This window comes from Bradyrhizobium macuxiense (genome assembly GCF_001542415.1).
GTDB classification, from domain to species: Bacteria; Pseudomonadota; Alphaproteobacteria; order Rhizobiales; family Xanthobacteraceae; genus Bradyrhizobium; species Bradyrhizobium macuxiense.
Window position 1 is genome coordinate 1 of sequence record NZ_LNCU01000088.1, and the last position, 57,671, is coordinate 57,671.

The window sequence follows — 57,671 nt, forward strand, 5'->3', positions numbered from 1 at the left end:
AGGATTGAACGAAGCCGCTGTCGCGGCATGTAGGGAGCCATAGCAAGGATTGCCTCCTGTCTGAGAGGATTGCGGGTTTTCGAAGCCCAACCCTTCAGACAGGAGGTTTTCCGATGGCTGAGATCAGCCCACTTCGCCGCCGTATGATCGAGGACATGACGGTCCGCAATCTGTCACCGGCGACGCAGCAATCCTACCTCAACGCCGTAGCGAAGTTGAGCCGGTATTTCGGTCGCTCTCCCGACCGCCTTGACCTGGAGGATATCCGTGCCTTCCAGGTTCATCTGGTGGCGACGGGGATGTCCTGGCCGGCGCTGAACCAAATCGTCTGCGCGCTGCGGTTCTTCTACGGTGTGACGCTTGGTCATGACACCGTTCCGGAACGCATCGCCTATGCGCGCCAACCGCGCAAGTTGCCGGTCGTTCTGAGCGCCGACGAGGTGGTGAGCTTTCTGGAGGCGATCCCGAGCCTGAAGAGCCGTACCGCGCTGACGACGGTCTATGCCGCCGGACTGCGCGTATCGGAAGTGGTCCTCTTGAAGGTTGTCGACATTGACAGCCAACGGATGTTGATCCGGGTCGAGCACGGCAAGGGCGGCAAGGACCGTTACGTTATGCTCTCGCCGCAGCTTTTGAGGATTCTGCGGACGTATTGGCGGCTCACTCGGCCAAAGCGATGGTTGTTTCCCGGCCGCGACGACGAACGCCCGCTCGTCCCGAACGTGCTGCACGCCGCCTGCCGTTCAGCCTGTGCGGCAGCCGGCTTGAGCAAATCGGTGACGGTGCACACGTTGCGGCACACATTCGCGACCCATCTCCTGGAGAACGGGGCCGACGTGCGCATCATCCAGATGTTGCTCGGCCATGCCAGTCTGGCCAGCACGGCGCGCTATACTCAGGTCGCCACAAAGACCATCAGCAACACGCCAAGTCCGCTTGACCGGCTCCGCCTGGAGGTCGTGCCGCCCGGCTGAGCGGACCTGATGGCTCCGGTTCTGGAAGTGGCGGATATCTTCCGCCGCCACGGCGAAGCGTTTCGGCAAGCCCGTGCCGAGCATCTGGGCCGCGTCGAGCGGCGCGTCATGGGCGCGATCACGGCCTGCCGGACGGCTGTGCTCGGCGGCCACGTCGAGCAGTGCGATGACTGCGACGCCACACGCATCGCCTATAACTCCTGCCGCAATCGGCATTGCCCGAAGTGCCAGGGCGCGGCGCGCGCGCAATGGCTCGCCGAACGGCAGGCTGAACTCCTTCCCGTACCGTATTTCCACGTCGTCTTCACCATGCCGGCCCCCGCCGGAGAGATCGCCTTCCAGAACAAGGCCGTCGTCTATGCCATCCTGTTCCGCTGCGCGGCCGAGACGCTCACCACCATCGCAGCCGACCCCAAGCATCTCGGCGCTCAGCTCGGCGTGACTGCCGTCCTCCATACCTGGGGCCAGACCCTGCAACACCATCCGCATATCCACTGCGTCGTGCCGGGCGGTGGACCCTCGCTCGACGGCACGCGCTGGGTCGCTTGCCGGCCCGGCTTCTTCCTGCCAGTGCGCGTTCTCTCCCGGCTGTTCCGCCGCCTGTTTCTGCAAGAGCTGCAAGCTGCCTTCGCGGCTGGCGAGCTGGGCTTCTTCGGCGCTCTCGCCCATCTCGCCGATCCAGCTGCATTCGCCGCGCGCCTTAATCAACTTCGACGGACCGACTGGGTCGTCTATGCCAAGCCACCATTCGGCGGGCCCGAACAGGTGCTGGCTTATCTCGGCCGCTATACGCATCGCGTCGCCATCGCCAACAGTCGGCTGATCTCGCTTGCCGACGGCAAGGTGAGCTTTTCCTGGAAGGACTATCGGCAAAATCGCAAAGCCAAGGTAATGACGCTTGACGCCGACGAGTTCATTCGCCGCTTTCTACTGCACACTCTGCCGGACGGCTTCCACCGCATCCGGCACTACGGCTTCCTCGCCAACGGCGGCCGCAACGATAAGATCGCCCTCTGCCGTCAACTCCTTGCTGTCTGCAACGCGCCAACTGATCAAGAAGCCGCCCCCGATCCCCTCGCCACATGCGAGATCCCCGTCTGCCCACATTGCGGCGGCACCATGCGGCGCGTCGATGTCGTCCCACGAGCGAGCGCGCGCGACCAACCGTTTCGTTGTGATACGTCATGACCAACACCTGCACCATCGACCCCTTCCGTGGTCCGCTTCTCAGCGGTGACGTTCGATGTCGCCGTGGCCGCGTTCGTCACCAAACACCCCGCCAATCGTTCGGCCACGCGTTCCAGCGCAGCAATCCGCTCGCTGGATCGCGCCCTTGGCCCGATCAATTGGGCCCTTCACATCCGATGAATGTGTCGCCGACGCGCGGCGACCTCAGGCGCGCCTTCCCAGAAGCCGCATCCGCGGCGCTATTCCCATAGCGCCCACAACTCCGCAGCTTCGTTCAATCCGGCTTCTGTGAGGTCGCACGCACGACCGAGCGCGCGACTCGCGCCTGCCACGCGACCTCACAGAACCCTCAAGATTCCCATAGCAGAAAGATGCTGAATCAATGCATTCCGAACCGTTTTGATTCGGAGCGGGCTGATGGGTGTGAAGCGATATGAGCTCAGCGAGGCGCAATGGGCTCGGATTGCGCCGATGTTGCCGGGCAAGGCGGGTGAGGCCGGCCGCAGCGGTGTCGACAATTGCTCGTTCGTAAACGGGGTTTTGTGGGTTCTGCGATCCGGAGCCTACTGGCAGCACCTGCCGGAGCGCTATGGCAAGTGGAAGAGCGCGCACGCGCGCTTCACCCGCTGGGCCAAGGCGGGTGTGTGGGAGAAGGTGTTCGACGAACTGATCAAAGATCGCGACAACAAATATCTGATGCTCGATACCACTCTGGTTCGTGTCCACCAGCAGGCCGCGAGCGGAAAAGGGGGGCCAAAACTCAGGAATTGGGGCGTTCCCGAGGTGGGTTGACTACCAAGATCCACATGCTCTGCGATGGTCTCGGCCGGCCGCTGCGCTTCAAGCTCACCGCCGGCCAGCGACACGACAACCTGACTGCAAAAGCCTTGCTCGAAGGCTTCAAGGCCGAGGCCGTGCTCGCCGACAGGGCCTATGACAACAACGACCTGCGCAAGACCATCACGGACATGAACGCCGAAGCGGTGATCCCCTCAACCCGCTCTCGCAAGGTCCCCATTCCACATGACAAGACGATCTACAAGCTACGCAACCGCATCGAGCGCTGCTTCAACAAGCTCAAGCACTTCCGTCGATTCGCCACTCGATATGACCGGAGGGCAGACTACTCCCTCGCCTTCGTCCACCTCGCCGCAATCTGTATCTGGCTCCGGTGAATGTGGATTCGTCCTAGTTCACCGTCGGCAGCGACAGCGTCGTTTCTCCCGGGAGCAGCGATTTCACTCCGAGCAGCCGGGCGCGCAGCGCGGGATAGTTGGCGGCAAGGTTTTTCACGCTGTTGTCGCCGTTCTCGATCGCGAGCGCGGCAGCAACACCGGCCGATTGACCCATCTGCCAGAACGGCGGCTCCATGCGGATTTCGCTGATCGCGACATTGGTGGCCGAGCCGCCGAACAGACACAGAAGGTTAGACGGGTCACCCGTCTTGGGAAGCATATACTCGTAAGGAATCGGCGCCTTCTTGTCCGCGCCGCTGGTCGGGGTGACGTAGATATTGCCCTCGATGACGACCTTCCACGTGCCGTCGAAATAGGCCCGATACTCAATGGCGTGACTGTCCATGTCGTAGGCGGCAACCGCAATCGTCTTGGTGGAGCGCGGCCTGGTGCCGTCCTTCGCGTTGAGGTCTTCGGCGGTCAGCATATCGTCGCCGACGATACGACGGCCGGAGCGGACATAGATCTGGCTGTTGAAGTAGGGCTGATCGCCCCAATTCGGCGAAACATAATGCTTCGCCGAGAGACCATAGGTCAGGGCCGAAGCGCGGATCGCGGCAGGGATGCGGCGGTCGGTGTCGTATTGCAGAAGGTACCACAGCCCGAAGATGTAGCTCTTGTGGAGTGCGATGATCTCTTCGCGGCGAGCATAGCTTGCCGTGGCGTATTCGGTCGAGGTCGGGTCGACGAAGTCGCTCGACATGATGTTCTTCGTGTTGAAATCGAAGACACCAGCCGCCAGCGGCTGGATATTGAATATGTCGGTCAGGACCAGCGTCGGGTCCGCCGCGAACAGGCGCAGCAGGATTTCATATTTCGATTTCGCATAGCCGGCAGGCGGAGTTGACGGGAACGGGATCATGTAGGCCGGCGTCGTGGTCAACGTCAGGCGGTAGGCCATCGATTGAACCTTGCCATCCGCCGAGCCATTCGCAGGGGTACCGTTGGTGAAGACGCCCTGTACGCCGGCAATCAACCCGGAGGCGGGGTCTCCCGGCGTGTTCCACGGATCGATGTTGACTGCCGCGCCCGAATGATCGGCTGCCTGGTTCGGCCGCGTGCCATAAGTGGTCTGAACTCCGCGGAAGCCGTTCGCCGCCTCTGCGCCGGCGCCGGCCTTCTCGCGACCAACCGTCATGGTGCAACCGCTGACATAGGCCAAGTCCATCTCGTAAGAGCAATCGATGAAGACTTTTCCACTGAATGTCCGGCCGTCGCGCGTTGTGAAGCCGGTAATTTGTCCATCCGCAACGGTCGCGCTGACCGCGCCGGTCGACCAATAGACCGGGATATCGGCACCGCCGGCAAATGACGGGTCAAGCAGCTCCCGGTTGGCCTGCTCGAAATGGCGAGGCTCGAAATAGATGTCCGACCTGCCTTTGAGGAGCGTCTTGGCGCGCTTGCCGAGATATCGCGCCACCGCTGAGAACTCCGTCGGCGCGGTGCCGTCGGTCCAACCCAGATCACCGGCGAGCGCATGGGTCCGATCGATGAGATATCGCGCCAACCCCGTGATCGCGCTCGGCGCCGTGCTGTCAGTCCAACCCAGGCCACCGACGCCGGGCATTCCGCTCACGTTGTAGTCGCGCCAGCCGCCCACGATACAGACCGAATGCCCCTCGCGCGCAAGCGATCGCGCCGCGACGACACCGGCCGCCGTGGCACCATAAACAATCGCATCGTACGCGGTGACGCTCTGCGGCTGATAACCGGCTTCGTAAGTGTCCAGCTCGGCGGTCGACATCACCTGATGCCACATCGCGAGGACCGCGCTAAGTTCTTGCATCTGCGCCGCGGTGAGGTTGCGGCGGGCCACGAACCAGCTGGAGAGCGCTCTGGTGCTGCCCGACGGAGTCCCGTTGTTGTTGGCCGCCAACAGATACATCTCCTGCGTGGGCAAAGCCGCGGACAGAGACGCGACATTGGCGACCAGACGACCATTGCGGTAGGCTTGGAAGTTGGCGGAGTTGCCTCGCGAGACAGCGTTGAAATACTGGCCGTCCCAATCCGTGGTACCGCCGATGGTGGGAACGAGTGCATCGCCGCTCTGCGCAGCCATCCGGTTCGCTGCGCTATTCCATATCCCAAGCGTGATGCCGGTCGTGGAGTTGTTGGCGCCGATTTCCGACGATGTGTCGGCCACAGCTCCGGGTGAAGAAGAGAAGACGCCAACCGCGTGGCTGGTCGGAGGAAGGCTGGAGCATGTCAGACCCGTAATCCGGAAATAGCCGCCTCCAGAAGCTGCGACGGTGGTGTTGGCAACAAGCGTCACGTCGCCGACCTGCGTCAGATCAAAGGTGCCGGGGCTCTTGATGTTGATCTTTGAGGTGCCGAGCGTCGGTCCGGCCTTGCCGAGGTGGGCAAGACACGGCCAGACCGGATCGCTGAGCGGAAAGCTCTTCAGGCGCTTGATGCCCCGGTTGAAGGTGCATTTGCGACGACGCGTCATCGTGATGCCGGCCGCAGCCCATGCATCGGCAAGCGCCTCCGTCTCAAGCTCAAAGGCGAAGTCTGGGAGAACGGCAGGATCGCTGCCGCTCTTTCCGTTCTCGACGGAATCGGAGTGATCCTCGCTCGGCTCGCGCTGATTGATGCCGAAGGCCCGGCCTCGCTCACCCGCAAGGACTGCAGCCACGCCGACCAGCAATTCCCTGCGGTTCAAAAGCTGCTGCCCCGCAAGGCTGAATATGATTTCAAATATGCCATTCCCGCCCTCTACGAGCAGCCAGCCCTCAACCGAACCCCGAGCTTGCGGTCAAGCTACTCGGCGAGGCTTACGTCAGCCTTACGGATGAGGAGTCGTGCACGTAAAGTGAGCGGCGCGGCCCGGATGGAAATCAGGCAATTTGCGCCCCTATGTGGGGCGCTCAGCTGACACCAGCCTTTCAACGGATGAGGTCATCGCGAATATATTGCGGTCGGCCATTTCGCCGCCGTCAAATCGCCCTGCGTATGTCACCGATGAGTCGGCGTCGGACCGCACGCACATGGTGAAAAATATTTTCTGTGCGGGGCACGGCCGGTTCGCTGCCCGCGCGTCAGAAGCGTGACTTCGGTCACGCTGTCTCAGAATCGCTTGCCTCTGCCGCCTGGTGGCTTCTGATCCGTTGCGGTGCTCTTTAACTCGTCCGGCGTCACGCGACAGTCGCCGTTCTTGTCGAATTGCAGGATGAACTCGTTCGGCTTGCCGACAAACTCGTTGCGCGTGATCTTGCCGTCCTGGTTCTCGTCGAAATAGCCGAAGTCCGCATCGGCGAGGACACCGCTGCTCGCCCGACGAACCGTTTCGAACTCTGCGGGCGTGAGGCTTCCATCGCGGTTGCGGTCGGCGCGATCGAACAGCCGGCCAAGATAGCTCTTCCACTCGTCGCAGGCGTAGACGCCGTCGTGATTGGCATCCCAGATCTCGGCCGCGCTCGCCGGCGACGCATCGCGGCCCGACTGTGGGCGGCGCGTGCCCTGATCCGACGGCGCCGGTTGCGCCAATGCGAAGGGGACGGTGGTGTAAAGCAAGCTCACCGCGGCGATCATCCCACCGACGAATACCGATATGCTGCGCAAGTTGATGTCTCCGCGTCATTCCGAAATCGGCCGGAGTTGCCAGTTTCGCCATGGCGGAAATTGGGAGGAGCGCAGCGGGGATACAGCCGGTTACAATTTGGCCAGCGGTGTTCTTGCGTCGGTACAGCCACGTCAAAACGGCGCGCGCGGCCAGTTGTCGGCACGCGGACGGCGTCGGACGCCGTCCGCGTGCGCGTCATTGCGAGACCAATTCGCAGCCGCTCTCGTTGAGCGAACGGAAGGCCTGCTCGGCGGGAATCGTCGCGACGATGTCGTAATAGTCCCAGCGTCGCTTCGAGGCCGCCGGGGTCTTGACCCGCGCCAGATACATGTCGTGCACGAACTGGCCGTCGGCGCGAACCGTGCCGTGGGCGAATGCGTCCGCAACCGGCAGCTCGCGGATCTTGGCGGCGACGGCAAGGCCGTCGTCGGAGTTCGCAGCCTGCACCGCGCGCAGATAGTGACGCACGGCGGAGTAGATGCCGGCCTGGGTCATGGTCGGCATTCGCCCGACCTTCTCGTAGAACTTGTTGGCCCATGCCCGCGACTCCGCATCGCGGTCCCAGTAGAACGCGGTCATGAACTGTAGGTTTTGCGCCGACGCGAGGCCCATGGCGTCGACGTCGGTGAGGAACACGGTCGGCGCCACCAGGGTCCGGCCTTTTGTGATGCCGAACTCGGCCGCCTGCTTCACCGAGTTGGTCATGTCGGCACCGGCATTCGCCAGCGCGATCACCTTGGCGCCGGAGGCCTGCGCCTGCAACAGCACCGAACTGAAGTCGGCGGTGCTGAGCGGGTGGCGCACCTCGCCGATCACTTTGCCGCCGCCGCTCTCCACCGCGCGGCGCATGTCGGCGGCGAAGGCGTGGCCGAACGAATAGTCAACCGTGATCAGGAACCAACTGTCGAGCTTCTGCGCCGTGAGCGCCCGCGCCAGGTCGTAGCCGTTGGTGTAGCTGGTGTACACCCACTGGAACGAGGTGCGGGTGCAGGCCTTGCCGGTGAAGTCCGAGGACGCCGACGCGTTCAGCACGATCTTGTTGCGCTCCTTGGCGAGCGCGGTCACTGCGAAGCCGACGCCGGAATTGGAGATGTCGGCGACGGCATCGACCTTTTCGGTATCGAACCAGCGCCGCACGATGGCAAGCCCGATGTCCGGCTTGTTCTGGTGATCGGCCGAGACGATCTCGACCGGCACGCCGCCGATGTTGTTGCCGAATTCGTCCGCGGCGATCTTCGCCGCGACGACCGACCCTTCGCCGCCGAGGTCGGCAATAGGCACCGGAGCGGTCGTTGAGAACCCCGATGCGGACCACATTGTCCGACATCGCGGCGTGCGCAAATGAGGTGTGCAGCAAGGTCGCGGTCAGCGCCGCGCACAAGGCTTTGAATGGCGTCGTCATGGTTGGGCTCCTCCAAGGTGTTGTTTCTTGCTTGCTTGGTTGCGTGGTACGCAACTCGCATGCGCTCCGAAGCGGAGAACGGCGTCGTTTCCTGCAGTATCTCTGCGTCAGTCGCAGAAAAAATTGCTTGTAGAGCAATTTTAATTGACAAGGAAGCAAATTCGGGAGAGGGTCTCGGCAATGAAGACGCAGGACGAAACGCTGGCGAGACTCGGTGCACGCATCCGCTCGCTGAGGGAGGAGCGCGGCATGAAACTGAAGGAGCTGGCCGACACCACCGGACTGTCCGACGCCTTCGTGTCGCGGCTCGAACGCGGACAGGTGTCGAGCTCCGTTGCCAATTTGATCCAGATCGCGCAGGCGCTCGAGGTTGGTGTCAGCGAGCTGTTCGCTGCGCCGCAGGACCAGTCGCGCAGTCACGTCACGGTGCATCGCCACGGCGACCATGGCGAAGACCAGAGCATTCCGAGCACCGGCTATCGCTGGCGATTGTTCGCGGGCGGCATGCCGAACGACGATCTCGAGGTGTTTCACCTCTCGTTCCCGCGCAAGAACCGGATGGACCTGATGGTGTCGCATCCGGGGCAGGAATATTGCTACGTGATCAGCGGCCGCATTCGTTTCCATGTCGGCGCCGAGGTGTTCGACCTCGCGCCGGGCGAAGGCATCTTCCTCAATTCCGAGCTGCCGCACCGCGCCGACAACATCAGCGAGGACGAAGCGCGCATCCTGATGGTGGTCGCGAAGTCGCCGCTGAAGGTCGAGCACTTCGACTGGTGGCGCGTGCCGAGCGCCGCCGCTCCGCCCCGATCAACCAAGAGCAAGCCCCAGGGAGACTGATCCATGCAGACGGCAACCGCGACCGGCAGGCACCTGCCCTACGAGGCGAAGCACATCGACGATGTGGAGTGGGAGACCATCCGCTGGCCCGGCGAGACCGGCAAGATGCTGTTCCATCCGCGGCCGGAGCGGCCGACCGAGCCGAACGCGGGCATCCTGCGGCTGGAGCCGGGCGCGCATCATCCGATCCACAATCACGAGTTCGCGCAGGTCTGGTACATCTGAGCGGCGAATTCAAGATCGACGACAATCTCTACACGCCGGGCACGATGATCTTCCATCCGGACCCGCATTTCGAAGGCAAGTTCGAGACCGCGACCGGCGGCGAGATCCTGATCGTGCAATATCCGGGCCCGAGCACCGGAGGACGGCCGATCTATGCTGGGCGCTTCAACATGGAGCAGCGCCGCGACGTCGCGGAAGAGCGGACCGATCTCTGATCGCACCACCGCGGCCAATCCGTGCCCCATTGATCCCTGGGGATACCGCGATACCCTGGAAGCAGCTTGGGGAGAGCAGCCGAAGCATGCGATAGAGGGCGCAGGCCGCTCACCGAAGCATGCTGGTGCGTGAGCTCCAGGCCTTGGCGTGGGCTTCGTCGATGGATGGAGCCCGGCGGGTGAAGTGGATCGCGGATGAAGCTTTTTATTTTCGGGCTGGGTTACTCGGCAACCTACATCGCGCAGCGACTGGCTGCGGGTGGCGCGGCCATCGCCGGCACGGTCCGCTCGCAGGTGAAAGCTGATCAGCTGTCCGGCTTGGGCTACGCGATGCGGCTGTCCGCGTCTGCCGAGCGCGATGGGGCCGTCGCGCGCGAGCTTGCTGATAGCGACGCGGTTCTGGTCTCGGTGCCGCCGGACGCGCGCGGCGATCCCGCGCTTGAGGTCTATCGCGACGATCTCGCGGCCGCCTCGCGCCTGCGCTGGATCGGTTATCTGTCGACGGTCGGGGTCTACGGCGATCGTGACGGCGGATGGGTCGATGAAGCGACGGTGCCGGTGCCGACGAGCGAGGCCTCGCATCGCCGACTTGACGTGGAACGGCAGTGGCAGCAGTTCGGTGACACGCACCACATTCTGGTCCACATCTTTCGCCTCGCGGGGATTTATGGCCCCGGCCGCAACCAGCTCGTTCAGCTCGCCGAAGGCAAGGCGCGACGGATCGTCAAGCCCGGACACGTGTTCAACCGGATCCACGTCGAGGACATCGCGCAGATAGTCGAGGCATCGCTCGGTCGGCCGCGGGCCGGCGCGATCTACAACGGCGCCGACGGCGCGCCCGCGCCGCCGCAGGATGTGGTGACGTTTGCCGCCAGCCTCTGCGGTGTCGCGCCGCCGCCGGAAATTCCCTATGAGTACGCGGAGCTGACGCCGATGTCGCAAAGTTTCTTCAGCGAATGCAAGCGCGTCCGCAACACGCTTCTGCGCGACGAACTCGGCGTTACGCTGCGCTATCCGAGCTTTCGCGAGGGCCTGACCGCCTTGCGCGCCGCAGGCGACGGGCCGTGAGCCGCGTGCGATCCACCGTTCACCGCGCAGCGGTGCGCGGCTGAAGCGGGAGCCTCTGTGTTTTCGATCGAGCCGGAGGTTCGTGCATGGACAACGTGACGGCGAAATGTGGAGCGAGGCGTACTCCGCCTCAATTTCTCCTTGGCGCAGCCGAATAATGCGCTCCCCGGCACGCCCGTGCCGAAGCGACAATGAAGCACATTCGACATGCGCTACTTGATGATCGCGAGTTCAGTTTCCTTCCGGTCGAGCGCGCAACAACAAGAAAATCAAAGGGGCGTCTGCCTATGTCCTTCAAGCAATCCGCGATTTGGTCTGTTTCTCTTCTCATTTGCCTCGCTGCCGTCCCGCTTCATGCACAGAACCCGGCACCGTCGAAGCCGGATGAACCTGCGGCCCAGGCCAACGCCAACATGCCGGATGCGTGCAAACTGTTGACGCAAGGCGATCTCGAAGCGCTGTTTCCCGGCAGGCCGGTCGCCAGCAAGGGTCCCACCTTGAGCCCGATCTACAAAGGCCCGCAGTACAGCGAGAGCTGCATGTACACGGTCAGGGTGCCAAGCCCGACCTCAAGGGCGGAGCTGACCAAATTTGCCACGATCACGGTCGTGCAATATGGCGGCGACAGCGATGGTCCGCACGCCTCGAATGCGACCTTCGCGTCGATGCGTTCGATGCGTGAAAAGGTCGATGCCGACCAGAAACTCAACTACCGGACCGATCCGCTCTCCGGTATCGGCGACGAAGCGTTCGTGGAAACCTCGCCTTCGGTCGTCAAGGTGTATGTGCGCAAGGGCGACCTGATCTATGTCGTCAATCTCGACGTCTACTCGCCGCAGTCGCAGCCGAATGTCGTCGCCCTCGCCACGCAGGCGGCCAAGCGATGGAAGCCCGGGGCCGGCATGATCGAGGCCGCGACGCCGATTGCCGCAAACGGCGGCGTCGATATTCCCGACGATACGCGGACCTCCTCGGTTGCGCCCGTGGACCAGTGGCCGGATGCCTGTGCGCTGCTGGCGCCCGAAGACGTCCGCGCGATCTTCGGCGACATGAAGATCGATCCGCCGCGCAAGACGATGGGCCAGATCAAGTATGAATCGCGCATCGACCACGTCGAGGCCTTGCCCAAGCCGATCCGTTGCGTCTACCAAACCAGCCGGACCGATATGGTCAATGGCGAAAAACGCTTCGTGGTGCACGACGTCACCCTGATCGTCTCCAACATGGCGGCGAACGACGACATATCGAAGAAGTTCTATCAGGTGGTGCGCAAGACCGGCGATGCCAAGACCGACGTTGCCGGGCTTGGCGACGAAGCGAGCATCAACGTCATGAACTCGATCTATATCCGCAAGGGACGGCTCGTCATCGAGGTTCGGGTCGGTGGCGAGGACCGCGATCGTGATCTGCATGACGACGCCACCCGGCGCGTCAACGAGCTCGCCAAGCTGGTGTCTGCAAAGATGCCTTGAGCCGTGAAGAGGCGGCCATAGGAGCCAATGCGCCTCATTCGCCCGGAACGAGGCTTGCGATCGCTGGCCGTGCGAGGCCGCGATGTCTGCGGCGCGACAAATAGAGCAGGAAGCCCGTCACCGTGAACAGCGGCATCAGCGCCGCGGCCAGCATGAAGGCGAGCTTGCCTGGCCATCCCAGGATGGCGCCGCGGTGGATATCGAGCACGCCCGCGAGGACGCGCTCGCCGAGCGTCTTGTCGGCGTAGAGGTCCGCCGATACCAGGCGGCCGGTGACGGCATCGATGCGGAATTCGTCACGCACGCTCTCGAGCGTCGAGTCCGGCGCCCACGACCTGACCCGCACGACCGTGCCGGCGCCGGCGGGCAGCGTCAGCAGGGCTCTTGCATAGCGATTGCCCTCTTCGTGCAGGAACGTCGACCAGACGAGATCGAAGGCGAGTGGCTTGGCGTCGGCCTTGCCGGTGGTCTTGGCGGTGGCGTCAGCCGCACCGCGCGATGGCTTGGGCTGCATCGTCGTGGTCGGGGGACGCGCGAGCAGCCAGTTGGCGCCGGCCTTGTACCATTCGAACGAATACCACAGGCCGGTCAGCGTGATCACCAGATAGATCGGCAGCACCCAGGTGCCGATCACGGCGTGCAGCGAGCGATGCAGCCCACGGCCGCGCAGCGCCAGATTGGGCTTCAGCCACATCTTCACGCTGCGGGCGCGATGCGGCCAGCGCAGCACGAGGCCGGTGATCAGCATTACGATCAGGCAGATCGCGGCGGTGCCGGTGATCTTGCGGCCATAGCCGTTGCCGTCGCCAGGCAGCAGCAGCCAGCGATGCAGCTTGCGGACGATGGCAAAGAACGCCTCACCGCGCGGCGAGCCGAGCACGTGTCCGTCATAGGGATCGACATAGACCGAGAGTGGCCGCGCGCCGCCTTCGTCCCGGGCGAACCGGAGCCGCACCGCGGCGGACGGATCGCTCGACATCGTCACCGCCGAGACTTTGCCGCTCTCGCCAGCGGCCTGCAGGTGCGCGACCAGCTCATCCGGCGTCAGCCGTCGCGTGGCGCTGGCGTCGACGCGCATGATGTCCTTGTTCAGGCCAGCCTCGATCTCGTCCTCGAAGCTCATCGTTGCGCCGGTGATCCCCACCACGGCCCACAGCAGCGCCAGCGCGAGGCCGGCGATGGAATGGACCTGGAGCAGTGCGGCGTTGATGGGACGTCGCAGCTCACTCATCGAAGCCGACCTTCCTGATCAGCGCTATCGCGGCCTGCTGATGCGCGGCGATCTGGTCGATCGGCAGCGCATCGGGCGGGAACGACCCGATCTCGTCGAGGATCGGATGCCGCTCGGCCGCCGCGACCAGCGGATATTCGATCTCGGCGGCGGCGAAGATCGTCTGCGCCGCCGGCGTGAGGAGAAATTCGATGAACCGTTGCGCGGCCGCCAGGTGGGGCGCATGTTTTGCGATCGCCACGCCCGTCAGGTTGACCTGAGTGCCGCCACCTTTGAATGTGGTCGGCACCGCCTTGACGGTCTCGGCCCATGCCCGCCAGTCGGCGCCGTCGCGGCCGTCACGCAGCTGCGCGAGCGCAACCGTGTTGCCGATGCCGATCTCGCAGGTTCCTTTCGCGATCTCGCGGATCACGTCATTGTCCTTGCCGTCGGGCTTGCGCGCGAGATTGGCCTTCAGGTCGTTGAGCCAGGCCTCCGTCGCCTCGAGGCCGTGATGGGCGAGGTAGGCCGCGACCAGCGCGACATTGTTCTGGTGCTCGACCGAGCGCATGCACAGCTTGCCGCGCCATTTGGGATCGGCGAGATCCTCATAGTCGATCGCGGCAAGTGGATCGGTCTTGCGCGCCATCACCACGCGCGGACGAAGAACAAGCGCGATCCACTGCGAACCGCCGCCGCGCAGGTTCGGCGGCACCGCCTGATCGACCTGTGACGATGCGAAGCCTTGCGTCAGTCCGCGGTTGGCGAGCTGCGCGGTCTTGTCGAGGCCGATGGTCAGCAGGACATCGGCAGGCGATGCGTCGCCTTCGGCCGTCAGACGTTTGACCAGGCTGTCCCCGATGAAGACGGTCTTGACCCCGATGCCGCTCGCCTCGGTGAAGGCCGCGGTCACCGGTTCGAGCAGCTTGGCCTCGCGGGTCGCGTAGAGCGTGATCTCGTCGGCGCGGACCGCCGTGCAGCCGACGATGGCCGACGCCAGCGCGGCCAGCAACCCGATCGCTGTCCGCGCTGTGCCCATGCTAGAATTTCACCGTCGCCGACAGCGAGAAGCGCCGCGCGTCGCCCATGGCCACGGCCAGGTTGCTGACGGCGGAGGGATAGTAGACGGTGTCGAACAGGTTCTTGACGTTGAACTGGTAGATCACCGGCAGAGTTTCGTACTGCGTCTCATAGGTCGCGAAGACGTCAGCGACCGTATAGGACGGCAGCATGAAGGTGTTTGCGGCGTCGCCGGCGCGGTCGCCGACATAGCGCGCGCCGCCGCCGAGGCGCATCCGGCCGGGCAGGGCCGTGCCGAAATCGTAGACGAGATAGAGCGAGGCCGTGTTCATCGCGACGTTCTGCAGCCGGTTGCCCGCATAGGTCGGATCCTCGGTCACCCGGGCGTCGGTATAGCCGTAGCTGCCGATCATGCTCCAGTTGTCGGTCAGGCGTCCGGTGACGTCGACCTCGATGCCGCGCGAGCGTGCCTTGCCTGCGGTCGTGTACACGTTGAGGCCGGTCGTGGTGTCGAGCTGGCTGACCAGCACGTTGCTCTTGTCGATGTCGTAGAGGGCGACCGTTCCGGAGAGCCGCTTGTTGAGATCGAACTTGACGCCGGTCTCGTACTGCACGCCCTCTTCGGGTGCGATGTTCGAGCCGAGCACCACGCCGCCGCCGTTGCTCAAGGGAGCGATCGTCGAGTTCGGCTTCAGCGATTGAGTGTAGCTCGCATACAGCGACACCTGGTCGGTGAGCTTGAGAATGACGCCGCCGAGCGGCAGCACCTGGTCCGCGGAGACGTTGGTGTTGGTGATGAAGGGCCGGCCCTTGCCGGCGATCTGCTCGTAATCCATGTAGCGCACGCCGCCGACCAGCGCGAACCGCTCGGTCAGATGCAACGTGTCCTGGAAGAACAGCGACCACTGGCCGAGCTTGTCGGTCTGTGCGCTGTCGCTGGCGGACACCGTCGTGCCGGGCGTGACCAATCCATAGACCGGATTGTAGAAATTGAAGCTCGGTGTCGCCTGCCGGATCAAATTGTCGCGGTAGATCGTGCGGTACTGGCCGTCGCCGCCGAACACCACCTCGTTGCGCATGTTGCCGAGCCAGACATTGCCCTGCAAATAGGAGGTGCCGTAGCTGACATTGCTGAGCGAGCCCCACGTGCCGTCATTGCTGCGCGTCTCGACGCCGGTCTTGGTATTGAAGCCGGTGATTCGGAGCTGGTTCGCGCTGAAGGTCTCGGTGTTGTAGCTATAGGCGGCAAAAACCTTCCAATCCTGGTTCAGGCGATGCTCGACCGAGGCCTGCATCAGGTCGGAGGTGCCCCACATGTTGTTGAAGAGTTCGTCGAGCCTTCGTGTCGCGGGGATCGCCAGCGGTGCCTTCGTTACGGGATCGAAAGCGGTGCCGCGATCGAAGGGGGTGATGAATTCGCGATGCACGTAGTTGAGCTGTACCGTGGTGTTGTCGCCGTACCATGCGAGCGACGGCGCAACCAGCATCTCGCGGTGACGGCCGAAATTCCGCCAGTAGTCCTCGCTCACGCCATAGCCGATGAAGCGATAGGCGAGGCCGCCGTCGCCGATCGGGCCGGTGACGTCGATTGTGCCGTCGGCGCCGGTCCTGGAATTGGCGTAGGTCGAACCGAGCAAAGTGACCTAGCCGTGCTGATAAAGCTCGGGGCGCTTGCTGATCGTGTTGACGATGCCGCCGGGATCCATGATGCCGTAGAGCAGCGATGCCGGACCTTTCAATACCTCGACGCTCTCGACCGAGGGATTGAAGCTGCGGCCCTGCACCAGCGGCATGCCGTTGCGCATGATCGAGCCGTCGCGATTGTCGCCGAAACCGCGGCGGATCACGGCATCCTGGGTGCCGGCCAGCGTGTTGGTCTGGGTGATGCCGCTGATATTGATCAGCGCGTCATCGATGTTGCGCGGCAGCTGATCCTTCAGCACCTGCTCGGGCACGATGTTGACCGCTTGCGAGGTGTCGAGCGGCGAGGCGCCGCTGCGCAGCGTGGTCGAGCTTGGCATCGCGCGATAGCCGAGCTTGGCCTGGTTCAGTGCGGCGGCCGCGGCGGCGGCGCGCTCCGACGGCGTCGGCGGTGCCGGCTGGGCATTGCGGTTGCGTTGGCGGGCTGCTGCCGCGGCTTGCGTCCGCTGCGCCGATCTCGCCGCCGCAGTTGCGGGCTTGCGCTTTTGCGTCGGCGATTCCACCGTGACGGGTGGCAGCGCAACGCTCGATTGCGCGTTCGCTGCTGTCGCCGCGGAGGAGAGATCGGCGAGCAGGAAGGCTGCGCCGATCAGCAGATGGGTACGGCCCTTGTCGGCAGGGGTTCGATGGTCTCCGACAAGCCGGCCATCCGCGTTGACAGTCACTTCCGATACTTCCAGTCAGCAAGAACATTCGTGCCGTGGCCTCTAGCAGCCACCGCGCGTGAAAAGAACTGGACTGGACTTGAATCTCTCTAAGATGGGCGATGGCGCAGACTGGTTTGCGCGGCACATCTCACGACGTGTCGACGAGCCGGCGTGGATTGCATGCTCGGCGCTTCACGACGATCGGCGAGCGGCATCGCGCGCTACTGCGTCAAACGGTCGCGCTGTGTCATCCGCGCCTGCGACGTCTTTCAGCTCAGCTACACAGATATCTCGCCCGCGAAGCGGCGCGGTTACCCCTGCAACACCGCGCGCCGCGCGATCAGCATGTCATGACATTTCCAGGCAGACAGGCGTCGAACTGACCGTTCCCGCGCTCACACCGTCGCGCGCCATCGTTTCGATGGTGGTCCAGTTCTCGCGGAAAATCCGCGTCGCCTCGTTGGCGCTGTCGGTCTGGATCGTCAGGCTACACGCGCGTCTCGCGCCATTGCTTGCGAGCTGGAAATGGAAAACGAATCCGGACGACTCCGCATTTCGCGCGCCTAACGGTCCCTGTTGCATGAAGACACTTCCCCGAATTGCCTTGTTTGCGTCCCACCCGTAGGCAGGATTGGGCCGTGATGAGGCGCAGTCGTGATTCACAAACCTGTAATCTGCGAGATTGCGCATTTTGTTCGGCGGTGTTGCCGGGATTCAACACGACGTGGAACTTTGCGGCACCGGAACACGTCACCGGTCGCCCGGCGTTCGATCACCTCGTCTGCACCCGATCGTGAAGGCGGTGGTCGTGCCCTGCGCGTAACGGGCGTGCACCGCGCTGCGTAGACCTGCCACGAGCGCCGTACGACGCGGCGTTCGAGGTGATCGCAGCAGGGAATCGTCCGCATGAAGCAGTCTTTCAATATCGCCGAGACGGGCGAAGGATCCTATCGTCCGCTCGCGATCCTGCGCTGGGTCATGGTTGTCATCTTTGTGTCATTCGGTATGCAGAAGTTCACGCTGCAGTCGGCCCAGGGCATCGTCCAGTTCATCAGCAACAGCCCGTTCATCTCATGGCTATCGGTGTTCGGCCTGAGGGGAGAAGCCTATGTGCTTGGCGTCGCCGAGCTCGGCATCGCCGTGCTGCTTGCTGCCGGCGCCTTCAGCCCGATCGTGTCGGCGATCGGTTCGCTCATGGGGGTGATCACCTTCGCGGTGACATGGTCTTTCTTCTTCACGACGCCGGGCGTCGTGAAATGGAGCCTATCGACGGACCCGATGGCCTGGAACCTGACCGGAGAATTCCTTTTCAAGGACATCGTGCTGCTCTGCGTCTGCCTCGTGTTGCTACTGGCGTCGCTGCCGCGCCCCATCGTCGGATTGCGCACCGCGCAGGCCGCGCGCCGGTCAGATCGGGGTACCGTCACATCTGGTTAATCCACGCTGAATTGCGGCAGCGCCAATCGCTGTATCCGGCACCTGAGGGGATGGGCCCCGATACAGGGCCTCCTGTTGCTCGAATTCATGAGGTCGCTGCAACCTTCGATTGACGAATTGTTGCTAATTGGACGTCTTCCCAATTGGGAGATGAAAGTGACTACGCTTGAACTGTCGACGGCCGGCTCGGCGTCATCGGCGCTGCGCTATCGGATCCTTCCTGTCCTGTTCTGGACTTCCGGCACTCATTTACCAGCTCACCTGGCAGCGGAGCTTGTTCCGCATCTTTGGTGTCAATACCGAATCCGTGACCATCGTCGTGACGGCTTTCATGCTGGGGCTGGGCATCGGCAGCCCCGCCGGAGGTTGGATCAGCCGGCGCCGCGCCATGCAGCCCTTGCTGTTGCTTGGCGGAATTGAGCTGCTGACGGCGACGTTCGGTCTTGCGTCGCTCTAGATCTTCGAACAGGTCGGCGACCTCGCCCTGGGCTGGTCGCTGCCGGCGATTGCGGCCGCCAATCTGTTGCTCGTCCTGATCCCCACGCTCCTGATGGGAGCGACGCTTCCGATCCTCGTGTCATACCTGGTGAGGAGGTCGGGCCGGATCGCCCATTCGGTCGGCCTTCTCTACTACGTCAACACGTTGGGGGCCCTGATCCTGGCCAATATCGTTGGCGCGGCCTTGCTCCCGCTGCTGACCCAGTTTGCAGGGACCGGCATCGGCCTGATCGTGATCGTGATCGTGATGACCGGAATCTACCTGATCGCGCGACAATGGGGCGCGCTGCTGCCGTTCCTGTCGCATTTCGGCATCGCTGCGGACGACCGGGCCGGCATGCAGACGGCGCTGCTCTACAGCGCGAACATCGCCGGATGCGCCACCGGTGCCGTCGTCACCGGCTTCGTTCTGACGAACTATCTTGGATTGCAGCAGATCAGCATTCTGCTGCTCGTGATCGGAACACTGTGTTCGTTGATCCTGATCCACAGGTCCAGCACCGTCGCTGGTGCGCGGGCGAGGGCGGTCGCGACCGCCGTTGCGGTTCTGGCCGCCGGAACGGTCATCGCGCCGCCCTTGTCCCGACATCTGTTCGAGAATCTTCAGTCCCGCACAATTTTCGACCATGCGTTCGCCCATGTGGTCGAAAACCGCAGCGGAGTGATCACGGTCGATACCGATGGCACGGTCTACGGCAACGGCATGTATGACGGGCGTTTCAATACCAGCCTGAAGTCCGATCGCAACGGCATCGTCCGTCCGTTTGCGCTTAGCCAGTTCCATCCCGCGCCGCGTGACGTCCTGATGATCGGATTGGCGTCCGGTTCGTGGGCACAGGTCATTGCGAACAACCCGTCGGTTCAATCGCTCACCGTCGTCGAAATCAATCCGGGCTATACCCAACTGATCGCCGAGCAACCCGAGGTGCAATCGGTGCTGCGCAATCCGAAGGTCACGATCATCGAGGATGACGGGCGCCGCTGGCTGAACCGGCATGCCGGGTGGCAGTTCGATGCGATCGTTTCCAACACGACCTGGAATTTTCGCGCCAACGCGACCAACCTGCTCTCGACCGAATTTCTGCAGCTGGTCGGCCAGCACCTCAATCCGGGCGGCATCGTGTTCTACAACACAACATCCTCGCGGCGGGTGGAAAAGACGGCCTGTGTGGCATTTCCCTATGCCGCGCGTTTTTCGAATCACATGGTCGCATCGAACGCGCCGCTCGACTGGAATTATGAACGATGGCGCAAGGTCCTGGAAGCCTACACGATCGACGGAAAGCCTGAGTTCAATCTGAACGACAAGGCCGATCGCGACTTTCTCGACGCGATGATGAAGGAATATCGCCTCGATGGCGATATGGTCGAGCAGTGTCCCGTCCTCCTGTCGAGAACCCAGGACAAGGCTGTCGTCACCGACGACAACATGGGGACGGAGTGGCGCTACTACCTGAATCTGGAATAGCGGGATCGGTACCATCGTCGTCCGACTTGCACCGTCGATTGTGGCGCCCGCCACAATCAGGCGGCGGAGCGCCTCAGGTTCGGTTGCTCTCTGACGCATCGCGACAGGCGTCGGTGACGACGGCGCGCGCAATCGTGAAGTCGGGCGCCCGGGGTTGTGCGGTAAGGTCGGGAATCATCGCGCCTCGACTGTTTCGTCGAGTCCGTTACGGAGCCTCTGCATCCGGACGATCGCTTCCATGGGACTGTGGCTCCTGGCCCGGATCGCAGTGCCGCTGCTTGCCGTGCCATTCGTTATGGCGCCTTGCGCCGTGGCGGACTCCGACATGTCGGCACAGATCAGGGACATCGTGACGCACGAACTCGCGCCGACCGCGACTGCGGCCGATCCGGGCGGTCTTGCCGCCGTGGTGTATGCCGGCGGCCATCTCGACTTCTTCAATTATGGCTTCGCCGACGCTGCCGCCAAGCGGCCGGTCACTCCGGACACGCTGTTCAATCTCGCATCGCTGAGGAAGATCTTCGAGGCCACGCTGGTCGCACTCGGCACCGAACGGGGCGAGTTGCGGCTGGATGATCCCGTCAGCAAATATCTGCCCGAGCTGCATGGCGATTACATCAGCCGCGTGACCCTCCGCGAGCTCGTTACGCATACGTCGGGTCTATTGCTGCCGACCGATCACCCGCCCTGGCCGAACGCGACCTTCAGCCGCGATCAGTTCATCGCGATGCTCAATGCGTGGACGCCGCAGGCGGGCGAGGAGCCCGGCAAGCAGCGCATCTATACGCATGCCGGCTACGTGCTGCTGCAACTCGCGCTGGAGCGGCGCTACGGCGAGCCGATCGGCACGCTGATCGAGAGCCGCATCCTGAAGCCGCTCGGCATGACCTCGACGTTCATTCCGGAGCGCGGCGAGGACGGCCGTGCGCTGCTGAGACCCGAGATCATGCAGCGCGTCGTGCAAGGCTACTCCGACCAAGGCATGCCGATCGGCCCAAGCGGCAACCAGCAGAGCTATTATGATTTTCCTGGGACCGGCCAGATGTATTCATCGGCGCGCGACTTCGGCACGCTGCTGCGCGCCTGCCTCGACGGTGCGGTGATCGATCCCGAGTTGCGCGCAGCGCTGGAGATGACCGAGCGCGAGAGCTTCCGCATCGATGCGAAGTTCGGGCAGGCGATGGCGTGGGAGAATGTGCGCCTCGACGGCGTCGCCGTCGTCGACAAGCCCGGCGGCCTCAACAGCGCCTCGGCCTATATCGGCCTCGTGCCGGCGCGCAAGCTCGGTATCGCGCTGCTCGCCAATCGCGGCGAGTATCCGCACGAGATCGCGCGTTACACGATCCTTCCGGCACTCGCCAAACTCTAGCACCGGCGCGTGCCATCCCGATGACATCGGCGGCGCAAGCGCGGAGGAGCCCTGCGAAATTGCGATGGCGCGGCCCGCGGTTCGGCTGTATAAGCCGGTAGCTTCTTCTCCAACTTGAAGAGGCTGACATGACCGACCTGCATTCGTGGCTTTCGCAACAGCACCACGGCTTGCGGACCTCAAAACCTTCCAGCAAAAACTCGAGACCTTGAGCACGCACGACCCCGAGCAACGGGCCGTGTGCCGGCTGCTGAGCGGTCTCGTCGGCAGCTATATCGAGGCCTTCGACGAGGCACCGCTGCCGGTCACAGTCGCCGACCGCGCCTATGGCCGGTTGCTCGACCTCGTCGCAAGCCTCGATCTGGGAGGAAGCGCCGACCGGCGGCTGGCCGACATCAACCGCATCGCGGCCTGCGACCTGCTGCACTGACGCACGCAACTAGCGCTGCGGCGCGGCGATGAGCTCGCGATAGAGCGTCGCGTAGCTGCCGGCGCGATTGTGCCAGGAGACGTCCGTTGCCATGCCGGCGTGCTGCAACCGGCGCCAGGTCACCTGGTCGTTGAACAGCAGGTTTGCCTTGCGCAGGGCATGCGCGAGTGCGTCGGCGGTGACGGGTGCGAACTTGACACCGGTCGCTGCGCCGCCTGCGACCGCGGCCTCGTCGACGTCGCGGACCGTATCGGCAAGGCCGCCGACATTGGCGACGATCGGGATCGCGCCATAGCGGAGCGCGCATAATTGGGTGAGGCCGCAGGGCTCGAAGCGCGACGGCACGGCGAGCGCGTCGGCGCCGGCCTGGATCAGATGCGCCAACGCCTCGTCATAGCCGATGACGACCGAGATCCGCCCGGGATGGGCGTGCGCCAGCGCGGAGTAGCGATCCTGCAGATCGCGATCGCCGCTGCCGAGCAGAGCGAGCCGAATGCCTTCGCTCAGCAGCGTCGGGGCGGTCTCGAGCAAGAGGTCGAGACCCTTTTGCCATGACAGCCGGCTGATGACGCCGAGCAGCAGTGCGTCCGGATCAACTTGAAGGCCGAAGCGCTGCTGCAACGCCACCTTGTTCGCGGCGCGCTGCGCCGGTTGCTCCATGCTGTAGCGCGCGGCGATGTTCGGATCGGTGGCCGGATTCCAGACCGATAAATCGATGCCGTTGAGGATGCCGCTCAATACACCAGAGCGCTCGCGCAGCAGGCCGCCGAGCCCCATGCCGCCTTCGTCGCCTTGGATCTCCCGCGCATAGGTCGGTGAGACCGTGGTGATGCGATCGGCGAATTGCAGGCCGGCCTTCAGCAGGCTGATCGTGCCGTAATATTCGACGCCGTGCATGGCGTAGGATTCGGCCGGCAGTCCGAACGTCGCCAGCATATCGGGCGGAAACTGTCCCTGATAGGCGAGGTTGTGCACCGTCATCACGGTGCCGGGCCGCGGTTGCCTGCCGTAATGCAGATAGGCGGGAACGAGCCCGGCCTGCCAGTCATGCGCGTGCACGATGTCGGGGACGAAGGAAGGGATCGCGCCCTGGGCGATCTCGGCCGCCATCCGCGACAGCGCCGCAAATCGGATGCCGTTGTCGGGCCAATCCCTGCCGTCGGGGCCGACATAGGGATTGCCGGGGCGGGCGAACAGATGCGGCGCGTCGAGCGCGTAGAGATCGAGGCCGTCATGCGTGCCGCCGAGCACACGGATCGGCCCGCCATAGAATTCCGGCCATTGCAGCAGCGTTTCAGCCGACGCAAGCGTCCCGAGCACGGCGGGATAACCCGGTACCAGCGTTCGCGTCGCAACGCCATGCTCGCTGAGCGCTGCCGGCAGCGCGCCGGCCACGTCGGCAAGCCCGCCGGTCTTGACGACGGGATAGACTTCGGATGCGACCGCGAGGACGCGGATGGGCGTCATGTCCCGAGCCTGTCGATCATCGCCTGTGTGATCAGCGAGATGCCTTGCGAGGTCCGGCGGAAGCGTTGGTCATCGACGTCGGGGTCCTCGCCGACCACGAGGCCTTCCGGAATCTTGACACCGCGATCAATCACCACGTTCCGCAAGCGCGCGCCACGGCCCACATTCACATAGGGCATGATGACAGCGTTCTCGACATAGGCGTACGAATTGACATGCACGCCGGTGAACAGCAGGGAGCGGCGCAGCGCCGCGCCCGAGATGATGCATGCGCCCGACACCAGCGAGGTCACCGCCTGGCCGCGCCGTCCCTCCTCGTCATGCACGAACTTGGCGGGCGGGGTGATCTCGGCATAGGTCCAGATCGGCCACGAGCGATCGTAAAGGTCGAGCTCCGGCACCACGTCGGTGAGATCGATATTGGCGCCCCAATAGGCGTCGATGGTGCCGGCATCGCGCCAGTAGGCGCGGGGATCATCGCCGGAGCGGACGCAGGAATCGTTGAACTGATGCGCGATCGCCCGGCCGTGCTTCACGATATAGGGGATGATGTCCTTGCCGAAATCGTGGGCCGAGTTCGGGTCGGCGGCATCGCGACGCAGTTCATCGAACAGGAATTCCGAATTGAAGACATAGATGCCCATGCTGGCCAGCGACTTGTCGGGCTTGCCGGGCATCGGCGGCGGATCGGCCGGCTTCTCCAGGAAGGACTTTATCAGGCCGGTGTCGTCGATATGCATGATGCCGAAGCCGCTGGATTCCGCCCGCGGCATCTCGAGGCAGCCCACCGTCACGTCGGCGCCGCTCTCGACATGCTGCTTCAGCATGATCTCGTAGTCCATCTTGTAGACGTGGTCGCCGGCGAGCACCAAAATGTACTTGGTGCCGTGCGCCTCGAGGATGTCGATGTTCTGGTAGACCGCATCCGCCGTGCCGACATACCACATCGTCTCGGAGACGCGCTGGCTCGCGGGCAGGATATCGAAACTCTCGTTTCGTTCCGGGCGGAAGAAGTTCCAGCCGCCCTGCAGATGCCGGATCAGGCTGTGCGCCTTGTACTGGGTCGCCACAGCGATACGGCGAATGCCGGAGTTCACGGCGTTGGAGAGCGCGAAATCGATGATCCGGGATTTGCCGCCGAAATAGACGGCGGGCTTGGCGCGTTTGTCGGTGAGCTCCTGAAGTCTGCTGCCGCGTCCGCCGGCCAGCACGAAGGCCAGGGCGTGACGTGACAGAGGTTCATTTCCAACGGTTCGCATGGTCATCCTCCCGGGCTTCAGGGCAATGGCCCCGCCGCCTTCACTTGTCTGGAAGGTCTGATCGGGCGCCAAAAGGGCCGGCCGCAAGCGTAGCAAGCGCGCACGAATGAGCAAAGCGGTACGGCGGCGTTTCGTTCCGTGTTGGTGTACGGCGGGGACTTGCATGCAACGCAGGCATCCCGGGGGCGGGTCTCCAACCATTGACGGGGCGTGGTTTCGGTATAGAGCAGGCCGGCCCGTCGTTTCCGTCCAGGTCCGCATGCTATGACCATGTCCACCGTCACACCCCAGGATATCCGCTCGGCGCTGCTGCTGCGCCGGGAGATCGCGCTACTCGATGTCAGGCACGAGGCCGAATTCGCCACCGGCCATCCGTTGTTTGCCGCCAACATGGCGGCCGACCGGATCGCGCTCGAGGCCGATCTGCGGCTGCCGCGCAAGGACGTGTCGATCGTTCTCTATGATGACGGCGATGGGCTGATCGCACGCGCCGGCGATCAGTTGCAGGCACTGGGCTACACCAATGTTGGTGCGCTGGCCGGCGGCCTGCAGGCCTGGCGGTCGGCCGGCTACGAGCTCTTCCGGGATGTCAATTCCTACGCCAAGGCATTCGGCGAGCTGGTCGAGGCGCGGCGTCACACGCCGTCGCTGAGCGCCGACGAGGTTGCCGCGCTGATATCGGAAAAGGCCGATATCGCGATCCTCGATGTCCGCCGGTTCGACGAATACACCACGATGAACATCCCGGGTTCGGTCAGCGTGCCGGGTGCCGAACTCGTGCTGCGCGCGGGTGGCGCGGCGCCCGGTCCCGACACCACGATCATCGTCAATTGCGCCGGCCGCACCCGCTCGATCATCGGAACGCAATCGCTGATCAATGCGGGATTGCCCAACAAGGTGCGGGCGCTGCGCAACGGCACGATCGGCTGGACGCTGGCCCGGCACAACCTCGAGCACGGTGCCGACAGGCGCGGCGGCATCGGTCCGTTCGAAGGCGCCGGCGACAATGCGCGCGATGTTGCCTATCGTGCCGGCGTCCGCCGGATCGCCGCCGGCGAGCTCGCCGCGCTGGAGAGGGAGGCGCATCGCACGCTCTATCGGTTCGACGTCCGCGAGGCCGACGAATATGCCGCGGGCCATCTGGCAGGCTTCCGCCACTACGCCGGCGGCCAGCTCGTGCAGGAGATCGATATCGCCGCTCCCGTGCGCGGCGCGCGCATCGTGCTGACCGATAACCGGAGCATCCGCGCCGACATGACCGCTTCGTGGCTCGCGCAGATGGGGTGGGAGGTTTATGTGCTCGACGGCGGCTATGACGGTCCGCTGGAGGCGGGGCCGCCACAAGTCCTGCCGAAGGGCGATCCGGCGCATCGCTACCGGCGTCCCTATGAAGGCACCTCGGTCGCGGAGCAGGCGATGCAAGCCTATCTCGATTGGGAGTATGGACTCGTCGAGCAGCTTCGCCGCGACGGGACGCACGGGTTTTACGTGATCTAGGGCAGGATGGGATTAGTCGAGCCGTAACCGCGTCGGAATTACGTCACCTCTCCCGCTTGCGGTGAGGGTTAGGGTGGGGGCTCCTTCCACGAGTCGCATCGCGGAAAGAGCCCCCACCCGCATCGCATAAAATGCGATGCGGCCTAAGAGCGAGCTTCGCTCGTCTCGACCCCGCAAGCGCGAGAGGCGCAGCAGAACCGCTGCCGGAGCGATTCAACCTAACGTCGTCTCGATCTAGGATTCCATTGAAGCCAGGCGAGAACGAATTTGCTTGCCTTGCATTGAGTCCTTTTGCACTCTCAGGCAAGGAGGCCGATGCATGAAGAAACTGACCGTCGCATGCGCTCTCGGAGCGGCCCTGGTGCTGTGTCACCTCGGGACGTCTGGTGCTGAAGCCCGGGCGCGGAAGGCACAAATCGTTCATGAACGGATGAGGATTGTCATCCCGACACCCGTGATAAGGCCAACTCCGTGGGATTATTATATTGTTCCACGATATCGCTATCGCCCTGAAGACGACCGGGTCGATCCATACGGGCCGCCCCTGGTGTCGTCGTGGTACCGCTATGAGGGGTGGCGGTGGCCATACTGGTGGTGAACAGCGATCACGCCGAACAGATCGCATTCTTCGGGCCGCACGAGTCCACGCCTTAGGATTCCATTCGGGCCAGGCGATAGACCGACATGGCCTTGCTGACGCCCTTGAGCTCGGCCTCGCTCTTGGCCACCGGGTACGGTGCGATGATGTCCGCCACAGCTGGCGCGGCGTGAACCTCTTCGGTGATGCAGATCTCGTCGCCATCGGCAAGGTTTTGCACCCGCGCGGCGATGTTTACCGTCTGGCCGAAATAATCGAGCCGCTCGTTGAGCGTCACCGCGATCGAGGCGCCCCGGTGCACGCCGATTTTCAGGATGAAATCGCGCTGCGGGCGATCCCGGTTGAGCTGATCCACGGCCTCGCGCATCTCGAGCGCCGCCTGCACCGCATCGGCCGACGTCGAAAACGCCGCCATCACGGCGTCGCCGATCGTCTTGGTGACGGCGCCGTTGTGTCGAACAGTGACGTCGAGAAGGTGCTGGAAGTGTCGCTGCACCTGAATGTAGGCGTTGAGGTCGCCGATCCGCTCGTAGAGCGCGGTCGAGCCCTTGAGATCTGTGAACACGAGGGTCACGTCGAGAACCGCGATGCCTTCCGTCGCGCTGATCACTTCCGAGCGGAAGAAGTCGCGAAAGGTCTGTGTCATCAGCAGCCGCTTGCCCGATAGAGCTGGCGTGAAGTCAAGCTGCGGGCGATGGAACGTCGCGGACGGAAGCTGAAGGATGCCGAACACCACCGCCACTTTGCCGGCGTTGCGAACGTCGAACACGATCTTGCCGGGCGCGATGCTTGCCGGGGCGGCCTCGCATTTGCCGGAGTCGAGTGTAACAGGCACATGGGATGACGATGCACCTGTGTCCGTTGCAATCGGGAAAAAGAAGTGGGCATCGCTGTCGAAATCCTGGCCCAGAAGTGCGCCTTCGACGGCATCGACCTCAAGACTGGCCACAGCACCCGGCTCGATGCGGGTGAGCACCCTGACCAGCCCCTTGGCAGCCTCGCTCCATGGCACGCCGTCGGGCAGGATGCCTCCTGGCGTCAATTTATAATGGAAGACGTAATCCCAGGCCGAAAGCGTATCGGGGTCATGGAAGCGAATACCGCGCACGGCGGGCGACACCGTAAACGTCACGGTGATGAAATCGTCAAGCGCGGCGTCGTAATCGCTTTGACAGAGCTGGCAGTGGAAATGCGTATGCAGCTTGCGCAGGCTTCGGAAGCTCTCGACCACGTCGGAGCACACCGGGCACACCAACTGCCAGTCCATGTCGAACAGCCCGGCGACGCAGGCATGGAGGAAGAGATCGATCGCTTCAGCTTCGGCGATCGATTTCTCCGTGGCGAACTGAATCGGATTGATGCGGTAGAGTGCCTCGTCCGTGCCCGAGCGCAGCAGCGTCTCCAGCCGCGAGACGACGCGCGGACTCCAGGATTTGGCCGCTTCGAGCGCAACCAGGCGATCTTCGAGCTTCTTTTCGTCGATCATTGCATTGCACCGCGATAGGCCTCGATCATCCCCGGCGTCCGGTTGCACCTTAACCTCAATACACAATTCAGGAACTCGGAGCGAGCCCATCGGGCGGCATTTCAGCCGGCGACGATCTTGCGGCTGAAGGTGATCTGGCCGCCGAAGGTTGACGGCGGCACGGGGCGAGCGGCCTAATGCCGGTCTCAGCCATTCAACCCGAAAGGCCAAACGCGATGCTTCGGTGCTTGCTCAGCGCAGCGCTCCTGACCCTCGCGTCCGGCGCTGCGTCAGCGCAGACGGTGAGGCTGGATCAGTATCAGCATCCCTCGGAGCCCAAGTTCAAGGTCTTCAACCAGCTGTATCTCAAGGGCGTCGTCGACGGCGTCATCGCCTACTCGGTTGGGCAGGACGTAAAAGATCGCTCGTTCTGCATCCCGCCAAAGACGGCCATGACGGTCGAGCAAGCAGAGGAGATCATGCTGCGGTATGCCGAGAAGAAGCAGCTCCCGGGCACCATCCCGATCGCCGTGCCCTTGCTTGGTGGTCTCAAGGACGCCTTTCCCTGCACAAGGGAATGAGCTGCGGCGAATCGGTGATGGATAAACTCGTCATGCCCGGCCTTGCGCCTAGCATCCACGTCTTGGTTTTCGCGAGAGAAAGACGTGGATGGCCGGGCATAGGCGAGCGGAAGCGACGCCGTCCTTCGGACGGCTACGCCCGGCCATGACGAATGTGGCGACCATCTCAGCCAGGATATGTGGTCGACCCGGCTGCTATTTCGGCAGCGTGACCGGCGTCAGCTTGAACTGGCCCGGGTCCTTTCCCTTGTCGGGACCGATGATGTAGGACAGCTTGCCTTCGGCGACCCAACCGGTATCGCCGACCTCAGTCACGGACACCGGTCCGGTGAAACCATCCTTGATGGTGTCGATCTCGGCGTCATCGCCCTTGACCGTGACCTTGTCGAGCTTGCCGTTGCCCTCGATCAGCAGGAAGCCGCTGCCGAAAGCGCGCATCGCATCGGCGTGATCGAGCGGCCGCGACGGTTTCAATTCGGTCACCGCGCCGGCCTTGCCGTCCTTGACCGCGACCTTGAACAGCTTGGCCGGGATGAAGGTCGTGACATAGATATTGCCATCCGCGCCGATCGCGATGCCGTCGAGCCCGACGCCGTCCTTGGCGGGCGCGAGCAGCGGATCGGTGGCAAAGCTCGTCAGCGCCGTGCCGCCCGGCCTCAGCGCGTGCACGATCGGCGCACCGGAATCGCTGACATAGGCGGTGCCGTCGCTGCTGACCACGATATCGTTGCAGAATGATTTCGGCTCGCTCAGCGCAAAGCTGCCCTTTGGTGCACCGCTCTTGAGATCGAAGGTCTTGAGCCAGGCGCCCTTGGCGTCACTTGGCCCGGCGACGCCGACGCCGCTGAGGTCATTGGAGCAGACATAGAGCGTGCCGCTCTTCTCGTCGGCGAGCACGCCAAGCGTCGAGCGGCTGCCGCCGGCGCCCGGCTTGACGAGCTGCTCCGGCTTGCCGCCCGGAGCGATCTTCGTCACGCCGCCGAGATTGAAGCTGCCGACGTAAAGCGCGCCGTCGGAGGTCGAGGTGACGCTCTCCGGAAAGCTCTTGTCGGGGAGGCCGACCGGAGCCGTTTCGGCACATGCGGCGCCGATGGTGCCGAGGCTGAAGAAAATGGCCGCCGCGCCGAGCACAGATGCGCGGCGGACCTTGAGCAGTTCTCCCTGTGCGAGCGGACGTTCCGCGCCGCCGTCTTGTTTTGTCATGATCGCTATTCCTGATGAGACCCGGTGCGACCAGGCAGGAGTTGTTGAGGCGATCGTCGCCGGCCGACAGCTTGTGGGTCTTGCAGGTTTCCGACCGGATTGTTCGCTCGCCTGCCTTGTCGCTATCGATATATACGATAGTATATAATGGTAGAAAAGAAGCGATGGTGGGAGATCGCATCATGGAACTGGAACCGACGGTCCGGAGCCGGTGCATGTGCTGCGGTGGCGTCATCGACGGTCTCGCCGATGACGGTGCGATCGGGATCGATGCGCGGATCGGCCTGTTTTCCGACGAATGCGCTTTCGTCTGCAACGCGTGCACCGCGAACCTGATCCAGGCCGCGGCGCTGCGCAAGCGTGAGATGGTCCACCGCAAGTGGCCGTCGCGCGATCGGAGCGTTCAGTCGGCGCCGAAGGCGTCGTAGACCAGCTTCTTGAACGCCGGCGTGATGCGGCCGCGCTCGTTCTGGGTCTGCTCCAGCAGGATGTAGACCATGTCGAGCTTCGGATCGACGCCGAAATAGGTGCCGCTGCCGCTGTCCCATTTCAACTCACCGATCGAGCCCGGCGGGGGCGGCCTGGCGTTGCCGGGATCGGTACGGACGCCGATGCCATAGCCATAGCCAAACCCGTCGCCGGGAAAGTACCAGTAGTCGCGGCCGACGCCGGAACCCGGCCCGACATGGTCCGTCGTCATGTCCTTGAAGGCGGCGGGGCTGAGATAGCGCTTGCCGTCGTATTCGCCGCCGTTGAGCAGCATCTGAGCGAAGCGGGCATAGTCCAGCACCGTGGACGACAGCCCGCCGCCTCCGGATTCCCATTCGGGGTGCGCGAGCCGGTCACGCTCGCCGTCGAGCAGGATCTGGTCCGTCGGCAGCGGCCGCGCCATCCGCGCGCGCTCCTGGTCGGTCGTGATCACGTATTTCGTGCTGGTCATGTGGAGCGGATCGAAGATCCGCTCCTTCTCGAAGGCATAAAGCGACTTGCCGGACACGATCTCGATCACGGCTCCGAGCACGTCGGTCGAGTGGCCGTAGCGCCACAGTGTGCCCGGCTGCCGCGACAGCGGCAGCTTGGCGATGCGTTCGGCGAACTCCTTGTTGTCGAACTTGCCGTCGAACAGATGCGCCTGCCTGTAGATGTGCTGCACCCAGTCGGCGCCGATATATTCATAGGTGATGCCCGAAGTCTGCCGCATCAGGTCCTCGATGGTCACAGGACGGTTCGGCGGCACCAGCTCCAGCGTCGCCATGCCGTTCTGGCCGGGCGGTTCGATGCCAACCTTCACATCGGCAAAGGCCGGGATGTATTTCGACAGTGGATCCTTCGGCGACAGCTTGCCTTCATCGACCAGCATCATCGCGGCGACGCTGGTGACCGGCTTGGTCATCGAATGCAGTGCGAAGATCGTGTCCGGCGTCATCGGCACCTTGGTCCTGACGTCGCTGTCGCCGAAGCATTTCAGGTAGACCTGCTTGCCATGCTGCTGGATCAGCACCACGGCGCCCGGCAGGCGGCCGGTCGCGACTTCATTGTCGAAGAATGCGGTGATGCGTTCGAGTCCTTGAGGCGATGGAGCAGGAGGCTGGGAGGCGCCCGTTGGTCCGGTGGCGCTGGCAAAAAACACGGCCGAGAGGACCGCTGCGCCGAGCAATCGCGTCAGCGTTGAAACGACACTCGGATGAAATCTGCGTGACATTGACGAGTGAGCCCCGATTGCCCGAAGCGATCCCTCGAGCGCGCGGACTTTAGCGCGGGCATCTCGCGCGACCTAGCGGTTTCCTGCCGTTTGGCTTTACGACGACGATCGAAATCTACACAATTTGCGTCGCGCCGACCGGCGTACGAACGGCATGTGACAGCACCTGCAAGGCCTGGCTCAACTCGGCGCGATTGCGCGCGGCGCCGAGCGAGACGCGCAGGCCCCGCGGCGCGGCATCGCCGACCGCAAAAGCATCTTCGCCGACGACCGCCAGTCCGTTACGCATCAGGTGCGACAACAGGTCCGTGCCGCCGAAATGTTTCGGCAGCGGCATCCAGATGTGATGGCTCGCCGGCCGCGCCGCGTAGGTCACACCTTTGAGGAAGCGCGTCGCGAGCTGCTGGCGGGCGGCCGCTTCGTTGCGGATGGCGCGGATGATCTCGGCGGCGACACCCGAACGCAGCCATTGCGTGACCAGCGCGACCATCAGCGATGGCGGCATCTGCAAGGTAGCCTGCAGGCTCGCGCGCATGCGCTGCTCGGCGTCGGGATCCGGCGCCAGCAGGTAGGCGACGCGCAGCGCCGGCGCGATGCATTTGGCAATGCTGGCGGCGAAATAGGTGCGCTCGGGAATCAGCGTCGCGATCGGAGCTGCCTGCGGCTCGAGCGGGCCATAGACGTCATCCTCGATCAGCACGCAGCCCCGTTTGCGGATGATATCGGCGATCGCCTTGCGCCTGGCGGCACTCATCGTCACCGTGGTCGGGTTCTGTTGCGTCGGGACCAGATAGATCGCCTTCGGCTTGTGCTTGCGGCAGGCTTCGTCGAGCGCGGCGGGACTGATCCCGTCGGCGTCCATCGCCACGCCGACGAGGCGAATATCGAGCCGCGCGGCAGCGGCCTTCACGCCGGGAAACGTCAATGCCTCCGTGAGCACGACGTCGCCCGGCGAGGTCAGCGCGAGCAGGGCGTTGAAGATGATCGCCTGCGAACCCGGATAGATCACGATGCGGTCGGCGGATGCGTGCGGCACGCGCGGCTGCAGCCAGGCAGCCGCGACCTCACGCTCGTCGGCGGTGCCGCCGGGACGCGCATAGCCGAGATAGGCGGAGAAGCCGGCCTCGGAGCGGATGGTCGCCAGTCCCTGCGCGATGCGCAGATCGAGATTGGCTTCGACCGGCTGCGGCGGCAGGTTCATCGACAGGTCGATGTTGACGGGTGCGGGCAGGTCGGAGGCGGCGCGCGCCGTGGTCTCCGAGACGAATGTGCCCTGGCCCACTCGCGCATCCAGCAGCCCGCGCCGGCGCGCTTCGCCATAGGCGCGCGTCACGGTGGTGAGATCGACCCCGAGCGCCGACGCCAGCGCACGGTGGGTCGGCAGCCGTTCACCGCGCACCAGCCGGCCGCTGGCGATGTCGGACGCCAGCGCATCGACGATGCGCAGGAACATCGGGCCCTGCCATTCCGAAACTGTAGGGATCCAATCCATGCAATCTAGCGCTTTGTCTTTGATTGTATGCTTCGATATGCATATTGTATGGATCAGCAGATCAGGTCAAGGATGACGGCGATGACAGACACGGTTTCCCTGCCAAAGGCGATGATGCGCGGTTTCGCGATGAAGTGCCCGAACTGCGGGCGTGGTCACTTGTTCGGCCGCTTCCTGAAGGTGGCCGACCATTGCGAGGTCTGCCACGAGGATTTCACCCCGCAGCGCGCGGACGATTTTCCGGCCTATCTCGTGATCGTGGTGGTCGGCCACATCGTGGTGCCGGCGCTGCTGTGGATGGAGATGACCTACGCGCCGCCGGCCTGGCTGCAACTCGCGATCTGGCTGCCGGTGACGCTGTTCGGTGCGCTCGGGCTGTTGCAGCCGACCAAGGGCGCGATCGTCGGCCTGCAATGGCAACTCGGCATGGAGGGATTTGCGGCGTCGCGGCGGCGGCGAGCGGTTGCTCCGGTGCGAGCGACGCGAAGTCGTGTACGGCGGATTAGCGAAGCGTAATCCGCCATTCCGCTTGCGGGAAAGATGGTGGGTTACGCTTCGTTGACCCGCCCTACGAGATCTGCAGATCCTCAAATCGGGTGATGATGGGGCCGGAACATCCGGCCCTTTTCCGTCACCAGCACGACTGCGAGCGAGGCCAGCGTGCAGAGGAAGAAGCCGGTCGCGAACGGCAGCAGCGTGCCGTTGTAGTCCTGGCCGATCGTGGTGCCGATGCCGATCCCGAGCAACGTGGTGATGGTGCCGTAGAGCGACGAGGCGGTGCCGGCGATCTTGCCCTGCGGCTCCATCGCGAGCGCGGTGAAGTTCGCCATCATCAGGCCGAACGCGAACATCATCAGCGCCGACAGCACCATGAACAGCGGCAGCGTCAGCACTCCGGTCTTGACAGCAACGAGCAGCGCCCCGGCGACGACGGCAAAGCCGGTCAGCGCGGCGTGCGAGATCACGCGCATGCCGACGCGGCCGACGATGCGGGAATTGAGGAAGCCTGCGATCGCGACGCCGACCGCGCACGCCGCGAAGGCGACCGGGAAGTAATGTCCGAGCTTGAAGATCTCGGTGAACACCTGCTGCGAGCAGAACACGAAGGCGAACAGCGAGCCCTGCACGCCGCCGGCGGCGAGCGCGTAGCCGATGGTCTGGCGGTTGGTGACGGTCTGGCGGAACGCCGAGAGCACCTCGGGGATCGCCAGCGACTTGCGCATCTCCTGCGGCAGCGTCTCCGGCATGCGCAGCGCGCTCCAGGCGAGCGCGATCACGCCATAGATCATCAGCAGCACGAAGATGCCGTGCCAGTTCGTCAGCAGCATCACGGCCTGGCCGAATGACGGCGCGATCACGGGGACCGCGATGAACACCATCATCGCCAGCGACATCACGCTCGCCATGCGCCGTCCGGCGTAGCAGTCGCGCACGATCGAGGTCGCGATCACGCGGGTCGCCGCGGTGCCGAGCCCCTGTAGCGCGCGCGCCAGCAGCAGCGTTTCGAAGGACGGCGCCATGATCGCGAGCAGGCCGGCGACGGTGTAGACGGTCATGCCGCCGAGCAGCACCGGGCGACGGCCGAACCGGTCCGACAGCGGGCCCATGATGAACTGGCCGACGCCGAAGCCGACCAGGAAGATCGACAGTACCATCTGCGGACGGTTGGCGTCGGCGAGATGGAAGGCGGAGCGGATGTTGGGCAGCGCCGGCAGCATCATGTCCATCGCCAGCGGGTTCAGCGCCATGATGGAGGCAATGATGACGACGAATTCCGGGAAGCCCATCGGGCGGTGGCCTGAGGAAACCCAGGCATCGGCATTGATGTCAGACACTTAACGACCTCTTGGGAGATCGGAATCATAGTCATTTTGTTGCGGTGCACAATCGGCGTTTCGGGATAGGTGCCCGTCGATAGCGGGTGAGGTAGCCCGGTGATGGGCTTGGCCATGCCGTGCGTGGCCGCGACTACATCGTTGCTGCTGCAACTATTCCGCTCGTACCGGGCGCGAAGCTCTGCTATCCCGGTACCAGCATCGTGCGGGGCAGGGCGCATCGCGGCAGATCGCGCGCCCCGCATAGACAGAAACGGGTAGTGGGGAGGCCACATGTCCATCGAACTGTCCGCGCGTTCCCGCGGCGCTGAACTGTCGGAAGAGGAACGCAAGGTCCTCACCGCGACGCTCGTCGGCACCACCATCGAATGGTACGACTTCTTCGTCTACGCGCAGGCGGCTGGCCTGGTGTTCGGCGCGCTGTTCTTCGCGCCGATGAACCAGAACAACCCGCTGCTGGCGCAGATCGTGTCGTTCGCGACGCTCGGCCTGTCGTTCCTGTTCCGCCCGCTCGGCGCCATCGTCTGCGGTCACCTCGGCGACCGCTTCGGGCGCAAGAACATGCTGGTCGTGACGCTGCTCTTGATGGGCGCAGCCACCGCGCTGGTCGGATTGCTGCCGACCTATGCGCAGGTCGGCGCCTGGGCGCCGGCGCTGCTGATCCTGCTGCGCATCCTGCAAGGCTTCTCCGCCGGCGGCGAGTGGGGCGGTGCGGCGCTGATGTCGGTGGAATCGGCACCGATCAACCGGCGCAGCTTCTTCGGCTCGTTCCCGCAGATCGGCACGCCGCTCGGCATGATCCTCGCGACCGGCGTGCTGTGGGTGCTCACCACGACACTTGGCAAGCAGGCGATGATCGAGTGGGGCTGGCGCATTCCGTTCCTGCTCTCGATCGTCCTGATCGTCGTCGGCATCCTGATCCGCCGCACGGTGGAGGAATCGCCGGTGTTCCAGGCGATGCACCGCCGCCGCAAGGAATCCGCGGCGCCGCTCAAGGAGCTGATGCGCAATCACAGCAAGGAGATACTGCGCACGGCGCTGATCTTCATGGCCAACAACGCGGCCGGCTACATCCTGATCGCCTTCATCATCAGCTACGGCGCCAACACGCTGAAGATGCCGTCGGACCAGCTCTTGCTGATCGGCACGCTCGCCGCGGTAAGCTGGTTCGTCTTCACGCTGCTCGGCGGCATCCTCGGTGACAAGATCGGCCGTGTGCGCACCTTCCAGATCGGCTACGGGCTGATGGTGCTGTGGGCGGTGCCGATGTGGTTTTTGATCGACAGCAAGAACCTGCTGCTGTTCTTCGTCAGCGCCGTCGGTCTCACCATTGCGCTCGGCCTGTCCTACGGGCCGCAGGCAGCGCTCTATGCCGAGCTGTTCCCGGCCAAGGTGCGCTATTCCGGCGTCTCGATCGGCTATGCGCTCGGCGCCATCTTCGGCGGCGCCTTCGCACCGATGATCGCGCAATGGATCATCGGCACCTACGGCCAATCCTGGCGCGTCGGCGTCTACATCGCGGTGCTGTCGCTGATCTCGCTCATTACTGTGTCGACGATCAGGGATCCGCAGGGCGTCGACCTAAATGTGAATGACACGAGCGCATAAGCTCTGTGGGGCGGATTAGCCAACAGGCGCAATCCGCCAGTGTCGCGGTGGATTACGCTTCGCTAATCCACCCTACGCCCCGAGTATCGTCTTCAATTTCAGCACGGCACTGTCGGGCGTCGTCAGCACAGGCCTGCCGGTGACCTCGGCAACGCGTTCGGCTGCGGGGGCCATGCTGTACTGGGCGAGCGCGATCAGGTCGCAGTCGCGCAAGTCCTTCGCCGCCTCGACCACGATGCGATCATGCTCGGCGCTATCGCCGCGGTCGAGCGCGGCCAGCGCGCCCTCGGCAAGCTTCGGCACCAGTGTCACCGACGACGGAAACTCCGGCGGCATCGACACCAGGGTCGGCGGGAAAGTCGAAAGCAGTCCGATCGCCTTTCCCTTCGCGACCGCCTGCTCGATCATCGCCTCGTTCGGCTTCAACACCGGCATCGGCGCATGCGCGCGCGCGACCGCCTCGATGCAGGGACCGAACGCCGAGCAGGTGAACAGGATGCCGTTGGCGCCGGTGCCGGCCGCATAGCGGCCCATGGTCAGGAAGCGCTCGGTCATGCGGTCAGTGAGCTTGCCGTCCTGCGCGAGATCGGCCGAGAGGCTGTCGTCGAGCAGGTTCATCAGCCGCGCCTCTGGCCACAGTCGGGCGAACGACGCCTCGATCGGAACGATCGAGTGCTTCAGGGCATGGATGAGGGTGATGCGCATGGTCGCAACCTGTTCTTCGTAGGTGGGCAAAGGCGCGTCAGCGCCGTGCCCACCATTCTTGCTCATTGCGCGTGAGGGTGGGCACGCTTCGCTTTGCCCACCCTACGGCTTCATTCCTACTTGAACGGAATGGCGTACATCAGGCCGCCCTTGCTCCAGGTGGCGTTGAGGCCCCGCTCGAGCTTCAGCGGGCTTGATTTGCCGACATTGCGCTCGAAGATCTCGCCGTAATTGCCGCCGGCCTTGATCGCGCCGACCAGCCAGTTGTTGGCGAGGCCGAGCCGCGAGCCGAGATCGCCGGACGCGCCGAGCAGGCGCTGGATCGCGGGCACCTGCGACTTCGCCATCTCCTCGACGTTGGCTTGCGTGACGCCGAGCTCCTCGGCCTCGACGAGGCCGTAATGCAGCCAGGTGATGATGTCGCTCCAGACCTCGTCGCCGTTGCGGGTGAACGGGCCGAGCGGCTCCTTGCTGATGGTCTGCGGCAGCACGACATAGTCGTCCGGCTTCGGCGCCGCGGTCGCAACCGCGCCGGCGAGCGCGGAGGCGTCCTGGGTCATGGCATCGCAGCGGCCGCCGAAGAAGGTCTGGTACATGGTGTCGGGGCGGTCGAACACCAGCGGCTTCCAATCGATGCCGTTGGCGCGGCCATAGTCGCCGAGCGTGACCTCATGCGTGGTGCCCTGGGCGACGCAGACGGTGGCGCCGCTGAGACCCTTGAGGTCCTTCACGCCGAGGTCCTTCTTCACCACAAAACCCTGGCCGTCGTAGAAATTGACCGGGCCCTGACGCAGCCCGAGCGTGGTGCCGCGCAGAAAGGTCTCCGTCGAGTTGCGGTAGAGCACGTCGATCTCGCCCGACTGCAGCGCGGTGAAGCGGTTCTGCGCGGTCAGCGCGACGTAGCGCACCTTGTTGGGATCGCCGAGTATGCCGGCCGCCAGCGCGCGGCAATAGTCGACGTCGAGGCCCTTGAAGTTGCCCTGCGAGTCCGGCGCCGAGAAGCCGGCGAAGCCGGTGCTGACGCCGCACACCAGCGTGCCGCGCTGCTTGACCGTGTCGAGCGTCGCAGCACCCGCGCTTGAAATGCCCGCGGCGAGCAAGGCTGCCGTGATGATACCCTTGTACATTGTCGTCCTCCCCTCCTGTTTGAGCATGATCCTCTCGGAAAACCGCTACCCGCGCTTCCGGATCATGCTCCGTGACCAACGTCCTTCAACGCGCTGTCTACTGCAGCGCCGAGTCTTTCGACGATCATGTCGATGTCGCCGGAAGTTGCAATATAGGGCGGAGCCAGCAACACGTGGTCGCCGCGTTGGCCGTCGGCCGTGCCGCCCGATGGATAGCAGGCCAGCCCGCCCGCGAAGGCGGCGGACTTGATCCGCTGGTGCAATTTCAGCTTGGGATCGAACGGCTGGCGCCTGGCTCGGTCGGCGACGAGCTCGATCCCCCAGAACAAGCCGCGTCCCCTGATGTCGCCGACATGGCGGTGATTGCCGAAGCGTTCGATGAGCCGCTGCTCGAGCTGCCTGCCGCGTTCCTTGACCTTGTCGAGCAGCTTCTCGTCGCTGATGGTCCGCTGCACTTCGAGCGCGGCGGCACAGGCGAGCGGATGCGCCAGATAGGTGTGGCCGTGCTGGAAAGCGCCGGAGCCGTTGCGCACGGTGTCGACGATGGTGCCGCTCGCGAGCATCGCGCCGATCGGCTGGTAGCCGCCGCCCAGACCCTTGGCGATCGCCTGGATGTCGGGCGAGATGCCTTCCTGCTCCCACGCATGGAGCGTGCCGGTGCGGCCCATGCCGCACATCACCTCATCGAGGATCAGCAGCGCGCCATGGCGGGTGCAGATCTCGCGCACTTCCTTGAAGTAGCCTTCCGGTGCGGGCACGCAGCCGGCGGTGGCGCCGACCACGGGCTCGGCGATGAAGGCCGCAACGGTGTCCGGGCCGAGCCGCTGGAATTCAGCTTCAAGCTCGGCGGCGAGCCGCGCCACGAAGCCGGCTTCTGATTCATCGTCGCGCTTCTCGTGATAGGCAAAGGCCGGCGTGACATGGCTGAACGACGGCGACAGCAGCGGCGCATAGGGCTCGCGGCGCCAGGCATTGCCGCCGGCCGACAGCGCACCCAGCGTGTTGCCGTGATAGCTCTGCCGGCGCGCGATGAAGCGCGCGCGCTTCGGCTCGCCGCGCTCGATGAAATATTGCCGCGCCAGCTTGATCGAGGCCTCGATCGCTTCCGATCCGCCGCTGACGAAATAGGCGTAGCCCAATCCGCCGGGCTCGTGGCCGACCAGGCGCTCGGCGAGTTCCTCGGCGGGTTCCGACGAGAAGAAACCGGTGTGGGCATAGGCGAGCGTCGAGGCCTGCTTGGCGATCGCGGCGAGCACGCGCGGATGCTGATGGCCGAGGCAGGAGACGGCCGCGCCGCCGGAGGAATCGAGGATGCGGCGGCCGTCTTCCGCGATCAGCCAGACACCTTCGCCCCCGACCGCTTTCGGCGGCGTCTCGCGCAGGCTTCGATGCATCACGCGGGTCCTGGTGGCGGCCATGATACTCATCCTTTCTCGACGAAATATTGTGACGTCTCGGCAAGCCGGCCCTCGGTCTGTTCCAGCTTGCGCTTGGCGTTCGCACCGCCCAGCGTGAAGGTGACGGCGGCAAGCGACTGCGCGACCGCGATCGCGCCGGTGAGGCTCGGGAAGAAACCGGGGGAGGAGGCGGCTTCGAACAGCAGCAGATGGTCGGCGCCCTCAGCCATCGGCGCGGCGATGGTGTCGGCAATCGCGATCAGCGTCGCGCGCGCGTTGTGCGCTGCACGCGCGGCTTCCACGCTGATCGCCGTGTAGGGTGCGAAGCCGATCACGACGACCGCATCGTGGGCGCGGAACGCGCCGAGATCGAGGTCGAACGGACCCGAGCCGCCGACCAGTTGCACCGCGTCAGGGCGGAACAGGCGGAGCTGATAGTTCAGGAGCTCCGCGACGCTGCGGCAGCTGCGAAAGCCGTTGATCCAGATTCTGTCGGCGCTGTGCAGCGCACGCGCGGCGTCGGCGATCGCGTTGGCCGAAATGCGTGCCACGCCCGCGGCTTCGGCGGCCAGCTTCTCCTTGACCAGCGTGACATCGGCGTTCGGCCCGATGCGGCGGCTCTTGGCGCGGACGGAGAACGGCGCGGTCTGCGCGGGCCGGCGCGCTTCGGTCAGCGCAGCGCGCAGCGCGTCCCAGCCGGAATAGCCGAGCGCCTTGGCAAGACGTGTGAATGAGGCAGGATCGGCGCCGGCGACGGAAGCAAGCTCGCGCATCGAGCGTGTCGTAGCGTCGTAGTCATTGGCTGCGACAAAACGGCCAACCTCCTGCAACCGCATGGGCAGCGACGGCAATGCGCTGCACAATTCGTTGAGGGGCGATGGTTTCGGCTGAGCCTGGGCCATGAAACAAATGTTGCATGAATATTAATTTGGTGCAACATATGAAGTGCGCAGTCTCGAGCCTCCCGTTCCGATACGATCGAGCGAGGGACTCTTGATTCAAGTTTGACGCGTTTTCTTCACGCGAACCGGTTGTCCGCTTCGCTCGAAAACGCTCTAGCGCATGGCAGAAGATCGGTTCTCACAAGGATTCTTGTGCTGTGACGACATCGACGCCGAAACGTCCTCCCGCCCGGCCCTTGCGCCTTTCGCTTGGTGATCCGCGCGTCGCCGGCCTGTTCTGGCAGATCCTGGTGGTCGGTATCGCCATCGCCATCGTCGCCTGGCTGTGGTCGAATGCCGTTCACAATCTCTCGGTCCGCCGCATCTCGACCGGCTTTGCCTTCCTCGGCCGCGAAGCCGGGATGCCGATCGCCGACAGCTGGATCGACTATACGCCGAAAAACACCTATCTGCGCGCCTTCGTCGTCGGCATCGTCAACACGCTGCGCGTCGCCGTCATCGGCATCGTGCTGGCGACCGTGCTTGGCACGCTGATCGGCATCGCGCGGCTGTCGTCGAACTGGCTGCTGTCGCGCCTCGCCGCCGTCTATGTCGAGGTGCTGCGCGACCTGCCGCTGCTATTGCAACTCCTGTTCTGGTACGTGCTGATGCAGGGACTGCCCGCGGCGCGCCAGGCGTGGAAGCCGGTCGAGGGCGTGTTCCTGTCCAATCGCGGGCTGATATTGCCGTCGGTTCCGCTGCACGAAGCCAATTGGTGGACGATCCTGGCCCTCGTCGCCGGGCTGATCGTGCTGCATTTCATCAGGCGTCGCCTGGTCGCGCAGCAGATGCTGGACGGCAGAGCGAGGGCGGCCTGGCCCTATGCGCTTGGCCTCGTGGTCGCGTTGCCGGTGCTGGTGTCGTTTTTAACGGGCGCGAGCTGGAGCATCATGCTGCCCGAGCTGCGCGGCTTCAACTTTGTCGGCGGGTTGACGCTGTCGCCGGAATATTTCGCGCTGCTGATCGCGCTCGTCACCTACACGTCGGCCTTCATCGCCGAGATCGTGCGCAGCGGCATCCAGGCGGTGCCGCGCGGGCAGTGGGATGCCGCCAAGGCGCTGGGGCTGAAGCGGAGCTTCTCGCTGCAGCACATCGTGCTGCCGCAGGCGTTGCGCGTCATCATTCCGCCAATGACGAGCCAGTACCTGAACCTGACCAAGAATTCCTCGCTCGCGGTCGCCGTCGGCTATCAGGACATCGTCTCGATCGCCAACACCACGCTGAACCAGACCGGGCAGGCCATCGAGTCGATCGCGTTGATCATGATGGTGTTCCTCACCATCAGCCTCGGCATCAGCCTGTTCATGAACTGGTACAATGCGCGTATCGCGCTGGTGGAGCGCTGACATGAGCTCGGTTGCACATGTTCCGCAGGACCCGCTTCCGATCGGCCCGCCGCGCGTGCAGCGCAGCCTCAGTGGCCATATCCTGGTTTGGCTGCGCGCGAACCTGTTCCCGTCGGTCCCCTCGACCATCGTGACGCTGCTATTGCTGCTATTGCTCGGCAAGGTCTTCGTCAGCCTCTGGCAATGGGGGATCGCCAACGCGGTCTGGTCGGTCCCCGGCAGCGACACCAGCGCGTGCCGCGCGCTGCGCGGCATCGGCGCCTGCTGGGCGGTGGTCCCCGAGAAGTACCGCTTCATCCTGTTCGGCACCTATCCGTATGAGGAGCAGTGGCGGCCGGCGCTGGCGGTGCTGATCTTCATTGCGTTGTTCGTCGTCTCCAGCCGCCGCAGCTTCTGGCGCAAGGAGCTGTTCCTGCTCTGGGCCGTCGCGCTGGTTGTGATCGGATGCCTGATGTGGGGCGGCTTCTTCGGAATGTCCTTTGTCACGCAAGACCGTTGGGGCGGGCTGCCAGTGACGCTGATCCTCGCGACCTTCGGGCTTGCCTTCGGATTCCCGCTCGGAATCCTGGTCGCGCTTGGCCGCCGTTCCAAGCTGCCGGCGATCCGCTCGCTCTGCGTGCTCTATGTCGAGCTGATCCGCGGCGTGCCGCTGATCAGTCTGTTGTTCATGGCGAGCGTGATGTTCCCGCTGTTCATGCCCGACGGCGTCAACATCGACAAGCTGCTGCGCGCCCAGATCGCATTCATTCTCTATGCCGGCGCCTACCTCGCCGAGGTCGTGCGCGGCGGCCTGCAGGCGGTGCCGCGCGGGCAATATGAGGCGGCGGATGCGATCGGGTTGTCCTACTGGCAGAAGAACGCACTGGTCGTGCTGCCGCAGGCGATCCGCCACGTGATCCCGCCGCTGGTCAACACCTTCATCGCCTTCTTCAAGGATACCAGCCTCGTTCTGATCATCGGCATCTTCGACCTCTTGACGACGGCGAAGACCGCGATCATCGATCCGGCCTGGCAATCCTTCAGCGTCGAGGTCTACATCTTCGTCGGCGTGATCTACTTCGTGTTCTGCTATGCGATGTCGCGCTACAGCCGCAGCCTCGAGGCGCAGCGCGGGCACGGGTGAGGCGGCCGTCTCATTCGTTCGGAGGCGGAGCCGGTATCGGGAGTGCATCTCTCTCCATCGTCATTCCGAGGCTCGCCGTAGGCGAGAACCCGGAATCCATCGAGCCGCATCGCCCGCGGTGAGATGGATTCCGGGTTCATGCTTCGCATGCCCCGGAATGACAGAGAGCTGCGACAAATCACCCCGACGGGCAAAATTCCGCTTCGCGTTTGACCCAACTCAGCAGTCTAATGCCCGCCTCTCACCCGCTTGAGGGGCGCGTCGCGATCGTCACGAGTGTCGCGGTGGGATGCGGTGGACGCCGATTGCGTGACTGACGAGCACGTATAAGCCGTAAACCATCGCGCAGGGAAAGCCGGATTGCTCCGGTTACACCTGTGGTCCTACCTCCCGCGTTTTTTTACTACGCGGGACCCATGGGTGCGATCGGCACCCGGCTTCCCCTGCGCCCTCTATTCTCAGAGCGGCGAAATGAAGATGCAAAGCTCGGACAAATCATGTCGCGAGAACGCTAAGCCATGGTTCACGAGCCGCGCCACAAAACTCGCTGTCGTCCCTGCGAAAGCAGGGACCCATAACCACCGATGTTTATTGTTGAGCAATGCCCGAACTGCGAGTCCCAATCCCAACACGCGCCGCGGAGTATGGGTCCCTGCTTTCGCAGGGACGACGAACGGTGAGAGCAGTGCACTACTCCGCGCACGTTATTCTGAGGAGCGCGTTCCGGGCCCCGTGACGGGTTTGGCAGCTTTCGCAGGGGCTTCGGCTGTGACAACCGTAATGACACGCCGTTGTTTGACGTCTTGAATCATGAGTATCCTCCTTCAACATCATCGTGACGAGCGCATCTGCACCGAGAGGCGACATGACCAGCACCATTGAAGCTCCCGACAGCGGCTATCGCTTCATGCCCGGCGTCAGCCAATATTCTTGCGGCATCGCTGCGCTGCCCGGCTTTGCCATCGAGCGCGTCAGGTTCAGCGAGCCGGTGCCGCTGGCGGACGGCTTCGCTCGGATCGCGCAGATCCTGAGAGCGGCGGGGCGTCCGCTGACGGCGTTCGGCGCCTGCGAGCTGCGGTCGCCGGCTCCGTTCACCGAGGAGGGCTTCAAGGCGTTCAACGAGATCTACATCAAAACACTGATCGAGTGGGGCGTGATGCGCGACGGTGTCAATCCGGTGGCGCGCAGCAATGTCTGTCCGAAGATCGATCCGCCGAAGCAGCCGTGCTTCCACGCCGTCTCCTACACGGTGCCGGCACCGAAGGATGCGCCGGACAGCTTCGTCGTCGCCGGCAGCGGTGAATCGGTCGAGGGCAAGAGCAATTATCGCGATTGTATCGTCGCGCCCGGCGACACCAGCCCGGCCGGCATGCTTGCGAAAGCGAAATCGGTGCTTGACGAGATGGAACGCCGGATGAGCGCGTTCGGCAGCACGTGGAAGAACACCACCGCAGTGCAACTCTACACGGTGCACGATGCCTATCCGGTTCTCGAAAGCGAGCTCGGCCGCCGCGGCGTGTTCCGCAACGGTTTGACCTGGCATTTCGACCGGCCACCGGTGATCGGGCTCGATTACGAGATGGATTGCCGTCGTGTGCATGTTGAACGCGTGGTCTGACGCATCAAAAACGCGTGTGAGCACACATGGAAGCGTGCGCCCTTTCTTGACACCGGTCGCATCACCCGTTTCCTTTCTTACACGATCAATGCGGCTGGGTGAGCGCCGGTGCAGAACGGATCTGTGATCAAGCGGCGTGACCTGCTCGCGCTGATCGGTACTATCGCCGGCAGTTCGGCGATGTATCACGCGATGACGAGCCTCGGTTTCGCGTCCGAATCCGCCTACAGAGGTCCACTCAAGCTCGAAGGCAACCCGAAAGGGGCGTCCGTGCTGATTCTCGGCGCGGGGCTTGCAGGCATGACGGCGGCGCTGGAGCTGCGCAAGGCCGGCTACAAGGTCCACATCCTCGAATTCAACAGCCGCCCCGGCGGCCGCAACTGGACGATCCGCGGCGGCGACAGTTTTGTCGAGCTCGGCGGCTTCAAGCAGACCTGCGAGTTCGAGCAGGGCTTGTACATCAATCCCGGTCCGTGGCGGATTCCGTACCACCACCGTGCGTTGCTTGATTACTGTCGGCGGCTCAACGTGACGCTGGAGCCCTTCATCCAGCTCAATCACAATGCGTATATGCACGCGACGCGTGCATTCAACGGCAAGCCGCAACGCATCCGCAGCATCAAGGCGGACTTCCGGGGCCAGGTGTCGGAGCTGTTGGCCAAGGTCACGCAACAGGGCAAGCTCGACGAGGCGGTCAGCAAGGAAGACCAGGAGATCCTGCTGCAGTCGTTGCGCACCTGGGGCGCGCTCGATCGCGACTACAAATACAGTGCCAATCTCAACGCGTCCGAGTTCCGCGGCTACGCGCGCGATCCCGGCGGCGGGCTTTCGGCCGATCCGCTGCCGAGCGATCCGATTTCGCTGTCGGACCTCCTGCGCTCGCAATTGTGGCGCTATCTGCAGGCCTTCTCGCGCTACAATTTCCAGACCACGATGTTCCAGCCGGTCGGCGGCATGGACATGATCGGCAAGGCCTTCGCGCGCGAGGTCGGCGATCTCATCCGCTTCAACGCCAAGGTCACGCAAATCCAGCAGAACGGCTCCGGGGTCACCGTGAGCTATGTCGATACGAACAATCCGGCCGGTGTGCAGCAGGCGGCCGCCGACTGGTGCATCTGCACCATCCCGTTGCCGATCCTGAGCCAGTTACCGATCGATGTCGGCACGCCGATGAAGAATGCGATCGATTCCCTGCCCTATGCCGCTTCGGTGAAGGTCGGGCTGCAGTTCAGGCGCCGCTTCTGGGAGGAGGACGAGGCGATCTATGGCGGCGTCAGTTTCACCGACCTGCCGATCCGGCAAATCGGCTATCCGAACTACGACTTCAACCGCAACGGCCGCGGCATCCTGCTCGGCGGCTATCTGTATGAGGGCGCCAACTCTTTCGAGTTCACCGCGATGACGCCGGCCGAGCGGGTCAAGAGCGCGGTCGAATTCGGTGCCATGATCCATCCGCAATACAAGGACGAGTTCGAGACCGGTGTGGCGGTGGCGTGGCATCGCGTGCCCTTCACGCTCGGCTGCGCCGGCGAATGGACCGATGCCGGCCGCGCACAGCACTATCGCAACCTCTGCCAGATCGACGGCCGCATCCTGCTGGCGGGCGAGCATGCTTCCGATCTGCCGGCGTGGCAGGAGGGCGCGATCCTGTCGTCGCTCGATGCCATCACGCGGCTGCACGAACGGGTGGTGAAGACGTGATGCTCGGGTTGTCCTCATGGTTGCGCCGCCGGTGGCTTCATCCTTCGAGACGGCGCTTCGCGCCTCCTCAGGATGAGGTCTTAAACCCTCATAGTGAGGAGCGCGGCGATGCCGCGCGTCTCGAACCACGAGGCCGCAGCAAGCGCCATCATCGTTTCATCCCCTTGGCTGGTTCAGTCGTGTTGCTCACGCTGCTGCCCCTGATGGCGTCGGCAGAAGACAGCGGGACGAGCCCGCGCACCTTCTCGTCAGGCTACCGTTTCGTGGAGATGACCGGCGAGGAGCTGTTTGCCAACGTCTGCCAGGGCTGCCACATGCCGGATGCGACGGGAGCGAGCGGCGCCGGCCGCTATCCATCGCTGGCCGGCAACAAGAATCTCGAATCCGGCAACTACCCGATCTTCCTCGTCGTCAACGGCCGCCGCGGAATGCCGGCGTTCGGCGACATGATGACCGATGGCCAGGTCGCCGCCGTTGTGAATTACTTGCGGACGCATTTTGGCAACAACTATCAGGATGTGGTGACGGCCAAGGATGTCCAGGAAGCCCGCCGTTAATTGCATATGTTCGGGGAGGGGATGATGAAACTTGTCGGTATCGTGCTGGGGGCTGCCCTGTCCGCCGTGACGACCGCTACCTGCGCGGACGTGGTCAGGCATCCGATTCCCAACTCGACATTCCCGATCGCGCAGTCGGTCACGGTCACCGGCAACGCCACGATTATCTATGTCAGCGGCCAGGTGCCGCCAGTCATCAACAAGGATGCCGATTCCTCGAGCCCGCAGGCCTATGGCGATACCAAGACCCAGACTGTCGGCGTGCTCAATCGCATCAAGGGCGTCCTCGTCGGCCAGGGGATGGGCATGGGCGACGTCGTCAAGATGCAGGTGTTCCTGGTTCACACCCCGGCGGCGCCGATGGACTTCAAGGCCTTCATGGAAGGCTACACCCAGTTCTTCGGCGGCAGCCAACCGAACCTGCCCGCGCGCTCCGTGGTCGGCGTCGCCGCGCTCGCCAATCCCGGCTTCCTGGTCGAGATCGAGGTGATTGCGGCCAAGGATGCTGCGAAGTGATGCACGCGAAACTGCGGGGCATGCGCGCGGAAATTGAAGGGCTTGCCGTCTTGCCAAAGCACGTGTCGCCTGTCTGAATTCGTGCCCGGTGAGGCGGTGGAATTCCGGGAGAGCGCGATGTCACACAAGAGCAAGAAAACGAGTCGATCGCTGCTGCTGTCGTCAGCCGTCTTCGGTCCGCTGCTGCTGGCAACGGGCGCGGCGGCGCAAGGATTGACCGAGCAGCAGCAATTCGCCCGCGGCATCTATCAGGAGTTGGTTGAGATCAACACCACCACCGCGACCGGTGACACGCAGAAAGCGGCAGAGGCGATGGGCGCGCGGCTGCGTGCAGCGGGCTTCTCCGAGGACGACGTGCATGTGTTCTCGCCGGCGCCGCACAAGGGCGATCTGGTGGCGCGGCTGCGCGGTTCCGGTGCGAAGAAGCCGATCCTGCTGCTCGCCCATATCGACGTCGTTCCGGCGAACCGCGAGGACTGGTCGGTCGATCCGTTCAAGCTGACCGAGCAGGACGGCTATTTCTACGGCCGCGGCAGCAGCGACGACAAATACATGGCCGCATCCTTCATCACCAACCTGATCCGCTACAAGAAGGAGGGCTACAAGCCTGACCGCGACATCATCGTGGCGCTGGAAACCGATGAGGAGATCCTGGATGCCAACGGCCTCGGCATCCAGTGGCTGATCAAGAACCATCGCGACCTGATCGACGCCGAATTTGCGCTGAACGAAGGTGGCGGCGTCGGCCTGAAGAACGGCAAGGCGATCCGCAACAGCGTGCAGACCAGCGAGAAGGTCTCGATCGGCTATCAGCTTACGGTGAAGGATCGCGGCGGCCACTCATCGCTGCCGCGCAAGGACAATGCGATCTATCGCCTCGCCGAAGGTCTCATTCGGCTCTCCAACTACAGCTTCCCGCTCAATCTCAATGAGACGACGCGGATCTATTTCACGAGGACGGCGGAGACGGAGAGCAAGCAGAACGCCGACGACATCCGCGCTGTGCTGGCGCCGCAGCCCGATCCGGCCGCGCTGGCACGGTTGTCGGAGCATCCCGGCTATAACGCGCAGCTCCGTACCACCTGCGTCGCGACCATGCTGCAAGGCGGCCATGCCCTCAATGCGCTGCCACAGCTTGCGACCGCCAAGGTGAATTGCCGGATCATGCCCGGCGAGCCGGTCGAGGGCGTGCAGACGGCGATCGAGCGCGTGCTCGCCGACAAGCAGATTGCGGTGACGCCGACCGGCAAGGCCGTGCTGAGCCCGCCGTCGCCGCTGAACGAGGAGGTCATGGGATCGATCGAGAAGCTGTCGAAGGAGTTCTGGCCGGATGCCGCGATCGTCCCGGTCATGAGCACCGGCGCCACCGACGGCAGCTATCTGCGCAATGCCGGGATTCCGACCTATGGCCATTCCGGGCTTGCCGCCGATGTCGATGACAACAGGAATCATGGCAGGGACGAGCGTGTGCTCGTAAAGTCGTTCTATGAGGGCCAGGACTATCTTTATCGCCTGGTCAAGATGCTCGCGGGAGGCAAGTCGTAAGCAATGGCAGATTCAGGGATCAAGACCCGCGTGGCGGTGGCCGGCCTCGGTGCGATCGGGGCTGACGTCGTCAAGGCGCTCGATCGGGGTATCGACGGGCTGGCGCTGGTGGCGGTGTCGTCGCAGGATCCCGGGAAGCATCGCGCCTGGCTTGCCGAGCTGAAGACACAGCCGAAGGTGCTGCCGATCGCGGACCTTGCCGATATCGCCGATATCGTCGTCGAATGTGCGCCGAGCAAGCTCGTGCGTTCGATCGTGGCGCCGGCGGTCGAGCGCGGCAAGACGGCTGTCGTGCTCAGCGTGGGCGCATTGTTGCAAAACGAGGACCTGATCGGTCTTGCCGCCGAGAATGGTGGCCAGATCATCGTGCCGACCGGCGCGCTGATCGGGCTCGATGCGGTGACCGCCGCGGCGCTCGGGACCATCCATTCGGCAAGGATCGTGACACGGAAGCCGATCGCCGGCCTGCTCGGTGCGCCGTATCTGGTCGAGAACGACATCCAGATCGAAGGCATCACCGAGCCGCTGCGGATTTTCGAAGGGACCGCGCGTGAGGCGGCGAAGGGCTTTCCGGCCAATCTCAACGTCGCGGTGGCGCTGTCGCTCGCCGGGATCGGTCCCGACCGCACCCGGGTCGAGATCTGGGCGGACCCGACGGTGACGCGCAACACCCACCGCATCGAGGTCGATGCCGATTCGGCGCGGTTCTCGATGACGATCGAGAATATCCCCTCGGAGAACCCGAAGACCGGCCGCATCACCGCGTTGTCGGTGATCGCCTGCCTGCGCAAGCTGCGCGCACCGCTGCGGATCGGGACGTGAGGCGGCTATGAAGATCGAGCGCGACGATCTCCTGCTCGTCATCGATGTGCAGAACGACTTCTGCCCCGGTGGCGCGCTGGCGGTTGCCGATGGCGATGCGGTGGTGCCCGTGGTCAACCGGCTCGCTGGGCGGTTCGACCATGTGGTGCTGACCCAGGACTGGCATCCGGCGGGCCACAGCTCGTTTGCGACGTCGCATCCGGGCGCGGCGGCTTTCTCGACCGTCAGCATGCCCTATGGCCCGCAGATGCTCTGGCCGGATCATTGCATCCAGGGCACGCCGGGCGCGGCCTTCCATCCGCAGCTGGCGACCGACAGGACCGAGCTCGTGATCCGCAAGGGTTTTCGCGCCGCGATCGATTCCTATTCGGCGTTCTTCGAGAACGACCGGCAAACGCCGACCGGGCTCGCGGGCTATCTGCGCGAGCGGGGACTGACGCGCATCGTCATGGCGGGGCTGGCGACCGATTACTGCGTGCATTATTCGGCGCTGGATGCACGGCGGCTTGGCTTCGAGACCGCGGTCGTGCTGTCGGGCTGCCGCGCCATCGATCTCGCGGGCTCGCTCGCCTCAGCGACCGCGGCTATGCAGGCTGCCGGCGTCGTGCTGGTCGACGACATTGCCTGAACAGGGGCAAAAACCGTTGTTTTGACTGACCTTTTGTTCTAATCCCCAGCCGTTGATGATCATTCGCAGCGGAGACCCCGTGTCGGGACAGGCTTTACGGATCGGGACGCGCAAGAGCGCGATGGCGCTGGCGCAGACGGGCGACGTCGCGCGCCTGCTGCGCGCTTCAGCGCCCGACCTTGCCGTCGACATCGTCAAGTTCGAGACCCGCGGCGACCAGGACCAGACCAGCAAGCTGTTGCGTCATGGCGGCAAGGGCGGCGCGTTCGTCGCCGAGATCCGCGAGGCGATGCGCGCAGGCGCGCTGGAAGCCGCGATGCATTCATTGAAGGACGTGCCGGGCAATGAGGAGACGCCGGGTCTGGTGCTCGCGGCGATGCTGCCGCGGGATGCCGCCAACGATTCGCTTGTGCTGCGGGCCGGCCTGTCGCTCGAGACCTTCCGTGCCGCGCGCGGCAAGGGCTTCATGATCGGCACCAACGCGGTGCGCCGTGCCGCCTATCTGCACCGGCTGTTTCCCGAGGCGACGGTGATCCACTTCCGCGGCGCGGCCGACACGCGGATCGCCAAGCTCGACCGCGGCGACAAGCAGCGGCTGCCGGATGGCGGCATGGTGGGGCCGGCGGATGCGCTGGTCATGGCGCGCTCCGGGCTCGAGCGCATCGGCATGACCGCGCGCATCGCGCATGATTTCTCCGTCGATGAAATGCTGCCGGCCGTCGGGCAGGGCATCGTCGCGGTCGAATGTGTCGAGACCGACTGGGCAACGCGCGCGCGGCTCGCCAAGATCGACAACGTCCAGTCGCGGCTCAGCGCCGAGGCCGAGCGCGAGGTGCTGTGGGTGCTCAACGGCCACTGCAATTCGCCGATCGCGGGACACGCCGTTCTCGCCGGCAACGAGATGACGCTGCGGGCGTCCGTGCTCGACGAAACCGGCCGCTTCATCGAGGTGACGCGGCATGGTCCGGCGAACCGCCCGCGCGAGCTCGGCCGCGCCGTCGGGATGGAGCTCTTGGAGAAGGGCGCCGCCGAGATCATCGCGCGCACCCGGCCCGACGAGCATTAGGCAATATCCGCGAAACCTCCGTGCCGGCCTCGGCCGGCGGCGAAGCTGGCGCGCGCCGGCCTCGGCCTCGCCCGTTGCGACCGTCGCAAGGCCGAGCTAGCTTGCCTGCAGCGGCCAGCTTTTGATGATCCGGAACCGCGATACGGCGTCGTCCTGCTTGAACAGCGCGAGGCGGTCGATCGCCAGCGTCGTAAGGCCCAGCGTCGCAAAGCGCTCGCGCAGCCAGTCCACGATCGGGCCACGCCGCTCGTCGCTCAGTCGCCCCGTCAACGTCATGTGGAAGCGGAATTCCTCCATGACGTAGGGGTAGCCCCAGCGGTCGAGATATTCGTATTGCCGCGCGGAGAGCCGCTCGGGCTTGCGACGGGCGCGATCTGCCGGCGTCAGCGGCGCGCGGAAGGCGTCGAAATCGGTGACGCAGTCGGCGGCAAGCTGTTGAAGATCGTCGCAACGCCGCGCCGGAATCACCGCGATGAAGCCGCTGATGGCATCGACGACCGGCTCGATCACCGGAATGCGCCGCGCGCGGCCGGCGAAGGCGGCGCAGGCGTCGACGAGGTCGGCCTCGCGCTTGCTGTCGGCCAGCGCGATCGGCGCCTTCAGCGTGGCGTGAAACCCGTATTTGCGTGGGTCCTGGGTGACCTCGCGCCAATCGGATGTGACCCCGTTGGGGAAGGGCATGTCATCACCCGACGCGGCGTCGTAGCCGAGCAGCGTCGAGCCGAAGCGGTGTAGTGCACTGTCGGGTGACGGCGCGTGGTAAATCGCGTAGCGCGGATAATTGGCCATGGGACAGCAGAATAGAGCCGGACTACGCCGCCGCAACCGTCTTGCGCGGCGCGAGCGAATGAACGAGGCAGCTTGCGTCCGCGAGATGCACCAATCGTCCGCCGCCGATGACCGCGACGATGCGCGGGCGCAACGGCACCTTGTCGTCGACGACGATGATGTCGGCACGGCGGCCGGGGGCAAGCGCCCCGCGATCCTCGAGCCCTGCGGCGCGCGCCGGGGCCGACGAGATCAGATCCCAGGCCTTTGCGAGCGGCAGGGTGCCGTCGGCGGCAAGGCGGAACGCTGCGAGCAGCTGTGCCGGATAGTAATAGTCCGACGCCAGCACCGAGCAGAGGCCCTTGGCGATCATGTCGGATGCCTTGGTCCAGCCGGTATGGCTGCCACCGCGCACCACGTTGGGAGCACCGAACACGATGAAGTCGCCGGCGGCGGCCGCATCGCGCGCGGTCTCCTCGTTGACCGGGAATTCGGCGATCGCTGCGCCCAGCGCACGAAACTCCCGGCGCATCGCCGGACTGTTGTCGTCATGCGAGAGCATGCGGATGCCGGCTGTGCTAGCCGCGGCGGCCAGCCGCGCGATCGAAGCCGGCACGTCGGAGCGGCGTGCGACGACCTGGTCGAGCATGTCGTTGATCGCCTCGATCGAGAGTCCGGCACGTTCGGCAAGCTGGCTGCGCTTCTTCGGCTTGACGTTGCTGTGGTCGTTGAAAGCGAACAGATCGATGCGGCCCTCGGCGAGCCATTGCGTGATCTCGGCCTCGGCGTCGAGATTGTGGGTCTCATGGCGAAGATGGAAGCGCGTGTCGGCGGCAAGCTGCGGCCGCAGCGCCTCGATCGTGTTGAGGAGCTCTCGTGCATTGTCGGCGCTGCGCAGGCCGGGCTCCCACGACCAGGTCGTGCCATGGAAGACGGTGGTGATGCCGTTGGCGATCACCTGCCGGTCGCTGTCGATCAATGCGACGTCGGTGGGAAAGTCGACGCCGGGACGCGGCATCATCTGCCGCTCGAACGCGTCGCCGTGGAGGTCGACGATGCCGGGCAGCACCAGCAGGCCGTTGGCATCGAGATGTAGTGCCGCGCGGCCCTGCTCGGCGTCGAGCGCGGCGATATCGCGGCCAGCAGTCCGAAGCGATGTCTTGACGAACGCGCCGTCAACCAGGGTGCGCCCGCCCTCGATGAAGATGTCGGTCACGATGCGGCACTCCGTTGGTTGTCTTGTGATCGGGCAGTGGCCCTGGACTCGTACCTGTCGAGGAAGTCTTCCACCGAAAGCTTGCGGAAATCGGGCAGAGCGCGACGAAGTGTCTCATGATCCCAGTCCCACCATGCCAGCGCGGCGAGGCGATTCGCAATCGCCACTGGGAAGCGCGGCCTGATCGGCCTGGCCGGATTACCGGCAACGATGGTGTAGGCAGGCACGTCCTTGGTGACGACCGCACCGCCGGCGATCACGGCTCCGGTTCCGATGGTCCGTCCCGGCAAGATGATCGCACCATGACCGATCCATACGTCATGGCCGATATGCACGTGATGCGCACGTCGCCAGTTGAAGAAATCGGTGTCGTCACTTTCTCCGGGAAAATAGGCGCTGGCGCGATAGGTGAAATGCGCCTGTGTGGCGCGGTGCATGGGATGGTTGCCCGGATTGATTCTGGTCATCGCCGCGATCGAGCAGAACTTTCCGATCGTTGTGTAGGTGATCTGGCTGTCATTCACGACATAGGAGTAATCGTCCATGCTTACTTCGAGCAGGATCGTGCGCGCCCCAACTTCGGTATAGGTGCCGAGCTTGCTCTCGCGCACCGTCGCGGTGGGATCGACGGTCGGTACGACCGAGAGTGTTTTTCCGGCCATCAGGGCCTCCGCAATTATTGGCTTCTGCTCTTGGTTTCCCGGGGAGATGCGTCGTCTTCCCGATGCTCGATGACAGGATCATGACGTTGCGATGACGGCGACGGAGGTGGTGTGGACGATCGCCGCACAGCGGCAGCCCCGTCACATAACTGTAAAACAGCAGGGATAGCGATGGCCCAACGCGACGCGGGTGGAGCATTGCATGCTGGTGGTGGAAGGTCTGACGTGCCGTTTCGGCACAAAAGCCGCGGTCGATAACGCATCATTCTCGATTGCGCCGGGCAGTTTTGTCGGCGTGATCGGTCGCTCGGGTGCCGGCAAGTCGACGCTGCTGCGGATGATCAACCGCCTCGCCGATCCGACCTCCGGCCGTATCCTGTTCGAAGGAACCGACGTCACGGCGCTGCGCGGCAAGGCGCTGCGGCAGTGGCGCGCGCGCTCGGCGATGATCTTTCAGCAATTCAACCTCGTCGGCCGGCTCGACGTTCTGACCAACGTGCTGATGGGGCGGCTCGCGGAAATCCCGTCGTGGCGCTCGCTGGCGCAGATGTGGCCGGAGCAGGACAGGGCGCTGGCAATGTCCGCGCTCGAGCAGTTCGATATCGCCCAACTCGCGGCGCAGCGCGCCGACCAGCTCTCCGGCGGCCAGCAGCAGCGCGTCGCGATCGCCCGCGCGCTGGTGCAGGAACCCGACATCATTCTCGCCGACGAGCCCATCGCATCGCTCGATCCGCGCAATACCAAGATCGTGATGGACGCGCTGCTGCGCATCAACAAGCACTTCGGCATCACCGTGCTCTGCAACCTGCATTCGCTCGATCTGGCGCGGAGCTATTGCGACCGCCTGATCGGCATGGCGGCAGGCCGCGTGGTGTTCGACGGTCAGCCCGCAATGCTGACCGACCATATCGCCCGCGAGCTCTATGACCTCGAGGCGAACGACGTCATGGGCGGGGCGCCATTGCCTGCGCCTGAAGGCGCAACCGTTCCGGCGCTCGGCACCGCAGCCGCGGCCTGAGCGACGCGCAAATTTCCGATCAGACTGGACGGGCATTTCGCCCGGCCAAACAGGCGTACCACAACAAGGGGATTTATCATGATCACTCGTCGCACCGTATTGGCCGGCGCAGCCACGCTGGCGTTCGTCGGCTCGGCTTCGGCCTCGGACTGGAAGTCGAAATATCCGGAGATCACCTTCGCCGTGATTCCCGCGGAGAACGGTTCCGGCGTCACCGAGCGCTTCGGGCCGTTCGTCAGCTATCTGTCGAAAGAGCTCGGCATCAAGGTGAACCTGCGTGTCGCCAACGACTACGCGGCCGTGATCGAAGGCCAGCGCGCGGGCAACATCCAGATCGGCTATTACGGTCCGGCGTCGTTCTCGCGCGCCCTGCTGACCGGCGTGAAGACCGATGCTTTCGTCATCGACGTCAATGCCGACGGCTCGAAGGGCTACTATTCGGTGTTCTACGTGCTCGCCAAGAGCCCGTACCGGAAGGTCGAGGACCTTAAGGGCAAGAATCTCGGCCTGGTCGATCCCAACTCGACCTCCGGCAACAACATGCCGCGCTTCAAGCTGAACCAGATGGGCATCGAGCCGGACAGCTTCTTCTCCAAGGTGATCTTCACCGGCAGCCACGAGAACGCCGTGCTGGCGCTGGCGCAGGGCACCGTCGACGTCGCCGCCAACTGGTGGAACGCGGACGATGACTCCAACCTCACGCGCATGCTCAACAAGAACATGGTGAAGTCGAGCGATGGCACGCCGCTGAAGAAGGAAGACTTCCGCATCATCTCGAAGTCCGACCTCATCATCAACTCGCCCTACGCCTATCTCCGTGACCTCCCCGATGACATGAAGGCCGCGATCAAGCAGGCGTTCCTCGATGCCGACAAGAAGGATCCGGAAGCCTTCAAGAAGCTCTCCGACGGCAAGAACCAGCCGTGGCAGCCGATCACCAACGCCGACTACGACAAGACCATCGAGCTGATCAAGTTCGTCGACAATCTGCGCAAGAAGGCGTCCTGATCGCGCGTATTGATTTGGGCCGGGTCCTGTGACCCGGCCCTTTTCCGTTTATTTCTCGAGCAGATTGGCCTTCGTCGATGGCGACCGCCGTATCCACCCTTCCTGCGCAGCAGCTGGCGGCGCTGAACGACGCCTACCGCAAGGCGGTCGCGCGCAAGCGGCTGAAGGCGACGCTGGCAGTCGCGGTGTTCTGCGCGGCGTTGCTGATCGCGGCGCTCGGCGCCGAGGTGAATCTGCGCACGCTGTTCACTTACTTCGGCAATTTCGTCAGCTATTTCGACCGTATCCTCACGCTCGATTCCGGCGCGCGGGTCTGGACCAACCCGGTCGAGTGGTTCTGGGGCTGGAAGAAATGGTTAAAGCTGCTCGGCGAGACGCTGCTGATCAGCTATGTCGGCACGCTGATCGGCGCGGTGTTCGCCTTCGCGCTGAATTTCTTCGCGGCGCAAAACACCTCGCCGGCGCCATGGCTGCGCTTTGTGGTCCGGCGGCTGCTTGAATTCGCCCGCACCGTGCCCGGCATCGTGTTCGCGCTGATCTTCGTGATCGCCTTCGGTCTCGGTCCGATGGCCGGCGTGCTCGCGATCGCGATCCATTCCACCGGCGCGCTCGGCAAGTTGTTCGCCGAGATCGTCGAGAATGCGGACATGAAGCCGGTCGAGGGCATCCGCTCCACCGGCGCGAGCTGGCTGTCCTGCATGCGCTTCGCCGTCCTGCCGCAAGTGTCGGCGGGCTATGCCAGCTACGCGCTGCTGCGGTTCGAGATCAACGTCCGCGAGGCCTCCGTCATGGGCTTCGTCGGTGCCGGCGGCATCGGCCAGGAGCTCGTGGTGGCGATCCGCAAGTTCTACTATTCCGATGTCAGCGCCATCCTCGTGATGGTCATCGTCACGGTGTTCATCATCGATATCTCGACAGGCTGGCTGCGCGCCCGGCTGTTCGGCAAGGAGACCCGCCGATGAGCCAGCTGCCGAAGCCGAACACGGGCGAGCTGCGCGAGAAGTACCCGGACGTCTTCGACCGCCCGGCCTCGGCGCGGCTGGCGATGCCGGCGATGATCGCGGCCGCGCTCGCGGTCTTCGTGTTCGGCCTGGTCGATCTCGACTTCTCGCCGACGAAGCTGATCACGGGGATCAGCCAGCTCGGCTGGATCACCATGATGATGATCCCGCCGAATCCCGGCTCGTCGTTCCCGCTTTACATGCAGGCGCTCGGCGAGACGCTGTCGATCGCGTTGCT

General features: G+C 64.3%; 48 protein-coding genes and 4 pseudogenes (1 of these 52 running past the window's edge). 32 read left to right on the forward strand and 20 right to left on the reverse strand.

Going from position 1 to position 57,671, the window contains the following annotated elements; all coding sequences use genetic code 11:
* Positions 1-113 precede the first annotated feature (113 nt).
* From AS156_RS25405 to AS156_RS41160, 3 genes and pseudogenes are all read left to right on the forward strand, one after another.
* Positions 114-974, forward strand: a complete 861-nt coding sequence (locus tag AS156_RS25405; RefSeq protein ID WP_066501385.1) for a tyrosine-type recombinase/integrase — start codon at positions 114-116, stop codon at positions 972-974.
* Between the two features lie 6 nt (positions 975-980).
* Positions 981-2,162 carry an IS91 family transposase gene (locus AS156_RS25410; protein WP_245312562.1) on the forward strand — a complete coding sequence of 394 codons (1,182 nt, stop codon included), beginning with the start codon at positions 981-983 and terminating at the stop codon, positions 2,160-2,162.
* A 471-nt stretch (positions 2,163-2,633) separates the two neighbouring features.
* Positions 2,634-3,337: pseudogene (locus tag AS156_RS41160) on the forward strand (IS5 family transposase).
* A 13-nt stretch (positions 3,338-3,350) separates the two neighbouring features.
* Here AS156_RS41160 and AS156_RS25425 read toward each other — a convergent pair.
* The 3 genes and pseudogenes from AS156_RS25425 to AS156_RS25435 all read right to left on the reverse strand — a co-directional run bounded on the left by AS156_RS25425 (position 3,351) and on the right by AS156_RS25435 (position 8,361).
* Positions 3,351-6,059 (reverse strand): FAD-dependent oxidoreductase, encoded by a 2,709-nt coding sequence (locus AS156_RS25425; protein WP_066510140.1) that lies wholly within the window; start codon positions 6,057-6,059, stop codon positions 3,351-3,353.
* Between the two features lie 404 nt (positions 6,060-6,463).
* A complete protein-coding gene (locus AS156_RS25430) occupies positions 6,464-6,958 on the reverse strand; it encodes an EF-hand domain-containing protein (RefSeq protein ID WP_136626431.1) in 495 nt (164 codons plus the stop codon).
* A gap of 196 nt (positions 6,959-7,154) precedes the next feature.
* Positions 7,155-8,361: pseudogene (locus AS156_RS25435) on the reverse strand (ABC transporter substrate-binding protein).
* 180 nt (positions 8,362-8,541) lie between these two features.
* Here AS156_RS25435 and AS156_RS25440 point away from each other — a divergent pair.
* From AS156_RS25440 to AS156_RS25455, 5 genes are all read left to right on the forward strand, one after another.
* The gene (locus AS156_RS25440) at positions 8,542-9,201 is read left to right on the forward strand and encodes a helix-turn-helix domain-containing protein (RefSeq protein ID WP_066510157.1); all 660 of its coding nucleotides are present in this window, start codon (positions 8,542-8,544) and stop codon (positions 9,199-9,201) included.
* 3 nt (positions 9,202-9,204) lie between these two features.
* Positions 9,205-9,426: a hypothetical protein gene (locus AS156_RS43500; protein WP_201456107.1), complete on the forward strand. Its 222-nt coding sequence runs from the start codon at positions 9,205-9,207 to the stop codon at positions 9,424-9,426.
* A 44-nt stretch (positions 9,427-9,470) separates the two neighbouring features.
* Complete coding sequence (locus AS156_RS43505) at positions 9,471-9,641, forward strand: hypothetical protein (protein WP_201456108.1); 171 nt, start codon at positions 9,471-9,473, stop codon at positions 9,639-9,641.
* Between the two features lie 195 nt (positions 9,642-9,836).
* Positions 9,837-10,709 (forward strand): SDR family oxidoreductase, encoded by an 873-nt coding sequence (locus AS156_RS25450; protein WP_066510158.1) that lies wholly within the window; start codon positions 9,837-9,839, stop codon positions 10,707-10,709.
* 434 nt (positions 10,710-11,143) lie between these two features.
* Positions 11,144-12,181: a hypothetical protein gene (locus AS156_RS25455; RefSeq protein ID WP_201456109.1), complete on the forward strand. Its 1,038-nt coding sequence runs from the start codon at positions 11,144-11,146 to the stop codon at positions 12,179-12,181.
* Between the two features lie 34 nt (positions 12,182-12,215).
* Here the strand turns inward: AS156_RS25455 and AS156_RS25460 are convergent, their stop codons facing one another.
* From AS156_RS25460 to AS156_RS25470, 3 genes and pseudogenes are all read right to left on the reverse strand, one after another.
* Positions 12,216-13,412, reverse strand: a complete 1,197-nt coding sequence (locus AS156_RS25460; RefSeq protein ID WP_066510162.1) for a PepSY-associated TM helix domain-containing protein — start codon at positions 13,410-13,412, stop codon at positions 12,216-12,218.
* Complete coding sequence (locus AS156_RS25465; RefSeq protein WP_066510163.1) at positions 13,405-14,430, reverse strand: extracellular solute-binding protein; 1,026 nt, start codon at positions 14,428-14,430, stop codon at positions 13,405-13,407. The genes AS156_RS25460 and AS156_RS25465 overlap by 8 nt, the downstream gene beginning before the upstream one ends.
* Before the next feature lies 1 nt (position 14,431).
* A pseudogene (locus AS156_RS25470) lies at positions 14,432-16,777 on the reverse strand (TonB-dependent siderophore receptor).
* Between the two features lie 888 nt (positions 16,778-17,665).
* Here AS156_RS25470 and AS156_RS25480 point away from each other — a divergent pair.
* The 5 genes and pseudogenes from AS156_RS25480 (at position 17,666) to AS156_RS25500 (ending at position 21,961) form a co-directional block, all read left to right on the forward strand.
* The gene (locus AS156_RS25480) at positions 17,666-18,196 is read left to right on the forward strand and encodes a YkgB family protein (RefSeq protein WP_066510171.1); all 531 of its coding nucleotides are present in this window, start codon (positions 17,666-17,668) and stop codon (positions 18,194-18,196) included.
* Positions 18,197-18,470: 274 nt separating this feature from the next.
* Positions 18,471-18,653, forward strand: coding sequence for a hypothetical protein (locus AS156_RS43510; protein ID WP_066510174.1), 183 nt, complete (start codon positions 18,471-18,473; stop codon positions 18,651-18,653).
* A 93-nt stretch (positions 18,654-18,746) separates the two neighbouring features.
* Positions 18,747-20,162, forward strand: coding sequence for a fused MFS/spermidine synthase (locus AS156_RS25490; RefSeq protein ID WP_210184219.1), 1,416 nt, complete (start codon positions 18,747-18,749; stop codon positions 20,160-20,162).
* A gap of 238 nt (positions 20,163-20,400) precedes the next feature.
* Entirely contained in the window at positions 20,401-21,531 is a 1,131-nt protein-coding gene (locus AS156_RS25495; RefSeq protein ID WP_082747727.1) for a serine hydrolase, read from the forward strand.
* A 128-nt stretch (positions 21,532-21,659) separates the two neighbouring features.
* Positions 21,660-21,961 (forward strand): annotated as a pseudogene (locus tag AS156_RS25500) (hypothetical protein).
* A gap of 9 nt (positions 21,962-21,970) precedes the next feature.
* On the opposite strand, the gene glgA reads toward AS156_RS25500, so the two are convergent.
* Both glgA and glgC read right to left on the reverse strand, forming a co-directional pair.
* Entirely contained in the window at positions 21,971-23,428 is a 1,458-nt protein-coding gene (gene glgA / locus AS156_RS25505; protein ID WP_066510178.1) for a glycogen synthase GlgA, read from the reverse strand.
* Entirely contained in the window at positions 23,425-24,687 is a 1,263-nt protein-coding gene (gene glgC / locus AS156_RS25510; RefSeq protein WP_066510592.1) for a glucose-1-phosphate adenylyltransferase, read from the reverse strand. Before glgC ends, glgA begins: the two co-directional genes overlap by 4 nt.
* A 264-nt stretch (positions 24,688-24,951) precedes the next feature.
* On the opposite strand from glgC, the gene AS156_RS25515 reads away from it, so the two are divergent.
* Entirely contained in the window at positions 24,952-26,184 is a 1,233-nt protein-coding gene (locus AS156_RS25515) for a rhodanese-like domain-containing protein (protein WP_066510181.1), read from the forward strand.
* A 650-nt stretch (positions 26,185-26,834) separates the two neighbouring features.
* Here AS156_RS25515 and AS156_RS25520 read toward each other — a convergent pair.
* On the reverse strand, positions 26,835-28,358 hold the full coding sequence (locus AS156_RS25520; RefSeq protein ID WP_082747729.1) for an adenylate/guanylate cyclase domain-containing protein: 1,524 nt from the start codon (positions 28,356-28,358) through the stop codon (positions 26,835-26,837).
* Between the two features lie 137 nt (positions 28,359-28,495).
* Here AS156_RS25520 and AS156_RS25525 point away from each other — a divergent pair, with 137 nt between their 5' ends.
* Positions 28,496-28,828 (forward strand): Rap1a/Tai family immunity protein, encoded by a 333-nt coding sequence (locus AS156_RS25525; protein ID WP_082747730.1) that lies wholly within the window; start codon positions 28,496-28,498, stop codon positions 28,826-28,828.
* Between the two features lie 195 nt (positions 28,829-29,023).
* Here the strand turns inward: AS156_RS25525 and AS156_RS25530 are convergent, their stop codons facing one another.
* A complete protein-coding gene (locus tag AS156_RS25530) occupies positions 29,024-30,031 on the reverse strand; it encodes an NHL repeat-containing protein (protein WP_066510188.1) in 1,008 nt (335 codons plus the stop codon).
* A 182-nt stretch (positions 30,032-30,213) separates the two neighbouring features.
* Between AS156_RS25530 and AS156_RS25535 the strand changes: the two genes are divergently transcribed.
* Positions 30,214-30,459, forward strand: coding sequence for a hypothetical protein (locus tag AS156_RS25535; RefSeq protein ID WP_136626433.1), 246 nt, complete (start codon positions 30,214-30,216; stop codon positions 30,457-30,459).
* Here the strand turns inward: AS156_RS25535 and AS156_RS25540 are convergent.
* Both AS156_RS25540 and AS156_RS25545 read right to left on the reverse strand, forming a co-directional pair.
* Entirely contained in the window at positions 30,435-31,733 is a 1,299-nt protein-coding gene (locus AS156_RS25540) for a serine hydrolase domain-containing protein (RefSeq protein WP_066510191.1), read from the reverse strand. The two genes, AS156_RS25535 and AS156_RS25540, sit on opposite strands and share 25 nt — an antisense overlap.
* Before the next feature lie 115 nt (positions 31,734-31,848).
* Positions 31,849-33,225 carry an aminotransferase-like domain-containing protein gene (locus AS156_RS25545; RefSeq protein WP_066510193.1) on the reverse strand — a complete coding sequence of 459 codons (1,377 nt, stop codon included), beginning with the start codon at positions 33,223-33,225 and terminating at the stop codon, positions 31,849-31,851.
* Between the two features lie 81 nt (positions 33,226-33,306).
* On the opposite strand from AS156_RS25545, the gene AS156_RS25550 reads away from it, so the two are divergent.
* Entirely contained in the window at positions 33,307-33,741 is a 435-nt protein-coding gene (locus AS156_RS25550) for a DUF983 domain-containing protein (protein ID WP_066510597.1), read from the forward strand.
* Positions 33,742-33,812: 71 nt separating this feature from the next.
* Here the strand turns inward: AS156_RS25550 and AS156_RS25555 are convergent, their stop codons facing one another.
* Entirely contained in the window at positions 33,813-35,012 is a 1,200-nt protein-coding gene (locus AS156_RS25555) for a multidrug effflux MFS transporter (protein WP_430641814.1), read from the reverse strand.
* Between the two features lie 321 nt (positions 35,013-35,333).
* Here AS156_RS25555 and AS156_RS25560 point away from each other — a divergent pair, with 321 nt between their 5' ends.
* Entirely contained in the window at positions 35,334-36,668 is a 1,335-nt protein-coding gene (locus AS156_RS25560) for an MFS transporter (RefSeq protein ID WP_066510198.1), read from the forward strand.
* Between the two features lie 72 nt (positions 36,669-36,740).
* Here AS156_RS25560 and AS156_RS25565 read toward each other — a convergent pair whose 3' ends face one another.
* From AS156_RS25565 to AS156_RS25580, 4 genes are all read right to left on the reverse strand, one after another.
* Positions 36,741-37,373, reverse strand: coding sequence for an aspartate/glutamate racemase family protein (locus AS156_RS25565; RefSeq protein WP_066510599.1), 633 nt, complete (start codon positions 37,371-37,373; stop codon positions 36,741-36,743).
* A gap of 116 nt (positions 37,374-37,489) precedes the next feature.
* Entirely contained in the window at positions 37,490-38,500 is a 1,011-nt protein-coding gene (locus AS156_RS25570) for an amino acid ABC transporter substrate-binding protein (RefSeq protein ID WP_066510201.1), read from the reverse strand.
* Positions 38,501-38,562: 62 nt separating this feature from the next.
* Positions 38,563-39,918, reverse strand: a complete 1,356-nt coding sequence (locus tag AS156_RS25575) for an aspartate aminotransferase family protein (protein WP_066510600.1) — start codon at positions 39,916-39,918, stop codon at positions 38,563-38,565.
* Between the two features lie 5 nt (positions 39,919-39,923).
* Positions 39,924-40,799 (reverse strand): MurR/RpiR family transcriptional regulator, encoded by an 876-nt coding sequence (locus tag AS156_RS25580; protein WP_066510203.1) that lies wholly within the window; start codon positions 40,797-40,799, stop codon positions 39,924-39,926.
* A 197-nt stretch (positions 40,800-40,996) separates the two neighbouring features.
* On the opposite strand from AS156_RS25580, the gene AS156_RS25585 reads away from it, so the two are divergent.
* The 10 genes from AS156_RS25585 to hemC all read left to right on the forward strand — a co-directional run bounded on the left by AS156_RS25585 (position 40,997) and on the right by hemC (position 51,760).
* Positions 40,997-42,184, forward strand: a complete 1,188-nt coding sequence (locus tag AS156_RS25585; RefSeq protein ID WP_066510205.1) for an amino acid ABC transporter permease — start codon at positions 40,997-40,999, stop codon at positions 42,182-42,184.
* A 1-nt stretch (position 42,185) separates the two neighbouring features.
* On the forward strand, positions 42,186-43,307 hold the full coding sequence (locus AS156_RS25590; protein ID WP_066510207.1) for an amino acid ABC transporter permease: 1,122 nt from the start codon (positions 42,186-42,188) through the stop codon (positions 43,305-43,307).
* A gap of 865 nt (positions 43,308-44,172) precedes the next feature.
* Positions 44,173-44,925, forward strand: a complete 753-nt coding sequence (gene cnbZ / locus AS156_RS25595; RefSeq protein ID WP_066510209.1) for a 2-amino-5-chloromuconate deaminase CnbZ — start codon at positions 44,173-44,175, stop codon at positions 44,923-44,925.
* Between the two features lie 108 nt (positions 44,926-45,033).
* Positions 45,034-46,626 carry an NAD(P)/FAD-dependent oxidoreductase gene (locus AS156_RS25600; RefSeq protein ID WP_066510212.1) on the forward strand — a complete coding sequence of 531 codons (1,593 nt, stop codon included), beginning with the start codon at positions 45,034-45,036 and terminating at the stop codon, positions 46,624-46,626.
* On the forward strand, positions 46,626-47,183 hold the full coding sequence (locus AS156_RS44950; RefSeq protein WP_245313064.1) for a c-type cytochrome: 558 nt from the start codon (positions 46,626-46,628) through the stop codon (positions 47,181-47,183). The genes AS156_RS25600 and AS156_RS44950 overlap by 1 nt, the downstream gene beginning before the upstream one ends.
* Before the next feature lie 24 nt (positions 47,184-47,207).
* Positions 47,208-47,699, forward strand: coding sequence for a RidA family protein (locus AS156_RS25610; protein WP_082747738.1), 492 nt, complete (start codon positions 47,208-47,210; stop codon positions 47,697-47,699).
* Positions 47,700-47,816: 117 nt separating this feature from the next.
* Positions 47,817-49,244, forward strand: coding sequence for a M20/M25/M40 family metallo-hydrolase (locus AS156_RS25615; RefSeq protein WP_066510604.1), 1,428 nt, complete (start codon positions 47,817-47,819; stop codon positions 49,242-49,244).
* Between the two features lie 3 nt (positions 49,245-49,247).
* Complete coding sequence (locus tag AS156_RS25620) at positions 49,248-50,066, forward strand: aspartate dehydrogenase (protein ID WP_066510215.1); 819 nt, start codon at positions 49,248-49,250, stop codon at positions 50,064-50,066.
* A 7-nt stretch (positions 50,067-50,073) separates the two neighbouring features.
* A complete protein-coding gene (gene pncA / locus AS156_RS25625) occupies positions 50,074-50,694 on the forward strand; it encodes a bifunctional nicotinamidase/pyrazinamidase (protein WP_066510217.1) in 621 nt (206 codons plus the stop codon).
* Between the two features lie 55 nt (positions 50,695-50,749).
* Positions 50,750-51,760, forward strand: a complete 1,011-nt coding sequence (hemC, locus tag AS156_RS25630; protein ID WP_066510219.1) for a hydroxymethylbilane synthase — start codon at positions 50,750-50,752, stop codon at positions 51,758-51,760.
* A 96-nt stretch (positions 51,761-51,856) separates the two neighbouring features.
* Here the strand turns inward: hemC and AS156_RS25635 are convergent, their stop codons facing one another.
* The 3 genes from AS156_RS25635 to AS156_RS25645 are packed head-to-tail and all read right to left on the reverse strand — an operon-like array spanning position 51,857 to position 54,406.
* Positions 51,857-52,549 (reverse strand): DUF1045 domain-containing protein, encoded by a 693-nt coding sequence (locus AS156_RS25635; RefSeq protein ID WP_066510226.1) that lies wholly within the window; start codon positions 52,547-52,549, stop codon positions 51,857-51,859.
* Between the two features lie 22 nt (positions 52,550-52,571).
* Positions 52,572-53,744 carry an alpha-D-ribose 1-methylphosphonate 5-triphosphate diphosphatase gene (locus AS156_RS25640; RefSeq protein ID WP_066510227.1) on the reverse strand — a complete coding sequence of 391 codons (1,173 nt, stop codon included), beginning with the start codon at positions 53,742-53,744 and terminating at the stop codon, positions 52,572-52,574.
* On the reverse strand, positions 53,741-54,406 hold the full coding sequence (locus AS156_RS25645; protein WP_066510228.1) for a transferase hexapeptide repeat family protein: 666 nt from the start codon (positions 54,404-54,406) through the stop codon (positions 53,741-53,743). The genes AS156_RS25640 and AS156_RS25645 overlap by 4 nt, the downstream gene beginning before the upstream one ends.
* Before the next feature lie 202 nt (positions 54,407-54,608).
* Between AS156_RS25645 and phnC the strand changes: the two genes are divergently transcribed.
* The 4 genes from phnC to phnE (AS156_RS25665) form a co-directional block, all read left to right on the forward strand.
* Positions 54,609-55,424 (forward strand): phosphonate ABC transporter ATP-binding protein, encoded by an 816-nt coding sequence (gene phnC, locus AS156_RS25650; RefSeq protein ID WP_066510229.1) that lies wholly within the window; start codon positions 54,609-54,611, stop codon positions 55,422-55,424.
* Between the two features lie 78 nt (positions 55,425-55,502).
* Complete coding sequence (gene phnD, locus AS156_RS25655) at positions 55,503-56,432, forward strand: phosphonate ABC transporter substrate-binding protein (protein ID WP_066510232.1); 930 nt, start codon at positions 55,503-55,505, stop codon at positions 56,430-56,432.
* 77 nt (positions 56,433-56,509) lie between these two features.
* On the forward strand, positions 56,510-57,394 hold the full coding sequence (gene phnE, locus AS156_RS25660; RefSeq protein WP_066510234.1) for a phosphonate ABC transporter, permease protein PhnE: 885 nt from the start codon (positions 56,510-56,512) through the stop codon (positions 57,392-57,394).
* On the forward strand, positions 57,391-57,671 hold the beginning of the coding sequence (gene phnE, locus AS156_RS25665; protein ID WP_066510237.1) for a phosphonate ABC transporter, permease protein PhnE. It continues 568 nt past the right edge of the window; only the first 281 of its 849 coding nucleotides appear in the window; its start codon is at positions 57,391-57,393; its stop codon lies off the right edge, out of view. The genes phnE (AS156_RS25660) and phnE (AS156_RS25665) overlap by 4 nt, the downstream gene beginning before the upstream one ends.

Excerpts from the sequence above, each read along its gene's own strand:
- AS156_RS25540 (WP_066510191.1), bottom strand. The coding sequence starts at position 31,733 with ATGTCACGCAGATTTCATCCGAGTGTCGTTTCAACGCTGACGCGATTG.
- AS156_RS25555 (WP_430641814.1), bottom strand. The coding sequence starts at position 35,012 with ATGGGCTTCCCGGAATTCGTCGTCATCATTGCCTCCATCATGGCGCTG.
- phnC (WP_066510229.1), top strand. The coding sequence starts at position 54,609 with ATGCTGGTGGTGGAAGGTCTGACGTGCCGTTTCGGCACAAAAGCCGCG.
- cnbZ (WP_066510209.1), top strand. The coding sequence starts at position 44,173 with ATGACCAGCACCATTGAAGCTCCCGACAGCGGCTATCGCTTCATGCCC.
- AS156_RS25465 (WP_066510163.1), bottom strand. The coding sequence starts at position 14,430 with ATGGGCACAGCGCGGACAGCGATCGGGTTGCTGGCCGCGCTGGCGTCG.
- AS156_RS25480 (WP_066510171.1), top strand. The coding sequence starts at position 17,666 with ATGAAGCAGTCTTTCAATATCGCCGAGACGGGCGAAGGATCCTATCGT.
- AS156_RS25565 (WP_066510599.1), bottom strand. The coding sequence starts at position 37,373 with ATGCGCATCACCCTCATCCATGCCCTGAAGCACTCGATCGTTCCGATC.
- phnD (WP_066510232.1), top strand. The coding sequence starts at position 55,503 with ATGATCACTCGTCGCACCGTATTGGCCGGCGCAGCCACGCTGGCGTTC.
- AS156_RS25440 (WP_066510157.1), top strand. The coding sequence starts at position 8,542 with ATGAAGACGCAGGACGAAACGCTGGCGAGACTCGGTGCACGCATCCGC.
- AS156_RS43500 (WP_201456107.1), top strand. The coding sequence starts at position 9,205 with ATGCAGACGGCAACCGCGACCGGCAGGCACCTGCCCTACGAGGCGAAG.
- AS156_RS25520 (WP_082747729.1), bottom strand. The coding sequence starts at position 28,358 with ATGGGCTCGCTCCGAGTTCCTGAATTGTGTATTGAGGTTAAGGTGCAA.
- AS156_RS25560 (WP_066510198.1), top strand. The coding sequence starts at position 35,334 with ATGTCCATCGAACTGTCCGCGCGTTCCCGCGGCGCTGAACTGTCGGAA.
- AS156_RS25450 (WP_066510158.1), top strand. The coding sequence starts at position 9,837 with ATGAAGCTTTTTATTTTCGGGCTGGGTTACTCGGCAACCTACATCGCG.
- AS156_RS43505 (WP_201456108.1), top strand. The coding sequence starts at position 9,471 with ATGATCTTCCATCCGGACCCGCATTTCGAAGGCAAGTTCGAGACCGCG.
- AS156_RS25405 (WP_066501385.1), top strand. The coding sequence starts at position 114 with ATGGCTGAGATCAGCCCACTTCGCCGCCGTATGATCGAGGACATGACG.
- AS156_RS25620 (WP_066510215.1), top strand. The coding sequence starts at position 49,248 with ATGGCAGATTCAGGGATCAAGACCCGCGTGGCGGTGGCCGGCCTCGGT.
- AS156_RS25610 (WP_082747738.1), top strand. The coding sequence starts at position 47,208 with ATGAAACTTGTCGGTATCGTGCTGGGGGCTGCCCTGTCCGCCGTGACG.
- AS156_RS25515 (WP_066510181.1), top strand. The coding sequence starts at position 24,952 with ATGACCATGTCCACCGTCACACCCCAGGATATCCGCTCGGCGCTGCTG.
- AS156_RS25495 (WP_082747727.1), top strand. The coding sequence starts at position 20,401 with ATGGGACTGTGGCTCCTGGCCCGGATCGCAGTGCCGCTGCTTGCCGTG.
- AS156_RS25635 (WP_066510226.1), bottom strand. The coding sequence starts at position 52,549 with ATGGCCAATTATCCGCGCTACGCGATTTACCACGCGCCGTCACCCGAC.
- glgC (WP_066510592.1), bottom strand. The coding sequence starts at position 24,687 with ATGCGAACCGTTGGAAATGAACCTCTGTCACGTCACGCCCTGGCCTTC.
- hemC (WP_066510219.1), top strand. The coding sequence starts at position 50,750 with ATGATCATTCGCAGCGGAGACCCCGTGTCGGGACAGGCTTTACGGATC.
- AS156_RS25530 (WP_066510188.1), bottom strand. The coding sequence starts at position 30,031 with ATGACAAAACAAGACGGCGGCGCGGAACGTCCGCTCGCACAGGGAGAA.
- AS156_RS25570 (WP_066510201.1), bottom strand. The coding sequence starts at position 38,500 with ATGTACAAGGGTATCATCACGGCAGCCTTGCTCGCCGCGGGCATTTCA.
- AS156_RS25490 (WP_210184219.1), top strand. The coding sequence starts at position 18,747 with ATGGGAGCGACGCTTCCGATCCTCGTGTCATACCTGGTGAGGAGGTCG.
- AS156_RS25550 (WP_066510597.1), top strand. The coding sequence starts at position 33,307 with ATGACAGACACGGTTTCCCTGCCAAAGGCGATGATGCGCGGTTTCGCG.
- glgA (WP_066510178.1), bottom strand. The coding sequence starts at position 23,428 with ATGACGCCCATCCGCGTCCTCGCGGTCGCATCCGAAGTCTATCCCGTC.
- AS156_RS25575 (WP_066510600.1), bottom strand. The coding sequence starts at position 39,918 with ATGGCCGCCACCAGGACCCGCGTGATGCATCGAAGCCTGCGCGAGACG.
- AS156_RS25615 (WP_066510604.1), top strand. The coding sequence starts at position 47,817 with ATGTCACACAAGAGCAAGAAAACGAGTCGATCGCTGCTGCTGTCGTCA.
- AS156_RS25590 (WP_066510207.1), top strand. The coding sequence starts at position 42,186 with ATGAGCTCGGTTGCACATGTTCCGCAGGACCCGCTTCCGATCGGCCCG.
- AS156_RS25580 (WP_066510203.1), bottom strand. The coding sequence starts at position 40,799 with ATGGCCCAGGCTCAGCCGAAACCATCGCCCCTCAACGAATTGTGCAGC.
- AS156_RS25460 (WP_066510162.1), bottom strand. The coding sequence starts at position 13,412 with ATGAGTGAGCTGCGACGTCCCATCAACGCCGCACTGCTCCAGGTCCAT.
- AS156_RS25535 (WP_136626433.1), top strand. The coding sequence starts at position 30,214 with ATGGAACTGGAACCGACGGTCCGGAGCCGGTGCATGTGCTGCGGTGGC.
- AS156_RS25545 (WP_066510193.1), bottom strand. The coding sequence starts at position 33,225 with ATGGATTGGATCCCTACAGTTTCGGAATGGCAGGGCCCGATGTTCCTG.
- phnE (WP_066510234.1), top strand. The coding sequence starts at position 56,510 with ATGGCGACCGCCGTATCCACCCTTCCTGCGCAGCAGCTGGCGGCGCTG.
- AS156_RS44950 (WP_245313064.1), top strand. The coding sequence starts at position 46,626 with ATGCTCGGGTTGTCCTCATGGTTGCGCCGCCGGTGGCTTCATCCTTCG.
- pncA (WP_066510217.1), top strand. The coding sequence starts at position 50,074 with ATGAAGATCGAGCGCGACGATCTCCTGCTCGTCATCGATGTGCAGAAC.
- AS156_RS25645 (WP_066510228.1), bottom strand. The coding sequence starts at position 54,406 with ATGGCCGGAAAAACACTCTCGGTCGTACCGACCGTCGATCCCACCGCG.